This window comes from Lysinibacillus sphaericus OT4b.31, from assembly GCF_000392615.1.
Taxonomy (GTDB): Bacteria; Bacillota; Bacilli; order Bacillales_A; family Planococcaceae; genus Lysinibacillus; species Lysinibacillus sphaericus_B.
Genome location: NZ_KB933398.1, coordinates 686,062 through 743,732 on the forward strand (window position 1 = coordinate 686,062; position 57,671 = coordinate 743,732).

At 38.3% G+C, this 57,671-nt stretch carries 46 protein-coding genes, 2 tRNA genes, 2 pseudogenes and 4 riboswitches (2 of these 54 only partly in view); of the genes and pseudogenes, 36 read left to right on the forward strand and 14 right to left on the reverse strand.

The window, feature by feature from the left end:
* The 5 genes from H131_RS03230 to H131_RS03250 form a co-directional block, all read left to right on the forward strand.
* Nucleotides 1-864 carry the final stretch of an AraC family transcriptional regulator gene (locus tag H131_RS03230; protein ID WP_010857617.1) on the forward strand. 1,062 nt of this gene lie to the left of the window's left edge, so only the last 864 of its 1,926 coding nucleotides appear in the window; the start codon falls outside the window, past its left edge; its stop codon occupies nucleotides 862-864.
* A gap of 531 nt (nucleotides 865-1,395) precedes the next feature.
* Nucleotides 1,396-2,583 (forward strand): MFS transporter, encoded by a 1,188-nt coding sequence (locus H131_RS03235; RefSeq protein WP_010857618.1) that lies wholly within the window; start codon nucleotides 1,396-1,398, stop codon nucleotides 2,581-2,583.
* A gap of 124 nt (nucleotides 2,584-2,707) precedes the next feature.
* Complete coding sequence (locus H131_RS03240; RefSeq protein ID WP_010857619.1) at nucleotides 2,708-3,721, forward strand: AraC family transcriptional regulator; 1,014 nt, start codon at nucleotides 2,708-2,710, stop codon at nucleotides 3,719-3,721.
* Nucleotides 3,711-5,300, forward strand: coding sequence for an ABC transporter substrate-binding protein (locus tag H131_RS03245; RefSeq protein ID WP_010857620.1), 1,590 nt, complete (start codon nucleotides 3,711-3,713; stop codon nucleotides 5,298-5,300). The genes H131_RS03240 and H131_RS03245 overlap by 11 nt, the downstream gene beginning before the upstream one ends.
* 104 nt (nucleotides 5,301-5,404) lie before the next feature.
* Nucleotides 5,405-6,364: an ABC transporter substrate-binding protein gene (locus tag H131_RS03250; RefSeq protein WP_010857621.1), complete on the forward strand. Its 960-nt coding sequence runs from the start codon at nucleotides 5,405-5,407 to the stop codon at nucleotides 6,362-6,364.
* Between the two features lie 504 nt (nucleotides 6,365-6,868).
* On the opposite strand, the gene H131_RS03255 is transcribed toward H131_RS03250, so the two are convergent.
* Nucleotides 6,869-8,185, reverse strand: a complete 1,317-nt coding sequence (locus H131_RS03255; RefSeq protein ID WP_010857622.1) for a hypothetical protein — start codon at nucleotides 8,183-8,185, stop codon at nucleotides 6,869-6,871.
* A gap of 683 nt (nucleotides 8,186-8,868) precedes the next feature.
* On the opposite strand from H131_RS03255, the gene H131_RS03260 reads away from it, so the two are divergent.
* From H131_RS03260 to thiC, 3 genes are all read left to right on the forward strand, one after another.
* Nucleotides 8,869-10,971 (forward strand): methyl-accepting chemotaxis protein, encoded by a 2,103-nt coding sequence (locus H131_RS03260; RefSeq protein WP_010857623.1) that lies wholly within the window; start codon nucleotides 8,869-8,871, stop codon nucleotides 10,969-10,971.
* A 275-nt stretch (nucleotides 10,972-11,246) separates the two neighbouring features.
* A complete protein-coding gene (locus H131_RS03265; protein WP_010857624.1) occupies nucleotides 11,247-12,173 on the forward strand; it encodes an AEC family transporter in 927 nt (308 codons plus the stop codon).
* Nucleotides 12,174-12,291: 118 nt separating this feature from the next.
* A riboswitch (TPP riboswitch) is annotated at nucleotides 12,292-12,406 on the forward strand.
* A gap of 145 nt (nucleotides 12,407-12,551) precedes the next feature.
* Complete coding sequence (gene thiC / locus H131_RS03270; protein ID WP_010857625.1) at nucleotides 12,552-14,330, forward strand: phosphomethylpyrimidine synthase ThiC; 1,779 nt, start codon at nucleotides 12,552-12,554, stop codon at nucleotides 14,328-14,330.
* 324 nt (nucleotides 14,331-14,654) lie between these two features.
* Here thiC and H131_RS03275 read toward each other — a convergent pair whose 3' ends face one another.
* Nucleotides 14,655-16,160, reverse strand: coding sequence for a catalase (locus tag H131_RS03275; RefSeq protein WP_010857626.1), 1,506 nt, complete (start codon nucleotides 16,158-16,160; stop codon nucleotides 14,655-14,657).
* A gap of 366 nt (nucleotides 16,161-16,526) precedes the next feature.
* A complete protein-coding gene (locus tag H131_RS03280) occupies nucleotides 16,527-17,981 on the reverse strand; it encodes a helix-turn-helix domain-containing protein (RefSeq protein ID WP_010857627.1) in 1,455 nt (484 codons plus the stop codon).
* Between the two features lie 203 nt (nucleotides 17,982-18,184).
* On the opposite strand from H131_RS03280, the gene hutH reads away from it, so the two are divergent.
* From hutH to H131_RS03320, 7 genes are all read left to right on the forward strand, one after another.
* Nucleotides 18,185-19,699 carry a histidine ammonia-lyase gene (gene hutH / locus H131_RS03285; RefSeq protein WP_036129772.1) on the forward strand — a complete coding sequence of 505 codons (1,515 nt, stop codon included), beginning with the start codon at nucleotides 18,185-18,187 and terminating at the stop codon, nucleotides 19,697-19,699.
* A gap of 19 nt (nucleotides 19,700-19,718) precedes the next feature.
* A complete protein-coding gene (hutU, locus tag H131_RS03290; RefSeq protein WP_010857629.1) occupies nucleotides 19,719-21,395 on the forward strand; it encodes a urocanate hydratase in 1,677 nt (558 codons plus the stop codon).
* Complete coding sequence (gene hutI, locus H131_RS03295; protein ID WP_010857630.1) at nucleotides 21,392-22,660, forward strand: imidazolonepropionase; 1,269 nt, start codon at nucleotides 21,392-21,394, stop codon at nucleotides 22,658-22,660. Before hutU ends, hutI begins: the two co-directional genes overlap by 4 nt.
* A 290-nt stretch (nucleotides 22,661-22,950) precedes the next feature.
* Nucleotides 22,951-24,747, forward strand: a complete 1,797-nt coding sequence (locus H131_RS03300) for an SLC13 family permease (RefSeq protein WP_080647705.1) — start codon at nucleotides 22,951-22,953, stop codon at nucleotides 24,745-24,747.
* Nucleotides 24,748-25,292: 545 nt separating this feature from the next.
* Nucleotides 25,293-25,369: transfer RNA gene (locus tag H131_RS03310), tRNA-Asn, on the forward strand.
* Between the two features lies 1 nt (nucleotide 25,370).
* A tRNA-Glu gene (locus H131_RS03315) sits at nucleotides 25,371-25,442 on the forward strand.
* Nucleotides 25,443-25,613: 171 nt separating this feature from the next.
* Nucleotides 25,614-26,660, forward strand: coding sequence for a nitric oxide synthase oxygenase (locus H131_RS03320; protein WP_010857632.1), 1,047 nt, complete (start codon nucleotides 25,614-25,616; stop codon nucleotides 26,658-26,660).
* A 301-nt stretch (nucleotides 26,661-26,961) separates the two neighbouring features.
* Here the strand turns inward: H131_RS03320 and H131_RS03325 are convergent, their stop codons facing one another.
* The gene (locus tag H131_RS03325; RefSeq protein WP_010857633.1) at nucleotides 26,962-28,167 is read right to left on the reverse strand and encodes a CynX/NimT family MFS transporter; all 1,206 of its coding nucleotides are present in this window, start codon (nucleotides 28,165-28,167) and stop codon (nucleotides 26,962-26,964) included.
* Nucleotides 28,168-28,346: 179 nt separating this feature from the next.
* Nucleotides 28,347-28,523: riboswitch (Lysine riboswitch) on the forward strand.
* A 229-nt stretch (nucleotides 28,524-28,752) separates the two neighbouring features.
* Between H131_RS03325 and H131_RS03330 the strand changes: the two genes are divergently transcribed.
* From H131_RS03330 to H131_RS03350, 5 genes are all read left to right on the forward strand, one after another.
* Nucleotides 28,753-30,216, forward strand: coding sequence for an amino acid permease (locus H131_RS03330; protein ID WP_010857634.1), 1,464 nt, complete (start codon nucleotides 28,753-28,755; stop codon nucleotides 30,214-30,216).
* A 182-nt stretch (nucleotides 30,217-30,398) separates the two neighbouring features.
* Nucleotides 30,399-31,091, forward strand: a complete 693-nt coding sequence (locus H131_RS03335) for a response regulator transcription factor (protein ID WP_010857635.1) — start codon at nucleotides 30,399-30,401, stop codon at nucleotides 31,089-31,091.
* 4 nt (nucleotides 31,092-31,095) lie between these two features.
* Nucleotides 31,096-32,031, forward strand: coding sequence for a sensor histidine kinase (locus tag H131_RS03340; protein WP_010857636.1), 936 nt, complete (start codon nucleotides 31,096-31,098; stop codon nucleotides 32,029-32,031).
* Nucleotides 32,032-32,165: 134 nt separating this feature from the next.
* Entirely contained in the window at nucleotides 32,166-33,089 is a 924-nt protein-coding gene (locus tag H131_RS03345; protein ID WP_010857637.1) for an ABC transporter ATP-binding protein, read from the forward strand.
* A complete protein-coding gene (locus H131_RS03350) occupies nucleotides 33,082-33,771 on the forward strand; it encodes an ABC transporter permease (RefSeq protein WP_010857638.1) in 690 nt (229 codons plus the stop codon). The genes H131_RS03345 and H131_RS03350 overlap by 8 nt, the downstream gene beginning before the upstream one ends.
* Nucleotides 33,772-33,882: 111 nt before the next feature.
* Here H131_RS03350 and H131_RS03355 read toward each other — a convergent pair whose 3' ends face one another.
* Nucleotides 33,883-35,148, reverse strand: a complete 1,266-nt coding sequence (locus H131_RS03355) for an Nramp family divalent metal transporter (RefSeq protein WP_010857639.1) — start codon at nucleotides 35,146-35,148, stop codon at nucleotides 33,883-33,885.
* A gap of 254 nt (nucleotides 35,149-35,402) precedes the next feature.
* On the opposite strand from H131_RS03355, the gene H131_RS03360 reads away from it, so the two are divergent.
* From H131_RS03360 to H131_RS03395, 9 genes are all read left to right on the forward strand, one after another.
* Nucleotides 35,403-36,098, forward strand: coding sequence for a response regulator transcription factor (locus H131_RS03360; RefSeq protein ID WP_010857640.1), 696 nt, complete (start codon nucleotides 35,403-35,405; stop codon nucleotides 36,096-36,098).
* Nucleotides 36,088-37,383 carry a HAMP domain-containing sensor histidine kinase gene (locus H131_RS03365; protein ID WP_010857641.1) on the forward strand — a complete coding sequence of 432 codons (1,296 nt, stop codon included), beginning with the start codon at nucleotides 36,088-36,090 and terminating at the stop codon, nucleotides 37,381-37,383. The genes H131_RS03360 and H131_RS03365 overlap by 11 nt, the downstream gene beginning before the upstream one ends.
* Nucleotides 37,380-38,054 (forward strand): PepSY domain-containing protein, encoded by a 675-nt coding sequence (locus H131_RS03370; protein ID WP_010857642.1) that lies wholly within the window; start codon nucleotides 37,380-37,382, stop codon nucleotides 38,052-38,054. Before H131_RS03365 ends, H131_RS03370 begins: the two co-directional genes overlap by 4 nt.
* 113 nt (nucleotides 38,055-38,167) lie before the next feature.
* Nucleotides 38,168-38,701 (forward strand): PepSY domain-containing protein, encoded by a 534-nt coding sequence (locus tag H131_RS03375; RefSeq protein WP_010857643.1) that lies wholly within the window; start codon nucleotides 38,168-38,170, stop codon nucleotides 38,699-38,701.
* Nucleotides 38,702-38,888: 187 nt separating this feature from the next.
* Nucleotides 38,889-39,040, forward strand: a riboswitch (cyclic di-AMP (ydaO/yuaA leader).
* A gap of 158 nt (nucleotides 39,041-39,198) precedes the next feature.
* A complete protein-coding gene (locus H131_RS03380) occupies nucleotides 39,199-41,022 on the forward strand; it encodes an APC family permease (protein WP_010857644.1) in 1,824 nt (607 codons plus the stop codon).
* 171 nt (nucleotides 41,023-41,193) lie between these two features.
* Nucleotides 41,194-41,295, forward strand: a riboswitch (purine riboswitch).
* A 139-nt stretch (nucleotides 41,296-41,434) separates the two neighbouring features.
* Complete coding sequence (locus H131_RS03385) at nucleotides 41,435-42,016, forward strand: xanthine phosphoribosyltransferase (RefSeq protein WP_010857645.1); 582 nt, start codon at nucleotides 41,435-41,437, stop codon at nucleotides 42,014-42,016.
* Nucleotides 42,016-43,308 (forward strand): nucleobase:cation symporter-2 family protein, encoded by a 1,293-nt coding sequence (locus H131_RS03390; RefSeq protein WP_010857646.1) that lies wholly within the window; start codon nucleotides 42,016-42,018, stop codon nucleotides 43,306-43,308. Before H131_RS03385 ends, H131_RS03390 begins: the two co-directional genes overlap by 1 nt.
* A 180-nt stretch (nucleotides 43,309-43,488) precedes the next feature.
* Complete coding sequence (locus tag H131_RS23405) at nucleotides 43,489-43,740, forward strand: lyase family protein (protein ID WP_419185157.1); 252 nt, start codon at nucleotides 43,489-43,491, stop codon at nucleotides 43,738-43,740.
* Nucleotides 43,741-43,953: 213 nt separating this feature from the next.
* Nucleotides 43,954-44,475 carry a DUF2179 domain-containing protein gene (locus H131_RS03395; RefSeq protein ID WP_010857647.1) on the forward strand — a complete coding sequence of 174 codons (522 nt, stop codon included), beginning with the start codon at nucleotides 43,954-43,956 and terminating at the stop codon, nucleotides 44,473-44,475.
* A gap of 212 nt (nucleotides 44,476-44,687) precedes the next feature.
* On the opposite strand, the pseudogene H131_RS25185 reads toward H131_RS03395, so the two are convergent.
* Together H131_RS25185 and H131_RS03400 are read right to left on the reverse strand one after the other, a co-directional pair.
* Nucleotides 44,688-45,005: pseudogene (locus H131_RS25185) on the reverse strand (IS5/IS1182 family transposase); the annotation flags it as partial.
* A gap of 200 nt (nucleotides 45,006-45,205) precedes the next feature.
* Entirely contained in the window at nucleotides 45,206-46,516 is a 1,311-nt protein-coding gene (locus tag H131_RS03400) for a DUF2252 domain-containing protein (RefSeq protein WP_010857648.1), read from the reverse strand.
* Nucleotides 46,517-46,683: 167 nt separating this feature from the next.
* Here H131_RS03400 and H131_RS03405 point away from each other — a divergent pair, with 167 nt between their 5' ends.
* On the forward strand, nucleotides 46,684-47,259 hold the full coding sequence (locus H131_RS03405) for a YitT family protein (RefSeq protein ID WP_010857649.1): 576 nt from the start codon (nucleotides 46,684-46,686) through the stop codon (nucleotides 47,257-47,259).
* Nucleotides 47,260-47,325: 66 nt separating this feature from the next.
* Here the strand turns inward: H131_RS03405 and H131_RS03410 are convergent, their stop codons facing one another.
* The 4 genes from H131_RS03410 to H131_RS03425 form a co-directional block, all read right to left on the reverse strand.
* Nucleotides 47,326-48,207 carry a DMT family transporter gene (locus tag H131_RS03410; RefSeq protein WP_010857650.1) on the reverse strand — a complete coding sequence of 294 codons (882 nt, stop codon included), beginning with the start codon at nucleotides 48,205-48,207 and terminating at the stop codon, nucleotides 47,326-47,328.
* 107 nt (nucleotides 48,208-48,314) lie between these two features.
* The gene (locus tag H131_RS03415; protein ID WP_010857651.1) at nucleotides 48,315-49,472 is read right to left on the reverse strand and encodes a PucR family transcriptional regulator; all 1,158 of its coding nucleotides are present in this window, start codon (nucleotides 49,470-49,472) and stop codon (nucleotides 48,315-48,317) included.
* A gap of 215 nt (nucleotides 49,473-49,687) precedes the next feature.
* Nucleotides 49,688-51,106 (reverse strand): amidase, encoded by a 1,419-nt coding sequence (locus H131_RS03420; protein ID WP_010857652.1) that lies wholly within the window; start codon nucleotides 51,104-51,106, stop codon nucleotides 49,688-49,690.
* Nucleotides 51,096-51,281: a hypothetical protein gene (locus H131_RS03425; protein WP_010857653.1), complete on the reverse strand. Its 186-nt coding sequence runs from the start codon at nucleotides 51,279-51,281 to the stop codon at nucleotides 51,096-51,098. Before H131_RS03425 ends, H131_RS03420 begins: the two co-directional genes overlap by 11 nt.
* A 629-nt stretch (nucleotides 51,282-51,910) precedes the next feature.
* Here H131_RS03425 and H131_RS03430 point away from each other — a divergent pair.
* Together H131_RS03430 and H131_RS03435 are read left to right on the forward strand one after the other, a co-directional pair.
* Nucleotides 51,911-52,810: an EAL domain-containing protein gene (locus H131_RS03430; RefSeq protein WP_010857654.1), complete on the forward strand. Its 900-nt coding sequence runs from the start codon at nucleotides 51,911-51,913 to the stop codon at nucleotides 52,808-52,810.
* Nucleotides 52,770-53,720: a GGDEF domain-containing protein gene (locus tag H131_RS03435; protein ID WP_010857655.1), complete on the forward strand. Its 951-nt coding sequence runs from the start codon at nucleotides 52,770-52,772 to the stop codon at nucleotides 53,718-53,720. Before H131_RS03430 ends, H131_RS03435 begins: the two co-directional genes overlap by 41 nt.
* Before the next feature lie 229 nt (nucleotides 53,721-53,949).
* On the opposite strand, the pseudogene H131_RS26030 reads toward H131_RS03435, so the two are convergent.
* The 3 genes and pseudogenes from H131_RS26030 to H131_RS22975 all read right to left on the reverse strand — a co-directional run.
* Nucleotides 53,950-54,078 (reverse strand): annotated as a pseudogene (locus H131_RS26030) (SDR family oxidoreductase); the annotation flags it as partial.
* Nucleotides 54,079-54,099: 21 nt separating this feature from the next.
* Nucleotides 54,100-54,243 carry a hypothetical protein gene (locus tag H131_RS24195; protein ID WP_155242362.1) on the reverse strand — a complete coding sequence of 48 codons (144 nt, stop codon included), beginning with the start codon at nucleotides 54,241-54,243 and terminating at the stop codon, nucleotides 54,100-54,102.
* Between the two features lie 156 nt (nucleotides 54,244-54,399).
* Complete coding sequence (locus tag H131_RS22975; RefSeq protein WP_155242363.1) at nucleotides 54,400-54,540, reverse strand: SDR family NAD(P)-dependent oxidoreductase; 141 nt, start codon at nucleotides 54,538-54,540, stop codon at nucleotides 54,400-54,402.
* A gap of 189 nt (nucleotides 54,541-54,729) precedes the next feature.
* Here H131_RS22975 and H131_RS03445 point away from each other — a divergent pair, with 189 nt between their 5' ends.
* The 4 genes from H131_RS03445 to H131_RS03455 form a co-directional block, all read left to right on the forward strand.
* Nucleotides 54,730-56,124 carry an L-cystine transporter gene (locus tag H131_RS03445; protein WP_010857659.1) on the forward strand — a complete coding sequence of 465 codons (1,395 nt, stop codon included), beginning with the start codon at nucleotides 54,730-54,732 and terminating at the stop codon, nucleotides 56,122-56,124.
* Between the two features lie 135 nt (nucleotides 56,125-56,259).
* Entirely contained in the window at nucleotides 56,260-56,394 is a 135-nt protein-coding gene (locus H131_RS25815) for a hypothetical protein (protein WP_268890957.1), read from the forward strand.
* A gap of 235 nt (nucleotides 56,395-56,629) precedes the next feature.
* On the forward strand, nucleotides 56,630-57,649 hold the full coding sequence (locus H131_RS03450; protein WP_010857660.1) for a serine hydrolase domain-containing protein: 1,020 nt from the start codon (nucleotides 56,630-56,632) through the stop codon (nucleotides 57,647-57,649).
* Between the two features lie 16 nt (nucleotides 57,650-57,665).
* A protein-coding gene (locus H131_RS03455; RefSeq protein ID WP_010857661.1) for an ABC transporter substrate-binding protein crosses the window boundary here: on the forward strand, nucleotides 57,666-57,671 show its 5' portion. 1,290 nt of this gene lie beyond the right edge of the window; only the first 6 of its 1,296 coding nucleotides appear in the window; the start codon lies at nucleotides 57,666-57,668; its stop codon lies beyond the right edge, outside the window.

Below are 57,671 nucleotides of genomic sequence, written 5' to 3' on the forward strand. Positions count from 1 at the left end.
ACTAATACATCAATTACGCAGTCACGAGAAGTTCAACCGAAAATTAAAACTATAATTACTGGTAATGGTGAAGTTGAAATCCCAGAAAATCCACAAAGGATTGTTATAACAGCAGAAAGTTACGCTGGTTACCTACTAGCACTTGGCATAAAACCTGTTGGAATGTCTCAATTTGGCTTAAGAAATCGATATTTTGATGGATTGGTGGATGGTGTCGAGAATATTGGAGATGATGAATCACTAGAAAAAATTCTAGAATTGAAGCCAGATTTAATCATTACAAAAACGTCCTCTGAAAATATTGAAAACCTACAAAAAATTGCCCCAACCATTGCCATTAAGCCTAAAGAAAAGGATTTCAAAGAACAATTCCTTGAATTTGGAAAAATATTTGGGAAAGAAGACGTTGCAGAAGAATGGATTGCTAATTGGGATAGAAAAATTGCTGAATACAAACCACTTATTCAAGAGAAGGTAGGTAATAAAACAATAGCAATTCTCGGTGTGGGCGAAAAAGAAATATATGCATATGGTGATAAATTTGGAAGAGGCGGAGAAATCATGTATGGAGAGTTTGGATTAAAAGCGCCTAATCTAATTCAACAAGAAGCAATCGATTTAAAGAGTGGATGGGTTTCTTTTTCTTTAGAAAAACTCCCAGAGTTTGCTGGAGATTATATATTTGTTGAAGATAACGCCGATTTTGAAAAAACAACGTCCAGCATTTTATGGAGGGATCTTCCGGCTATAAAAAATAAACGTGTATACATCATGGATGAATATGATTCTTTTTTCAGTGACCCTATTTCCTTAGATAAACAGCTTGAATTTATTGTGGATAGTTTACTGGAAAGGGAAAAATAATACGTTTATTTATAGTGAATCAATTTCATAATGCACTTTCATATCAATAAAGGCGTAATTGTTCCTATCACAAAGCTATCTACCGCTACAGGCAGACGCTTTCTATGGGCAAGCACCGAGCCTTTTCGGGGCAACAGGATGTTGGTCACGAAGGCGTTGTCACAGGACGTGACGCTTTTAGCCTTCGTTCCCATAAAAGCGCAGTCCAGGATCTCGGTTCGCTTGCTTTTCCCGCTGGCGTCGCCGCCTTCCGCTCCAAAAATATTCGTGCTTCTTTATAGAAAAACTATTTATAAAATTAAATTCATATTAACTTACAAATAGAAAAAGTCTTTGCATAATCTCTCAATGTCTACTACCGGCAGGGGAGATTTTTTTGCTGCTAAGTAGATTACTTTAATTTTTAAAATCCGTAAAACCACTATAGTTATCCGTCTATTGGTAGAGAGCTACCTTGTAAAGGGTTACGATAACAATGTTTTTAGTAGTAATTATCGTTATTTGTAGAAAGAGTGGTAGGAGGGAGTTAGAATGGATAGTCATTTAAAGACAGACAAGCAAAACTTTTGGGTGTTCGTTCTGATAGGAATACTCTTAATCGTTACAACAACTGGTTTTGCCAGAATGGCCTATGGAATTATATTACCTTTTATGCAGGAAGGGCTGGCATTGTCTACAGCACAGTCAGGATTCTTAGGAACAATGTTATTTTTAGGTTATTTGCTGACAGTAGGCATGTCTGGTTTTTTGACGTTGCGTTTAGGTGCGAAAAGTGTACTGCTAATAGGAGGCGGGCTTGTGGTTGTAGGTTTATGTGGCCTTGTCTTCGTACCAAATTTTTGGTGGGCGGCTATAACTTTGTTGTTAGTCGGCGCTGGTAGTGCACTTGTTTATACACCTCTTCTATCAATAGCGGTTGGTCTGTTCCCAAAGAAGAGAGGGACAGTGATGGGGCTGTTGATGAGTGGGGCAGGTATTGGGATGTTATTATCTGGGTTACTTGTGCCGTTCATGTTACAGCAATTGCCACAGCTTGGTTGGCGAGGCCCATGGCTAGTATTTGCAGTCATAACAATGTTAGTGGTGTTACTTGCAACATTTGTTTTAAAAGCACCTCATGTAACAACCGAAAAAGATAATTTTCAGGAAAAAACAACAGTTTGGCGCACTAGGGAGCTGTACTTCATTGCAGGGTTATATTTTGCTGTTGGTCTTGTTTATCTCATTCCAAATCTGTATCAAACAAGCTTTATGAGGGACGTAGGAATATCTAATACAGTGGCGGGTTCTATCTATGCTGTTGCAGGCATTGTCTCGATTGCTGGAGCGCCATTATGGGGCATAATCGCAGATAAAATAGGCGTAAAAAAGGCGTTAAGCGCAGCGTTATTTTTGTCAATCATTGGGGACCTTCTCCCTATTATATTAGCGAATAGTATAGGTTTTATAGTTTCTGCTGTTATATGGGGTTCTTCGCTTGGCGGTGTTCTTGTGCTGATTCAAATGAAGGCAAGCCAACAAGTGTCACCCAAGTATGTGGCATCAGCAATTGGTTTTATCTCTATCTTTTATGCAGTTGGTCAAATGATTGGTCCTGGACTTGCAGGGTGGTTGATTGAATATGCTGGAGGTTATGTGACTGCTTATGGCTTTGGTGCTTTTATTTTCTTGTTATGTGTACTCCTTACGATGGTGCTTAAATCGGGAGAAGAGTACTAACGGCAATCTAATTATTATTTTTTGCCTGCCTTGTTCTTAATTCTGGAATTAATAGCAAAAGGATTCTTGATTTGCTATACTTCTTATAGATAATGAAAATCATTCTCAATAAGGAGCGTGAAGGATGGTGCCGGATACTTTGACAACTAGCTTTCATCAGAACTTCAGCCATTTTTTTAATGCACTGGAAGTATCAAAGAAACTAGAAGCACCAACAGAATACATGACATTCCAATCAAGTATTAGAGAAGGCGCAATACATCGTTTAATCCCACGTTCAGATTTAGAAGTGGTCATTTCCGATTATTCTTTTTATCGAGATCATCAAATGCATGTGACTACGATGCAGCCTATGGTTGAACTTAGCTTTTGCATGCAGGGGGCTAGAGGAATTAATATTTCAGGGTCTGACCATGAAATTGCTTCAGGAACATGTTCTCTTCAGTTTATAGAGCAGGCGGGAGCAAACTTTTTATTTCATAAAAATGAAGCTTATCAGATGATAGGCATTGGAATCCCAGTTCCAACTTTCAACTATTTTATGCAAGAAGTGAGTGGGAGAAGAGATAATTCAATAGAATTTGCTCATGTCCTTGGTGAGAAATCGTATCGAATATTTCAAGAAAAAACGGACCCATCGGCATCTATTATTGTAAAGAGGATATTGGATGCAGTGAAAGATAGGCATATGACGAAATTGGCGTTAGAATCTAGTGCATTACAGCTATTAGCGTTGTCCTTTCAAACTTTTCTATTTAATAATAACCCCAAGCCATCGGAATTCTCAAAAAGTGATGTAGAAAAAATCCGACAAGCAAGAGCAATTATTATTGAATGTATGACGGAGCCACCAACGTTAATCGAATTATCACGTTTAATTGCTTTAAACGATTATAAATTAAAAAAGGGCTTCAAGGAGATGTATGGTGCAACGGTGTTTGGCTATTTACGAGAAAAACGATTGGAGAAAGCATTTCTCTTATTACAAGGAGGCAAGATGAATGTGAATGAAGTCTCTAATGAAGTAGGTTACTCTAATCCTAGCTATTTTGCACAAACTTTCAAAGATAAATATGGCATCAATCCTAGCAAACTTGTTAGGGATCAAAGGATTTTAGAGGGCTTAGATGGAAAATAAGATTTCAATAGCTGGAGCCCTTTTATCGCAAACAATGTATCTCCCGATTCAAATAATTAGGTTAGAAGAAGTCCTTAATAGACCCGAAGAAATCGCCTCGTTGCCATGTGTTTTTGTTATTTATGATGGAGAAGGATTACTTACTCTAAATGGAGAGCGATATAAGCTGTCACGAGGAAGTACAGTGCTTTGGCATAATGCAAAAGAACTCAATATAACTGCTCAGTCACCTGCTGGACTTCAAGGCATGTTAATCCAATACCGCTGTGTAGCGAATGACCAAGCTGAAGTGAGCATATTGAAACATTCAAAACCACTTTTAAACTGTTCATACAAGATAATACATATGACTTCAGAGTTAGAAATAATATCGAAGCAACCTATGAACAGTAACCCTTATCATTTTCAAAAATTATTTTTAGAGCTACTTGAAGTGCTTTATAACGAACTGGAAGATAGAATTCAACATAGCGAATCATGGATAGAACAAATTCTCAGTTATATGGATACGCATTTTTATGAAGATATAACACGTGAACAAATGGCTGAGCTAGCACAAGTAAGCCCAGAGCATTTTTCACGTGCCTTTCGTAAACATACAGGTCATACATTTAGTGCACATCTAACTTTGTTGCGGATTCGTGAATCTCAGCAGAAGTTGCTATATAACATGCCAAAACTAGATAATCTTGCACAGGAGGTTGGCTACAAAGAAGGTACATATTTAAGCCGCAAATTTAAGCAGTTGGTAGGGATTTCTCCAACTGCTTATTATAACAAGCAGAAGCGTGTGGTTTCGCTCAACACGAACCATACAGCGTGTCTGCTAGCTCTTGGCATTACCCCTGAATTGGGCGTGTATTCTGAGTGGTTAGAAGATATGAAGCAAGTGAGTTCGGTATATAAGCTGAATAATCATGAACAAAATAGGATGTCCACTTATAAAAACATAGCTGCTACTCAACCTGATTTAATAATTAACTATAATACAGCGAAGGACAATAAGTCTTTACTTTCAGTGGCTCCTGTACTTGAAATTCCTTTTATGCATATAAGTTGGCGAGAGCAGTTTCGCCTTATTGCGGATATTGTAGATAAACAGGAACAAGTGGATGCTTGGTTTAGCCAATATGATAAATTGGTTTCAATTTGTAACGAGCAACTCGATTATGGACTAGGTATAAGGGGGACAGCCATTGTGTGGGAAATCGGTGCAGACGCTGCTTACTGTATTAATAGTAGCTATGGGAGAGGAAGCCAAATCTTGTATGAAGATATGGGGTTTCACCGACCTCTCTCTATGTTCAATCAAAATATAGAAAAAAATGGGTATTTCGAGAAAGATATTGAAGCTATTGCTGATTACCCCGCAGATCATATTTTTATCACTGCACTTCCATCGAATAAAGCGGGCCAGAAGCGTGTGAGTCATCTGTTTCAATCAGAGTCTTGGCTTAAGATGGAGGCTGTCAAGCAGAAGCGAGTATATGTGATTGACCAACCAAATATATTTTATGGATATGATCCGTTATCCACGAAAGCGCAGCTACGTGAATTAATGAAGGTGTTAACATCATAATAATGAAAGGTTATAGATCATTTCAGTGCATAGACAATATTTACTCACCCATTTACAATAACAAATGAGAATCGTTATCAATAGTTAGATATGGAGGGTTTAAATTGCGCTTACAACAATCTCAATATAGGAAGTTCATCGTTCCGTTATTTCTTTGCTTGTTATTAATGTTAACGGCATGCGGAGAAACAAATAATACGGCGAAACCTAAAGCAAGTGAAGAAACAGAAGAAACTGCCGTGACAAAAACGATTACAACAGTAAATGGAGAGGTTACAATCCCTATTCACCCAAAGCGCATTGTAGCCGTGGAATACATAGGTAGTCTAATCGCATTAGACATAGTTCCAGTAGGAGCGCCTGGATTAACGCTTAAAAATTATTATTTCAAAGATGCGCTAACTGGGATTTCTGACATAGGTGATTACGGAGCGCCATCTACTGAAAGTATTCTGGCGCTTGGCCCAGATTTAATCATAACTGGGAATGGAGATAACTATGAGGCGTTAAGTAAAATAGCGCCTACAGTTGTTGTTCCATATGGTGAACTAAAAAATGCTCATGAAGAACTGACTTATTTCGGTCAATTACTTGGAAAAGAAAAAGAAGCTGAAGCATGGTTAGATCATTACGATCAAAAGATTGCAGATGCTAAAGCAAAGGTTGATGCAGTTCTTGATGAAGGGTTAAGCTTCTCTATCATGGAATACACTGATAAGGAGACTTATGTATATGGTGATAATTTCGGTCGTGGTGGACAGCCTATTTATCAAGCACTTGGACGCAAGCCCCCTGCAAATATAGCAAATGAAATTATGGAGAAACAATGGGCCGAACTTTCAGAAGAAGTGTTGGCAAACTATGCTGGTGATTATATTATTATGACTTCAGACAGTCGAACGGTTGAAGATTTCAAAGCGGATCCACTATGGGGAACCTTGCCTGCTGTAAAGAACGATCGTCTTTATGTTTGGCCGGAAGAGCGTTCTTGGTACTACGATCCGACTGCTGTATTAGCTCAGGTTGAGGAATTAACAACGTGGCTTACAAATCAAAAAAATTAAAAAGCGGATTCTCTGTTTACAAAAGAATTAAGAAGGTTATTTGAAAAAGAAGCACTATCGTTAGCTTTATAGCAGATGGTGCTTCTTTTTCATTTGGAATTATAGTTTGAACTGACGGATAAAAAGGGCGAAATGACGGATAAAATCTTCAAAGTGACGGATAGAAAGGGTAAAGTGACGGATAAAATCAAACAGCCATTAGAAAAATATTAAAATTTATATTCGAGTGTTTGACATACGTTAGGTGACTATATTTTTGTTGCAGTAGATAAAGCTGTCTTGATGCTGTACAAAAAGATCAGATTTTTGAAATAGATGGATGGAGCTTCTGGTTTTCTGACCCAATTTCAATTTTAGGACAGATAGAAGAAGTGGCAGCACTATTGGTGGAACACAAAAAGGAAAAATAAGTTGATGTAAAAAGAGAGGAGAGCATGCATATGCTCTCCTCAATGTAATTGCTCTATAAATATTTGTTTGTAGTATTGGCTCTTTACGGGTTTGTTAATTTCTAATTATTTGGAATGTACCAGATGTTTTCGTTTGAATAATGTGTTGATTGTCATTGACTGTGTAAGAAGTCGGTTCTTGATTGCCGAATTCATTGATACGAACGATTGAAGCATCCTTTGGTAAATTTTCGATGATCACTTCTATATCAGCCACGAATTCTACAGGTTTTTTATTCAAAGTTGCTTGGAAGGTAATACGATTTAAATTTCTTATGAGCTGGATATCCATTACACCAGAATCTTCATTGACAAGAGTACCTAGTGGTGGAATGATGACAGTCATGTTTGCTTTTGTTGTTAAAATAAAGCGCTCTGAGCTGATTTCAGAGTCAGCAACATTGATCTTTGCTTTATAGGTATTTCTGCTTTTGGACATCACCGTGTTTTTCCCCGGTACTGCTGCTGTGTCTGATAAAATAGGCGTTTTTATCGAATTACCCTTAGACGGGAGCTTATATTTTCCATTAACATAATCTACTAATATCCCTACATTCGGAACAAGTTGTTGTTGAACAGGTGTTAACGCCTCAAAGGCTGTTTTGACAGCTTGTACATCCTGAGTTGTGGATGTTTTTGGCGATAATGCAGCAATTGCATTTTCCACTTCCTTGGCAGCAGCTTTATCTTTCAAGACAAGTTGTTCAGCATCTAGTAATAGTTTTTCAGTACCGCTAGGGAAAGAAACATTTGAAAATCTACGTAATGCATTGTATTCAGCTCTTGCTTCAGCGACATCTTTATGGAAGCTAATGCGAGATGAATTCAACAATTGGATCTTATTAACAACTTTATCAACGGATGTATTGGGCGCGATAGAAGATGTCAGTATTTTTTGTGTATCTGCGCTAACAAAGGACTTTTGTGCGGCATTCAATGTGTTATACCAATCTCTCGTTTCAATAACGTTTTGATAGTAATTAATGGATGTCGATTCGACAGAAGCTAACTTTTCTTCGATTTGTGTCGCCAGTCGACGATAGGCTACCCTTGTTTGCTGGTGATTTGACAGTGTGCCATAATTCGTTACGTATTGCTTCTCTGTTTCTGTTAATGCATTGTAGGCTTTATTAGCCGCCTCTAATGTTGGTTGAAATGATGAAACGGTATCATTAATGTTATTAATGAGCTGTATAACGTTCGAAACATTAGAGTTGTAGTAATAATAGTAATTGTAACTATAATTGTATATGTATGCTGTCTTTGAATTTGCCGAGATATCAGCAGCAGATGCTGACGTAGTAGGTGTAGTAAGAATGAGCGAAGGAACTGCTACTAAAGCAAATAAGGCAAGGCTTCTTTTGTGTTTCATATACGTGAAAACCTCCTATTTCTATAATTACTAATTTTATCATAGCTTAGGATATTTTTATGCATTTTTTGGATGAATAGGTAGATAGGTCGTGATTTTTTTATATGAATGTGTATCTTCGGTCCTTATGGGAATGGGAGAGACGGATAGAATGGAAGTGTATAACAAACAGCAGGCTATGGACTTTTTGATTTTTTCCTTAGCCTGCTGTTTTCTATTGCTGGAGAAACGGATAGAATGGTCGAACTGACGGATAGAATAGCAAAACTGCTGGATAGCATCCTCAAATCCAAGGATAGAACCTTCAAACTGCTGGATACATTCAGCCAGATGGAGAGGAAAGTTACTTTACACTTATAAGGCTGTATGATGCATTAAATAATACAGTTGCTGTCGAGGAACAATATTTATTACTAAAGAAAATGTTGGAGGAGCAATTAGCTCTAGAACCGAACGCCAGGATTAAGAACTGGTTTACTAGTTGGGAAAAGAAAAGAGCGTTGTCTGAAGCTGATATTTTGGGCTGAGACACGCCTTTTTTGTCTTGTTTAGATTGTAATGATTTAAAATGTAGCAGAATTTCTGAGATAAACTTAATTTTTCTATGTTAAGTTGTTAAATCTTTTGTTGTGATATGAATATCCATACATTATGATTATTTATAAAAAATGGAGGTGTTTGTAATGAAAAAATCCCAAAGTATTGCTTTAAAATTATCTTCTTTAATCATAGGATTATTTTTAGTGCTGTTTATTACTTATACAGTAGTAACAAGTTTCATCTTATATAATCAAGGTGTGGATGATGCAGAAGATGCAACACTTCAAAATGCTCAATTTTCTGCTGCGAAGATGAGCGAACGCTTTAAGAAAGCTAATGATACATTACAAACAACTAAACGCATAGTGGAAACAATGCACAATAATGGCGGACTTTCAGCTGAAGGCTTAATGGATATTTTGGAAACCAATCTAGTAAAGAACGATGATTTGATTGGAGTAGGAGCTATTTTAGAAAAGGAATCTGCGCAAGTAGAGCCGACTATTGATGTTACTTTAATTGATACAAAGGAACGTTTCATACCCTATATGTCAAAAAACGGCAATAAAATAGCAACTACTGCTATAGAAGGACTTGAAGAAAAAAGTAGTGCACAATGGTATTGGGTCCCTAAAGAAGAGGAGCGAGCTATACTTACAGAGCCTTATGATTATAAGGTGAATGGCGAAACAATCTCGATGACAACGATATCTGTCCCGTTAGTTAATTCCTCGGGTACATTCTTTGGGGTGTTAACAGCTGATTTATCCATTGATTTTTTAAAGGGACTGGCTGATTCTATTAAGCCGGATGGTGGGTATGCAGGTATTATTACTGCTAGCGGCATATTAACGGTAAATAGTATTAATGAAAAATTAGATGGTACACATATGCAAGATGTAATCGACTGGGCAAGTGTTAATAGTTCCATGGAAAATGGTAAACCAGACAGTATGTATGTGGATTCGAAGCAATTAGGAGAAAAGTCGTATAATGCTTTTGCACCTATGGTATTGGACGAAATTGACGAAACCTGGACGGTTCAATTAGTTGTACCAAAATCTAAGATTCTTGAAACCTATAATCAGGTTCTTGTATTCACTATCGTAGCGGCAATTATCATTGTTATTTTAATGGCAGCTGTAAGTGCATGGTTTATCTATAAACAATTGAAGCCATTAAAGCTTTTACGTGCATCGATAGAAACTGCAGCGGATGGAGATTTAACGAAAAAAGTGGATGAAAAATATATTAAAGCAGATGAAATAGGCGCAGTTGCAGTAGCTTATAATCATATGTTAGACAAAACGAATGATGCTATACATACGGTGTTGCATTCTACAACGTTGCTCAACCAATCATCAAATCATGTTCATGAAGCATTTAATGAGATTGTAGCTTCTAGTCAGGAAGTTACAGTTGCGATAAATGAAATTGCTCAAGGTGCTTCAAAGCAATCGGAAGACACGGAAGAAACCAATTATCGAATGATGGATCTTTCTGATCAGATTGATACGATTACACAGTTATCCACTCAAATGGAAGAGCTTTCTAGCAAAACGCAAACGACAACTGAAAAAGGTATGAGAGAAGTTGATAGTTTGCGTGAACGTAATGCGGAAACAAATGACATGAATGGACGAGTACAACAGCAAATTGAAACATTAACTTCTAACATTGCAAATATCAATCAAGTCATTGCATCCATTCAGGGGATAGCGGAGCAAACCAATCTGCTTGCACTTAATGCGAGTATTGAAGCCGCTCGAGCAGGAGAACATGGGAAAGGTTTTGCAGTGGTAGCCGAAGAGGTTAGAAAACTAGCAGAACAGTCGAAAAATGAAACGGATGTAATTAAGACAACCGTAGATAGTATATTAGAAAACTCTAAACAAACAGTACTCGTAATAGCATCTAATGCTAGTTTAATGCAAGCACAAAATGAATCAGTACAAAGTACGGAGGTAGTCTTTAAGGACAATAGTGAGTTGTCTAGTTCTATTGCAAATGCAATTAACGAGTTACTTGCTAAACTTTCCAGTATGCTAGAGCACAAAAACCAAGCAATAATGGCTATTCAAAGCATTTCAGCTATTTCAGAGGAGACAGCTGCTTCTGCAGAAGAAGTAAGTGCTTCAACAATTGATCAGCAGGCAGAGTTAGAAAAGGTTGCAGATTCAATAAGTAATATGAATAAAATTTCGCAAGAATTACAAGAGGTTGTTCAACGTTTTAAACTTGCCTAATAAAGGATTTTGCTCAAGGTGGTTTAAATTCTTTCTTCAATCAGAATATAGCATGAAAAACAAAAATCTGTTGCTTTCTGCGGGTAAGTAGCAAGCCTCTTTGACAGGGGCTTGCCTAAACTTACTTTCCGTGTTGAAGTCTAGCAGATTTTTTTAGAATGAAAAATTATTGTGAGCAATCCATTAAAAATGCTCTTTTCAGGTTAGTTGAGGCACATTGACCAGGCAGGCGGATAGTTCTACTATAGAAAGAGATGGAAGGGGGACTACTACATATGTATCTTGGCATGATTTTTTTTCAGATTGTTGCCCCTATCTTGGTGCTGCTTGTACTTGGGGCCATGTTGCAGAAGAAATTTAGATTTAATTTAAAGGCATTATCCCATCTTATTACCTATTGCTTTATGCCTGCTGCGGTTTTTGTAAATTTATATGAAACGAGTGTGGAGCCAGCGGTACTAGGGCAGGTGGCGCTATTTATCGTACTTTTTATTGGGAGTCAAATGGCGCTCAGTCATTTTTTAGCAAAGGGGCTAGGTTTAGCGAAAACAGAGACTGCGGTATTTAAAAATAGTGTTGTGCTCATTAACTCAGGTAACTACGGGATACCGGTGGCCCAAATGATATTCGCGGCCCAACCTATTGGCGTGGCTATTCAAGTCATCCTCGTTATTTTTCAAAATATGACGACTTATACATATGGTTTGTATAATCTTATTTCCTCGACAAAATCCGGGATGGCTATCCTGAAAGATTTTCTGAAAATGCCTATTATTCATGCGCTTATTATAGGTGTAACAATGAATTACTTCGACATCAGTATTCCGCAGTTTATTCGAATTCCAATCGACCATGTAGCAGATGGTTTTATCGCTGTTGCACTCATTACGCTTGGCGCGCAACTATCCCAGCTTGAAATCAAGTCGATGTTTAATAAAACTGTTTTTGTCAGTTGCTTTACACGATTGATTATTGGCCCAGCTGTGGCGCTTGTCATTATTTTTGCGCTTGGCCTAGACGATGTTGTGGCTCAGTCACTCTTTATAGCTAGTGCTTTTCCAACATCACGCAATAGCTCAAGCCTTGCTTTAGAATACGATGTTGAATCGGCAACTGCTGCACAAACAGTGTTATTTTCAACCATAGTTAGTTGTATCACAGTGACCATAGTTATTTACGTTGCAGAATTACTTTTTACGTAATTTTACTTGCTGTAGAAATATCGGCCATTACAAATTGAACTTCAAATATTGTCATCATGGTTTTAACATATGGCTTCCATCTATTAGCAATATCTGCTACACTAACATCAAATTGAATAGCTTTAACTAGGGGAGTCTGATGAGTCAGGCTGAGAGGGAAACGCATTGAGGTTTCTTGACCCTTTGGACCTGATCTGGCTCATACCAGCGTGGGAAAGTTAATGATTATCACAGTACTTGCACTTTGTGATAAATGAAACCCTTACATTCACAGCCGGATCCAATATTTTTTGGATTCGGCTTTTCTTATGTAGCAAGTTGTTGGGGTGAGCTAGATGGTCCTTTCATAACAATATGTAAAAGGGAGCGAAGTAGTTTATGACAACAGTTAGCGAAAAAAACATTACGATTATGTCCAGTTTTGATGGAAGCAAAAAGGTGTATGTAGAAGGCTCACGGCCAGATATTTTAGTGCCAATGCGTGAAATTCAGTTAAGTCCAACGACTGGAAACTTTGGAGAAGAAGAAAATGCACCAGTGCGTGTTTATGATACAAGTGGCCTGTATACAGACCCTACTTACAAAGTAGACATTACAAAAGGTTTGCCTGCTTTAAGAAGCGGTTGGATAAGGGAACGTGGGGATGTAGAAGAATACGAGGGTCGTAAGATAAAGCCAGAGGATAATGGCTTCCGCAATGTAGCTGATCCTCGTATGAAAGAAAATGTCTTTCTTGGACTTGATCGAAAACCTCTGCGAGCAAAAAAAGGACGTAATGTGACGCAGCTTCATTACGCAAGAAAGGGCATGATTACACCCGAAATGGAGTTTGTAGCAATTCGCGAAAATTTAGATCCTGAATTTGTTCGTGCTGAAATTGCTGCTGGTCGTGCAATTATGCCGTCCAACATTAATCATCCAGAGGCAGAGCCAATGATTATTGGCCGTAACTTTCATGTGAAGATTAATGCAAATATCGGTAATTCGGCTGTATCTTCATCCATCGCTGAGGAAGTAGAAAAAATGACATGGGCAACACGTTGGGGTGCAGATAATATTATGGATTTATCTACAGGGAAGCATATTCATACGACACGTGAATGGATTATTCGTAATGCTGCGGTACCTGTGGGAACTGTGCCAATTTATCAAGCACTAGAGAAGGTAAATGGTGTTGCTGAGGATTTAACGTGGGAAGTGTACCGCGATACATTAATCGAGCAGGCAGAGCAGGGGGTTGATTATTTCACAATACATGCAGGGGTCTTACTGCGTTATGTGCCTTTAACAGCCAATCGTGTCACGGGTATTGTTTCGCGTGGTGGTTCCATTATGGCGCAGTGGTGTTTATTTCATCATGAAGAAAGTTTCTTATATAGTCATTTTGAAGAAATTTGCGAAATTATGAAGACGTACGATGTGGCTTTTTCTTTAGGGGATGGCTTACGTCCAGGTTCTATTGCAGATGCCAATGATGAGGCGCAGTTTGCAGAGCTTGAAACACTTGGGGAGCTGACGCAGATTGCTTGGAAACATGATGTACAAGTCATGGTTGAGGGGCCAGGTCACGTGCCGATGCATCTGATTAAGGAAAATATGGACAAACAATTAGAAGTATGTAAGGAAGCACCTTTTTATACATTAGGTCCACTTACGACAGATATTGCACCAGGCTATGATCATATTACATCTGCTATTGGCGCAGCGATGATTGGTTGGTTCGGAACGGCGATGCTTTGCTATGTCACACCAAAAGAACATCTAGGTTTGCCAAATCGTGAGGATGTTCGTGTAGGGGTCATTACGTACAAAATTGCAGCACATGCAGCTGATTTAGCAAAAGGTCATCCAGGGGCGCAAGTACGGGATGATGCCCTATCAAAAGCACGTTTCGAGTTCCGTTGGCGAGATCAATTCAATTTATCTTTAGATCCTGAACGAGCAGTGGAATACCACGATGAAACATTGCCAGCAGAGGGGGCAAAAACAGCACATTTCTGCTCGATGTGTGGTCCTAAGTTTTGTAGTATGAGAATTTCTCAGGATATTCGTAACTATGCAAAAGAAAAAGATTTAAATACGACAGAAGCCATTCATCAGGGCATGCAGGAAAAGGCAGAGGAGTTTAAAAAGGCCGGCAGTCAAATTTATCAATAACAAGGATTAGATAAAAGAAACGCTATTTATGCTACCTATACACTAAGACAGCAAGAGGACAAGGGCTTTCTAAAAGTCCTTCGAAAAATATACTGCCAATTTTCATGTATGGTGAAAAATAGCACGATAGGATAACTCTAAGCATACTGTTGTTACATTTGGGACAACCCCTGTATTTTGATTATATTCACATAATGATAGTGGTTTACAAAATGGCATTTCATCTGGTTTCAATACCTTTCTACGTTTATATGAAATAAAAAAAGCCCCATGCGAAGTCGCATGGGGTAAAAGTTGGATTTGGATATCAATAAAACTGGATAATTAAACGTTAGTTGCTTGTTTTACATATGGATTTGACAGGTCCATACCCTCTAATGAAAGACCCATTGCAGTTGCAACACCTTCACCGTATGCTGGATCAGCTAAATAGCAGTGTAAGATGTGGCGGCGTTTAATGAATTCTTCAACAGACGCCATATCATTAGCTGTATTTTCAAATAAACGTTGTTGTTCTTCCGCAGTCATTAGGCGGAATAATTTACCTGGCTGCTCGAAATAGTTGCTGTCATCTTCACGGAAGTCATGAATGCCAGCATTGCCATCGATACGTAATTCAGGCTCTTTATGGTCTAAGTTGTGTTCCCACTCACCATAGCTATTTGGCTCGTAGCTCATTGTTGAACCAAGGTTGCCATCAAAACGCATAGCGCCATCACGATGGAAAGTACGGAATGGACATTTTGGTGCGTTTACAGGTAGCATATAGTGATTTACGCCTAAACGGTAACGTTGTGCATCAGCGTATGCAAAGATACGACCTTGTAGCATTTTATCTGGAGAGAAGCTAACGCCAGGAATAATGTTAGAAGGTGCAAATGCCGCTTGCTCTACTTCTGCAAAGTAGTTGTCTGGATTTTTGTTTAACTCGAATTCACCAACTGGAATTAGTGGGAAGTCGCCTTTGTACCAAACTTTTGTTAAGTCAAATGGATTGTATGGTAATGCACGAGCTTGTTCTTCTGTCATTACTTGAATGTACATTTTCCATTTCGGGAAATCGCCTTTTTCAATTGCTCCATAAAGGTCACGTTGTGAAGATTCACGGTCGTTACCGATTACCTCATTAGCCTCAGTTCCCGTTAAATTCTTAATACCTTGTTCTGTACGGAAGTGGAATTTCACCCATACACGCTCATTTTGAGCATTGATAAAGCTGTAAGTGTGAGAACCGAAACCATGCATATGGCGGAAGCCGTTCGGAATACCACGATCGGACATAACAATTGTAACTTGGTGAAGGGCTTCTGGTAATGAAGTCCAGAAATCCCAGTTTGAATTTGCGTTTTTCATATTTGTACGTGGATCACGTTTTACTACATGGTTTAAATCTGTAAAGTGTAGTGGATCACGGAAGAAGAATACAGGTGTATTATTACCGACTAAATCCCAGTTACCTTCTTCAGTATAGAATTTAAGTGCAAATCCACGGATATCACGTTCTGCATCAGCTGCACCACGTTCGCCGGCTACTGTAGAGAAACGAGCGAACATTTCTGTTTTCTTGCCAATGTCAGAGAAGATTTTTGCTTTTGTATATTGCGTAATATCATGCGTTACAGTGAAAGTACCAAATGCACCAGAACCTTTTGCATGCATCCGACGTTCAGGGATAACTTCACGGTTGAAGTTTGCTAATTTTTCGACTAACCATACATCTTGAAGTAAAAGAGGTCCTCGTGGTCCTGCAGACATAGAGTCATGGTTACTTACTACTGGGGCACCACCTGCTGTTGTAAAGCGACGGCTACGATCATTTACGTTTGTCATAATAGTTTACCTCCTGGAAAAATTGTAAGTCAAACTCTTCATTTATAACTATAACAAATCTAAAATAGAATTGCTAGTAGATTATAATAATTATTGTTAAAGAATTTTTATATTAAGATATAAACTATTAATATATGCATAATCTAATAAGATTATGCATCACTTTTGATGAATGACATAAATTTAAAAAGATTTACTTAAATGACGGTAATCCTGTTAGCTGGCACTTTCTGTAGTAAGGCATGTAAATAATAGAATGACTTTAAAGTAGATAGAAGTGAAGGTTTCTATCTAGTTTCTACTATACGCGTGTTGAAAATAGAGTGTGCTAATTGAAAATATACTAAATTTAAGTGGCTGTATTTTTCAAGTTTTACGATAACGATTAGGTGTAGTACCTATTTGTTGTTTGAATATTTTGATGAAGTAATTTGGGTCATCGAAGCCATTTAGAAGTGCGATTTCACTAATCGCAAAATCTGTTTCGACAAGCATTTTTGTAGCATTTTGAATGCGCATTTGCTGTAAAGAGCGTTTAAATGGTAAGCCTTGCTTCTTTGAGAAAATCGTGCTCAAATAATTGGGGCTAATCCCTAATTTATAGGCAACGAAGGGCAAGGACAATGAACTATCCTGAAACTGTTGCTCGATAATTTCTAGTGCCAGTTCTACATAGTCTGCTTTTTTCTCCATGCGAGCCTGACGAGCTAAGGCAATCAATGTTTGTGTAAAAGAAATAATGCCATTAAGTATTGTATAAAGTATGGGATGTTCAATAATTAAATGAAAAAGCTGACGATAGTTTTGTTCGATAACAGCCTTCTCGTGCAATTTATATTTCAGCATAAAGCGTCGAATTTGAGCCAAAACACTTGTCAAATGAATTCGTAAATCATCCTGTTCGTAATAAATCCCTTCATTAGATAATCGATATAAAAAGGCTTTGATTTCTTCAAGATTTCCGTCTTCTAAACTTTTAATAAGTAATTGTTGCTCTTCTGGTGTTAATAACGGATCAAATGGTTGCGTTTCTAACTGTCTGGTCGCATAAAAAATATGGCCGAATCCTTCGTAAAAACTTTGATGAAGTGCACGCTTGGTTAAAGTGTACATATTTTTTAATGTTGCAGGTGTGTAGTCGTAAATCCCGATATTAAGAGAACTATTATTGGTGAGTCTCCACTCCTTCATCAATGTGCGCACATCTTTTTCAACGGTTTTAATATCTTGTATTTGAAATAGACAGACAATACTTTCTGCTAATGGATATATTTTCATATGATGGTAAATTGGCGTTTGCTGAATCCAATTGTACAGTTTATTTAATGTTTCAGGATGCTCAGGCTCAATCATCGTGAAGTGCATATCTGTATCTAAAGAGCTGGTCTCGCTATCTAAAAATAATCTATAGTAAAATGTTTCGTCTGTATCTTGGGTATAGGCTTTCTTTACCTTCGCCGTATGAATCGAAATTGTAGCAAGTTTTTGCTTTAAAATTTCTAAATCAATGGGTTTTACAAAAAGGTGTGCAACCTGCAAATCAATTGCTTTCATGGCATTTTTAAATAATGGTTCTGTCGTTATTGCAAAAATAGTGCCAGAGTGTTTTTGTAATAGCTGATAAAGCTTCGTTAAACGGTTATTAGGAATTAAATCGATATTCAGTAAAATTACCTCAGGTTCAAACTGTTGAATGCTCTCAGTTGCTTCAGAAATAGCCGTACACATTTCAACTATAATATCTCCAGGGAAGTAAGTTTGTAAAAACCACCGAATACCTGATAATTCTGTAGGGTCTCTATCAATCAATAAAATTCGCATAACAATTAACCCACCTTAAAATAATCTAGTTTCGTAAAAAAGTAATATTATATTATTAAAAATAACATAAAAATCATTAATAATTCCTGTTTTCTCTTTTAAAATTCTCTATTTTCTGAAAAAAGGAGTTTGTACAATATAAGTAGAGGAATTTCTATCGATATAGATAATTTACCCAAGATATAGAACAAGGGGGATATTAAATGATGTCTATCATTGAGCTTGATGGCAATACATTAACAAGACAGCAAGTAGAGGAAATCGTGAAGGGGCATGTCACTGTTGTGTTATCCACTGAAAGTGAACAGCGCATTCAATTAAGTAGGGAGCGCATTGAAAAGCGTTTAGCGGAAGGGCAAGCCATTTATGGTGTGAACACAGGATTTGGAAAACTAAGTCATATTCGTATTGATGAGGCGGATAATGAGCTATTACAGTTGAATTTACTACGATCAGATGCCACTGGTGTTGGCGTACCGTTTCCGACAGAAGTTGTCCGCGCCATGATGATATTACGTGCTAATGCATTAGCACGTGGATTTTCTGGAATTCGACTAGAGACAGTACAGCTATTACTGGATTGCATCAATAAAGGCGTGCATCCGATAGTACCGTCACAAGGGTCTGTTGGGGCAAGTGGTGATTTAGCACCGCTTTCACATTTGGCTTTAGTGCTTGTAGGAGAAGGGAAGGCGGAGTTTGAAGGTGAGATTGTAAGTGGTGGTATGGCATTACAGCATGCAGGATTGACGCCTGTACGACTACAAGCAAAAGAGGGGCTAGCGCTAGTTAACGGTACACAGGCAATGACAGGTATTGGTGTCTTAACATTGAATGAGGCAGAGCGCATTGGGCTTGCCGCAGATATGGCCGCAAGTCTGTCGCTTGAAGCATTAAAAGGTATTACTTCAGCCTTTGATCCAGCTCTATTAGCTGTAAGACCACACTCGGAATTAGAGCTTGTTGGTGGGCGAATCCGCTCGTGGCTTGATGGGAGTAAACGAGTGACAAAACAGGGTGAAATCCGGATGCAAGATGCCTATTCACTTCGTTGTATTCCGCAAGTGCATGGCGCATCATGGCAGTCATTTTTCTATGCAGAGGAACGTGTGCAAACTGAGATGAATGCAACGACAGATAATCCTATTGTTTTAGAAAACGGAGAAGTATTATCTGGTGGACATTTCCACGGACAGCCAATTGCCTTAGCGATGGACTTTTTAAAAATTGGTGTATGTGAATGGGCCAATATTTCCGAACGACGCACGGAACGTATGGTCAATCCACAACTTAACGAAGGTTTACCGCCATTTTTAGCAACAAATCCCGGGATTGAATGTGGGCTAATGATTGCGCAATATACAGCAGCTTCAATCGTGTCGGAAAACAAAGTATTGGCACACCCTTCAAGTGTAGATTCGATTCCTACATCGGGTAATCAGGAAGATCATGTCAGTATGGGGACAACATCTGCTCGTCAAGTACGTCAAATCGTACACAATGCTGCTCGTGTCATTGCGATAGAAATGATTTGCGCATCACAAGCTATTCATTTAGATAGGGCGGAGCAACAGTTAGCCCCAGCTACAAGTCAATTTTTGCAAAAGGTGCGTGCAATTTGTCCGCCGCTTACAACCGATCAACCGATTGGAGATGAAATTGAAGCGTTAGCGAACTATTTATTGACGAGCGATGAGTTAGTGGCAATGTCGAAATAAAAGCAAAGGGGATGGCAATATGGAGACAAAAACAAATATTCGTGCACCAAGAGGAACAACGCTTACATGTAAAGGATGGACACAGGAAGCAGCTATGCGTATGCTGATGAATAATTTGGATCCTGAAGTAGCGGAAAATCCAGATGAGCTAATTGTCTATGGTGGTATCGGGAAAGCAGCTCGCAATTGGGAAAGTTATGAGCAAATTATTGCTTCGTTGACAAAATTAGAGAATGATGAAACTTTACTCATTCAATCCGGAAAGCCGGTTGCTGTATTTCGTACGCATGCAAATGCACCGCGGATTCTCATTGCAAACTCAAATCTAGTGCCAGCTTGGTCAAACTGGGAGCATTTTTATGAACTAGAGGACCGCGATTTAATGATGTACGGTCAAATGACGGCAGGTAGCTGGATTTATATCGGTGCACAAGGTATCTTACAAGGAACGTATCTGTCCTTTGTGGAAGCAGGCAAAAAAGTATTTGGTACAGCAGATTTGCGCGGTAAATTTATTTTAACTGGGGGAATGGGAGGCATGAGTGGCGCTCAGCCTTTAGCTGGCAAAATGGCTGGTGCCGTGATTTTAGTAGTCGAAGTAGATCGAGCGCGAATCGAACGCAAAATAAAAGAAGGCTACTGTGATTATATCGTTGAAACGGTAGAGGAAGCCATTCAATTAGTGGATGCACTACGTGAAAAAAAGGAGCCTGCATCAATTGGACTCGTTGGCAACTGTGCAGATGTAAATCGTGAGCTACTTGATCGTGCTATTATTCCTGACTTTGTAACAGACCAAACATCTGCACATGATCCGATAAATGGCTATGTTCCAAACGGGATGACATTTGAGGAAGCGCTTGATTTGCGTAAAAAGGATGTAAAAACCTACGAGCAAAGAGCAAAAGAAACGATGGCAGAGCATGTTCGTACAATGCTTGAATTTCAACAGGCGGGTGCAGAAGTATTTGATTATGGTAATAATATTCGAGCATATGCAAAAGAAATGGGTGTGGCCAATGCATTTGATTTCCCTGGCTTTGTGCCAGCGTATATCCGTCCATTATTCTGTGAAGGAAAAGGGCCTTTCCGTTGGGCGGCACTTTCCGGTGATCCACAGGATATTTATAAAACAGATGCTCTAGCAAAAGAGATGTTTGCACATGATAAAGCTTTAGTGAATTGGATTGATATGGCACAAAAAATGGTGAAATGGCAAGGGTTACCGGCACGTATTTGCTGGTTAGGCTATGGTGATCGTCATCGATTCGCACTGAAGGTCAATGAAATGGTTGCTAGCGGGGAGTTATCAGCACCGATTGTCTTTGGGCGAGATCATTTAGATTCTGGCTCTGTTGCCTCTCCAAATCGTGAAACAGAGGGCATGAAAGACGGCTCGGACGCAGTATCTGACTGGCCTATTTTAAATGCACTTGTTAATACGGCAAGTGGCGCAAGCTGGGTAAGTGTCCATCATGGTGGTGGCGTAGGAATGGGATTCTCGCAGCACGCTGGTCAAGTATTAGTAGCGGATGGCTCTCAGCTTGCTTCAGATAAGATTGCTCGGGTATTAATAGCAGACCCGGGGTTAGGGGTTGTGCGTCACGCAGATGCTGGTTATGAAATCGCCATCAATACAGCGAAGGAAAAAGGTGTGCATATGCCTATGCTAAAGCAAAGGGATGATGCGAAGTGACGATTTTAATAAAAAATGCCAATGAAGTCATTACCTTAAAATGTGTAGCACAAGGTCCTCGCATAAAAGAACAAATGCGAGATGTTGCAATAGTCCCGCATGGCAGTGTTTTGATAGAAAATGATCGTATCGTTGCAATTGGTACCTTCGCGCAGTTGGAAGCAGACCACCCTGATTTACTCAAAGCGGCAGAGGTTATCGATGCATCGGGGAAGGTCGTTATGCCTGGCCTCGTCGATTGCCATACGCATTTAGTACATGGAGGTACGCGTGAGCAGGAGTTTAATATGCGCTTAAATGGCTCCACTTATATGGACATCATGAATGCAGGTGGTGGGATTCATGCAACGACAAAGCACACAAGAGAAGCTAGCTTTGATGAATTGTATGGAAAGACGCTGCGCCATTTAGATGTATTTCTAAAACACGGTATCACAACAGTTGAGGCAAAATCGGGCTATGGCTTGGATTGGGAAAATGAAAGAAAGCAGTTAGAGGTAGCCAAAAAGCTACAAGCTACACATGCTATAGATATAGTGAGTACATTTATGGGGGCTCATGCAGTACCGCGTGATTATAAAGGTCGTGAAGACGAATTTGTCGACATACTCGTAGATGAGATGCTACCGAAAGTGGCCGAACTAGGGCTTGCAGAGTTCAATGATGTATTCTGTGAAAAAGGTGTATTTACACCAGAGCAATCCCGCCGTATTTTAGAGGCAGGAAAAGCGTTAGAACTAACACCGAAAATCCACGCCGATGAAATTGAACCATATAAAGGAGCGGAGTTAGCCGCTGAAGTGGGGGCAATCTCGGCAGAGCATTTATTGGTTGCTTCAGATGAAGGGATTCGAAAAATGGCAGCAACAGGTACGATTGCTGTATTGCTCCCTGGAACCGCATTTTTCTTGCGCGCTCCTTTTGCAAGAGGGCGTCTGATGATCGATGAAGGGGTACCTGTTGCCATTTCAACCGATTTTAATCCTGGCTCGTCCCCGACGATGAGTCTGCCGTTTATTATGAATCTAGCTTGTATGTACATGGGCATGACGCTAGAGGAAGTATTAACAGCGACGACTATTAACGCTGCGTATGCTCTTAATCGAGGCAATCAGATTGGTTCACTTGAAGTAGGAAAGCAAGCAGATGTTATCATGCTCGATGTCGCTAATTATAAGCAGCTACAATATTTTTACGGCATGAATCACACTCATACAGTCATCAAAAATGGGCGAATTGTCGTCAAGGATGGCATTCTTATATAAATAATCTGTAAAATTTTACCTAGCTACTGTTTGCCTGGTATCTAGAGAACGTTTGTCTTGATGGCCATAATGATAATGGGGTTTAACCTACAGATAAAACGGCAACGTTTTCTGGTAATTGTGTCTAGATTTATACATTTATATTTATAAAAAAGCGCAAATAGGGTGAAATAGACTTATTTGTGCTCTTTTTCGTATAGAATAGAACTGTCATCATTATGGAAAGGAAATTATAAGATTTGCAACTTACATTAACATTTATCATTTTAGGAGCAACGATATTTGCATTTATGACGAATCGTGTACGAGCTGATCTGGTTGCGATAGTGTCGCTCCTTGCATTTATTATTACGGATATTTTAACACCAGCGGAGGCGTTAGCTGGTTTTTCGAACTCTGTTGTACTAATGATTGCAGGGCTTTTTGTCGTGGGTGCTGGGATATTGCGTACGGGACTTGCAGGGATGGCAGGGCAGCTATTGCTGAAATGGTCAGGCGATAGTGAGCTGAAGTTATTTGTGTTACTACTTGTGATTGTTGGCTCTGTCGGCGCTTTTATGAGTAATACGGGTACAGTAGCTTTAATGATGCCGATTGTTGTTAGTATCGCAATTAGTATGAAGGAAAGTCCTTCTAAATTTTTGTTACCTCTTTCTTATGTAGCAAGCCTATCTGGGCTAATGACATTAATTGCTTCGCCGCCGAATTTAATTGTTAGTCAGCTTTTGGTGGATCGTGGCTATAATAAACTGGGCTTTTTCGAAGTGACACCGATTGGCATTGTTGGGATGATTGTCGGTATTATCTATTTGGTGCTTGTACGAAATGTATTATTGCCCAATGAACAAAATCGTACCCAAACAAATGCTGGCTACAAACTCTCGCCAAAGAAAATTATTAAGCAATATGATTTGAACAATCGTTTGTTTAAAATATATGTGCCTGAGGATTCTGCAATTATTGGTATGTCACTAGCAGAATTGAAGCTACCTGCGAAATATGCGCTCTGTATGATGAAAATTCATCGTAAATCGCAAGAAGGTATAAATCTATTGCCAATGACTTATCAGGAAATGGCTGGTCCAACAAGCGTTATACATGCGACGGATGAGCTCTATGTGCAAGGTGAGGAACAAGATATTCGTCGTTTGGCTATGGATTATGGCTTAGAAATGCAAGAGTTAGTTGAGGGAGAAGCTGATGAATTGGTATCGAAGCACCTCGGCATTGCAGAGGTACTACTAACGCCAAATTCTAGCTTCACGAATGAGACAGTCAGCTCATTGGGCTTCCGTGAAAAATACAATCTCAATATTATTGGCATTAATCGTAGAGGTGGCTATAAGCTACAGGATATGGTTTCACATAAGTTGAAATTCGGTGATGCCATTCTCGTGCAGGGTGCATGGGATGAAATCGTGCTACTCGCAAGGGAAACGCAGGACGTCGTAGTAGTTGGTCAGCCAAAAGAGCATGCAAGTGTTGCCGCAGCCACAGGTAAGGCGGGAATTGCGGGTGCTATTATGCTTTTAATGATTGTACTAATGGCTTTTGAAGTTTTCCCTGCTGTTATTTCCGTGATGATTGGTGCAGTACTAATGATTTTAACAGGCTGTTTGCGCAATATGGAGGATGCATATAACAATATGAATTTTGAAAGCATTGTCCTTGTTGCAGCGATGCTTCCGATGGCAACAGCGCTAGAAAAAACTGGCGGTATGGTAATTTTATCGAATGGAATTATCGATGTACTCGGTAGCTACGGCCCTTATGGGGTACTTATTGGAATTTATATTTTGACGGTAATTTTCGGGCAATTTATTAGTAATACGGCAACTGCTGTCCTGTTTGCGCCAATTGCCATGAACGCAGCGATTGCCATGGATGCAAATCCAACAACGTTTATGATTGGCGTAGCGGTGGCAGCAAGTATGGCATTTGCCACGCCAATTGCCTCGCCGACAAATGCACTTGTTATGACTGCGGGGGGTTATAAGTTTATGGACTTTGTGAAGGTTGGATTACCACTACAGGTCGTAATGTTTGTCGTCATGATGCTAGCAGTGCCATTTTTCTTTCCATTTTAAAAAACTCGGTGCCTATACCGGGTTTTTTTCTCGATAAAAAAGAAGGTTATGAAAATATTCTGCATGGACATGGTTGCTAATATAAAAAATACCAGTATATTTTGAGTTATTTTTATATTAAAGTGTATGTTAAACTCCTATTCTTAAAAGTGGAAAAAAGAATGAAATGATCATCAAAAAGACTCTAGAGTACAAAGAAATATAGAATCATTTATATAGGAAGTTTTCCAACATGTAAAAAAAATATTGAAAAAGTGTTGACCTTTATCTATTTAGCGTGTAGTATTATATGAGTCGCCAAGGTGACACGCTAAAACAAGCAAAACATGAACCTTGAAAACTGAACAAGCAAAACGTAATCATAAAGTTTTTAGTAGCGAACTTCGGTACGTGAACAAAACAAAATTTTGGACATCAAAATTGATGCCAGCAAAACAATTTGAGCTTATCAAATTTCTTTTATGGAGAGTTTGATCCTGGCTCAGGACGAACGCTGGCGGCGTGCCTAATACATGCAAGTCGAGTCCATTTAGGCCCACCATTATTCCGAAGTAGCTCAGTTGGTAGTAGCACCTGACTGTTAATCAGGTTGTCGCAGGTTCGAGTCCTGCCTTCGGAGCCATGGCCCGTTGGTCAAGTGGTTAAGACACCGCCCTTTCACGGCGGTAACACGGGTTCGAATCCCGTACGGGTCATCTTGCATGTAGCACATTGTTGCTACATGTTTTTTTTATGAAGACTTCCAGTCAAAAACTTAAATTTGAACAAAGTATTTCATATATGCAAAATGTATGTTTACGAGTGGATTTTTTCATGGTGAATCTAGTGCCATTGCTCTAATATGAGGGTAGATGGAGGAAATCGACATGAATTTACAAGAGGTACAACGGTTTTTAGCACTTTATCAGTCAGAACAAAATGAGCCTGAAACATGGTTAGCAAATAGATTACAACAGGTTGAATCTGCGGGAGAATATAATCCCACGACAGAAGAATTAATCTTCGGAGCACGAGTAGCTTGGCGCAATAGCAATAAATGTATTGGTCGTTTGTTTTGGCAATCACTACATGTTGTAGATGCACGTGACATTTTAGATGAGCAATCTATTTTCAAAACATTACTTGCACATATTCAATATGCAACAAATGACGGAAAAATTCGCCCGACGATTACAGTGTTTGCATCAGAACGTGTGCGTATTTGGAATCACCAGTTAATTCGTTATGCAGGTTATGAAACGGAGGAAGGAATTATCGGTGATCCCCATTCTATCCACTTTACGAATATATGCAAATCACTAGGCTGGCAAAGTGAGGGAACCGCGTATGATGTACTACCTATTATTGTGCAGGTAGATAAGCGTGCACCACAAGTATTTACCATCCCAGAGGAACATATATTAGAGGTGCCAATTCGTCATCCACAATATCCAAAGGTCCAAGAGCTTGATATAAAATGGTATGCAGTACCGATTATTTCGAGCATGCGCTTTCAAATGGCGGGAATTGATTTTCAAGCAGCTCCATTTAATGGATGGTATATGGGAACAGAAATAGGTGCGCGCAACTTAGCTGATCATGACCGCTACAACATGTTACCAGCGATAGCAGAAATTATTGAGCTGGATACGACAAAGCAGGCATCACTTTGGCGAGATCGTGCGTTAGTTGAGCTAAATATTGCCGTGCTTCATTCCTTTAAAGAAGACGGCGTAAGCATTGTCGATCATCATACGGCTGCGCAACAGTTTAAGCTGTTTGAGGAGGCGGAAGAGAAGGCAGGACGAGAGCTAACAGGTAACTGGACATGGCTGATTCCGCCACTATCGCCCGCAGCAACGCATATTTTTCACCAGCCTTATGTCAATGTTTACAATACGCCAAACTATTTTTATCAAAAGCCCCCATACTAAAAAGAAGAGGCAGCTCATCATATGAGCTGCCTTAGATTGAAGACAAAAGGTATTCAGAATGATCACATATCAATAAAGACAAGGTCAGCGCTCAATAATCCTTGATTCGCAATTGCTTCTAAGAGGCGATAGAAAATCTGTTCAAATATAGCTGAGTCTTGCAAGCGACGAGGAGACTGAAGCCATGCCCGCGAAAAGCGCCCGCCGTAACGGAAATCAACAGTTTCATATAGAACTTTCTATTTTCAAAGAAAAAGACTGTAAACAAACTCAATTTTTTGAGTCAGATCAGTTAGATCAATTAATTTACATATTCATCTTTAGAAGCTCTCATAGAGCAGAAGAACAGTAGCGTTACCACCACGACGAAGAGCCAGCCAGCGATGTTCCAGCCCCCTAATAAATCATGCAAATAACCAAATAGGATGGGTCCAACTGCTGCAAGTAAATAGCCAATAGATTGTGCAAAACCTGATAAATCAGCCGCCTCATATGCAGTGCGTGTACGCAGTGTGAAGAACATCATCGCTAACGCAAATGAAGCGCCCCCAGCTAATCCAATAAGTACCATCCAGAGAACTGCAAAACTTGTCCACTCCATTACCAAACCAGTAAAGCCGATTAAATAAAATACTGTAAAAATGACGACAAGTGGACGTTGGGATTTCATCTTGCTTGCAATAATAGGCACAACTAGAGCCATAGGTATTTGTGAAAACTGCATGGTTGAAAACATCCAGCCAGCACGGTCGGCAGCGAGACCTTGGGCAATATAAATTTCAGGAATCCATGCCGCTGTCGTATAAAATATGAGTGATTGTAACCCCATTGCGCCCGTAACAGCCCAAGCTACAGGTGATTTCCATAAAGGTATACGCGTTTTCATAGATGCGACAGTAGGTTCAGGTTTATTTGCTTGCAATTGTGGAATCCAAACCAAAATTGTTAAGACAACTAGAATAAGAGCTACCCCGAGAGCGCCTTGCCAACCAAGGGACGAATGGGCTACTGGATAGCTAATACCCGCACCTACACCTGCTGAAAGATTCATCGACACTGTGAAGAAAGCCATTAGTAAACCAACATGATAAGGAAATTTCAATTTCAGTAAGCCTGGAATAAGCACATTACCAAAAGAAATGGCAACGCCAATTAGTACCGTTCCGAGAACGAGTAATGTAGTTGTACCAAGGGAGCGTGTGACAATGCCACATGCTAATAAGATCGTGGATAAAAACAATGTCAATTCAATGCCTAATTTGCGTGCAACAACTGGTGCAAACGGTGATACTATCGCAAAAGCTAGTAATGGAATTGTTGTCAAAAAGCCAGCGAGTACGTTGGAAATGCCAAGACTTTCACGAATGAAAGAAATAATGGGACCAACGACAGTTAGTGGCATCCGTAATGTAGAAGCTATAAAAATAACACCGATGACAAGTAACAGAGTTTTTCCCTTCCAGCTAATTTTTTTGCTAGGATAAGTAGAATGTTCATTAGTTGTCAAAATAAATCCCCCTTGAATTAAAACATTAATAATTCGAACAACTATACCACTTTACCATACTATTAAAAATGGTAGAAAATTCACAAAATATTGAACATTACTATTGTTATTGAAATGTCAAAGGTCGTATGATAGACTGAATAACATCATAAATTTAATAATTACATGCCTCATGTTTGTATTGAGGTAGAGGTCGCGGTATTTATAAGTACGCTAATGGAAATGACAAGCATTAAAGATGTTAGCTGAAAGGAAATACCGCCGAAGTGTGAGGGGACTTGAAAACCTCATGCTGGGGCTGTTTCCGAAAGGAACAGAACTGTCACGTTGGAATGACGTGTTGCGCTATCATTTGAAAGAACTGGGGATTAACTTAGCCATCACAACGTTCATGTGATGGCGTTTTTTATTTCTATTCGGTAGGTATTTTATTACCTACTTACTTAAAAATAGTATCTCCGCTAACTGATATGTACGCATTAATTTACTGTACCTAAACGCAATGGTTATGAAGCGTAAAAACAATGGGTACAATTACGTCGAGGTGAATATGAGGACCTCTTATAAAAGGAAGGAAGCTTTAACGTGAGTGAAATAAAAGTTAATCAGCTTGGGCATAAACCGCCGAAGTTGAAAAAAGAACTAAAAAGTCGTCATATAACAATGATTTCGTTAGGCGGCACAATTGGTACTGGGCTATTTTTAGCTAGTGGTGGTGCCATTGCACAGGCGGGTCCTGGTGGCGCATTGCTTGCTTATGCCTTAATTGGCATTATGGTGTATTTTTTAATGACGAGCTTAGGGGAAATGGCTGCCTATATGCCTTCATCGGGTTCGTTTAGTACGTATGCAAGTAAATTTGTAGATCCAGCACTTGGTTTTGCACTTGGTTGGAATTACTGGTATAACTGGGCTATTACGATTGCAGCGGAAATTGCAGCTGTCTCACTAATTATGAAATACTGGTTCCCAGATAGCTCGTCAGCACTTTGGACAGTATTGTTTATTGCCATCGTACTATCATTTAATCTTTTATCGGTAAAAAGCTACGGTGAAAGTGAATATTGGTTTGCCATGATCAAGGTGGCAACCGTTATTATCTTCATTATTATCAGTATTCTGATGATATTTGGTATTTTGGGAGGGCAAGCACCCGTAGGCTTCACGAATTTCTTCATTAGTGATGGGCCATTCCATGGTGGATTCCTTGCTACATTTGGTATCTTCTTAGCAGCAGGATTCTCGTTCCAAGGGACAGAGCTTCTAGGCATTACAGCTGGGGAAACAGATGACCCAGGAAAAAATATTCCAAAAGCAGTGAAATCTGTTTTCTGGCGTATTATTTTATTCTATATTTTAGCGATTGCAGCAATTGGTATGCTCATTCCGTTTACAGATGCACGTTTACTATCTGAAGATATTGCGGTATCTCCATTTACGCTAGTATTTGATCGATTAGGAATTGCCTTTGCGGCTTCCCTGATGAATGCGATTATTTTAACAGCTATGCTTTCGGCGGGGAACTCAGGGCTATATGCGTCATCGCGTATGCTATGGCAATTAGCCGTGGATGGCCATGCACCAAAATTCTTTATGAAGTTAAGTCGCCGTGGGATTCCAATTTATGCTTTAATGGCGACATTAGCAGTAGGCAGTCTTGCATTTCTAGCATCATTTTTTGGTGACGGGGTTGTCTATATATGGCTTCTAAATGCCTCAGGTATGTCAGGCTTCATTGCATGGCTCGGTATTGCCTTTAGCCACTACCGTTTCCGTAGAGCTTTCGAGGCTCAAGGCTTAGATTCGAAATTACTACCTTATAAAGCAAAGCTATATCCATTTGGACCAATCTTTGCATTTACGGTTTGTATGATTGTTGTAGTTGGTCAAAACTACACGGCCTTTACAGGTGAAACCATTGACTGGAATGGTGTATTTGTTTCATACATTGGAATCCCACTGTTTTTAGCATTATGGATTGGCTTTAAAGTGAAAAATAAAACGAAAATGATTCCGCTTAAGGACTGTGATTTGAAAGTGGAAAAATAGAACGTAGCTAAAGGGCTATCCTGTAAGTCATTGTAATATGACGAACGGGATAGCTTTTTTGATTTTATATAAAAATATTGCGAATTTCTTTTTTATGGTAAGGTATTATAGATATGGAAAGTTATTATAATCAAAAGGTATTTTTAATGATGAAAAGTTTCTCTTAAGAAGAGGTGCATATTATGCAAAAACATATATTACTAGTAGAAGACGATGAAGCCATTCGAGAAATGGTGGAAAATTTTTTATTGATGGAGGGATATCTCGTTACTTCTGTCTTAAATGGTGAAGAGGCTGTACAACAATGCGTAAGTACTTCGTTTGATTTAGTTATTTTGGATATTATGATACCAAAACTGGATGGATTAGAAGTTTTAAAGATTATTCGTCAAAAAGAAGCACTTCCAATTATTATCATGTCCGCAAAAGATAGTGATGTCGATAAAGCACTCGGATTAGGCTTAGGAGCCGATGATTATATTGCAAAACCTTTTTCAATGTTGGAGTTTTCAGCTAGGGTAAAAGCTGCCATAAGAAGAGCGACAAAGTATGCGCATCATATAGAAGAACAGCAAGATGTATTAATAATTGGTGATTTAACAATTGATATTATCAATTTTTCTGTAGAAAAAAATCAGCAAAAAGTCAAGCTTACCTCAAAAGAGTTTGGCATCTTAAAACTGTTTGCGACTAATTGTAATCGAGTATTTACAAAGCAGCAAATCTATCAACTGATTTGGAATGACGAATACTATGGTGATGAAAATATTATCAATGTCCATATAAGGAGACTACGAGAAAAAATTGAAGATGATCCATCCAATCCCCAATACATTAAAACATTATGGGGAATTGGCTATAAGTTAGAAGGTTGATCGTATGGTTATGTTACTATCTATTATTATTGTATTACTCATCGGAATTACTTGTTTTCAGGTGAAAGACAAGAAAAATCAAAATACAACTATTCATTACATGCGTAAAAAGCTGCAATCCATAATGACTGAACAAACAAATGAAAAAATTCTAGTTTCGACAGCTAATCATGAAACAAAGCAATTACTCAATGCTATGAATACATTACTGGATCATAATCAAAGAATATTGGCTACACATCGGAAAATGGAAGGTTCTATGAAAAAGATGCTGGCTAATATTTCACACGATCTCAAAACGCCGCTAACTGTTGTCCTTGGATATATCGAGATGCTACAACTAGACAAGCCTATAAGCGGTGAAGAGCGACAACGATTGCTCTCAGGGGTTCATGCTAAAACACTGGAAGTATTGAGCATTATCCATACATTCTTCGATCTTGCTAAAATTGAAGCAGGAGACACAGATTATCCAATAACTAAGATAAATGTGAGTGAAATCTGTAGAAAAAACATCCTGTCATTTTACGATATAGTAACGTCTATGGGACTCAAAATAGACATTGCAATACCAGAAACACCTGTTTTTGCACTCGGCAATGAAGAAGCACTGGATAGAATTTTGAACAATTTACTGTCCAATGCACTTGCATATGGCGCAGAAGGGAATGTAATTGGCCTAGTGGTTAGACATGACGACGTCGCTATATATGTTGATGTATGGGATCGTGGGAAAGGTATCGATGAATACCATGTAGATAATGTTTTTGAAAGAATGTATACGCTAGAAGATTCAAGAAATAAATCATTCCAAGGAAGTGGGCTTGGCTTAACGATAACGAAAAGACTTGTAGAAATAATGAATGGCTCCATTCACCTTTCCAGTATCCCCTATGAGAAAACGGTTTTTACTGTTTCTCTAAAAAGAATGATGTATTAAACGAATCTGCTTGTGGAGCTGATAATGCTCTACAGGCTTTTTACTTCATTTAAGAAATAAGTAAGAATCAAGTAATAAAATAGAGAGCTTTACTTTTTATAATAAAGAAAGACACATATTAGGGAGAGGTAAAGATGACTTATATTGTGAAAACAAACCAACTTACAAAAGTATATGAAGGAAAAGAAGTTGCTTCTGACGTCAATATGCATGTGAAGAAAGGGGAGATATATGGTTTTTTGGGTCCCAATGGTGCAGGGAAAACGACTGTAATGAAAATGCTAACAAACCTTACAAAGCCAACAAGTGGGGATATCGAAATCTTCGGCGAAAAATTAACGGATCAATCCTACGAAGTACTAAAAAGAATGGGGACCATTATTGAATACCCAATTTTCTATGAGAAGTTAACTGCCAGAGAAACCCTAGAACTACATTGCGAATATATGGGGTATTACGACAAAAATGAAATTAGTCATGTACTAGATTTAGTAAAGCTAACCAAAACGGATAGCAAGCGTGTAAAAGACTTTTCACTTGGCATGAAACAGCGATTGGGCATTGCACGAGCAATTATTACAAAACCAGAATTACTTATCCTAGATGAGCCAATAAACGGACTTGATCCCATTGGGATCAAAGAGCTCCGTGAGTTATTCGTTATGCTATGTAAAGAATATGGCATAACAATTATTATTTCTAGTCATATTTTAGGAGAAATCGAACTGTTGGCTGACACGATTGGTGTTATTAATAACGGGAGACTAATAACAGAGGTATCAATGGAAACTATCAATCGTAGTCAAACAGATTATATTGAAGTGATTGTGAATGATGGGAAAAAAGCTGCATTTATTTTAGAGAATAAATTAAACATAACCAACTTTAAACTAGTTGCAGAGAACTGCATTCGCATTTATGAAAATTCCATTTCACAAAAGGACATTTCAAAAACATTGATCGAACATGATATAGATATTGAAGGAATCAGCAAGAAAACAAGCTCATTAGAGGATTATTTCTTAAAATTAATTAATGGGGGTGTAGTAAGTGCTTAATTTAATGCGTTTAGAAATGAAAAAATATCAGTTAGGCTCCTATGTAAAAGGTGCTATTATTGCAAATTTCACCATATTAGGCTTTATGTTTCTGATCTTGTTTATCTCGAAAATAGAAGAAGATACTGCCATCGAAAACTACCAGACAGCACTAACGGTCATTGACTCTTTTGTAAGAGGGGTATTTATTGTCTTTGCTGGTACATTAATTGCCAAGCTAATTATTGGAGAATATAAAAATCGAACAATTACTACAGCATTTATGTATCCCATTAAAAGAAAAAATTTAATTGCCGCAAAGCTTGCAATTGTTATCATTTTTACGTTCAGTACCATTGTTATTTCGAATGTGTTTATTACGGCAATATTTTGTTTCATTAGTGCAACCTATCATTTAATTCCAGATACATTAACGAATTCTGTAGTTATGCAACAACTCCCTTCGATGCTTATGAACGCTGTTGCAGCGACAGGCATGTCACTTATTCCTTTGTACTTTGGCATGAAAAAATATTCGATTCCAGCGACAATACTTTCTTCCTTGTTAATTGTCATGGTCGTATCTTCTAATACAGGTAATTTTTCTTTAAATGATATTATAGTTATCCCAATAACATTGGCGATCATTGGGATAGGTGTTGCCTACATATCCATTCGGAATATTGAAAGAGTGGATGTTTAAGGGTGCCTGGCACGCAAACAATTTGCGAACAATTCTGAATATTGATGTTTCAGATACAAGATAATGCCAGGCACTTTAACAATGTTGAATTGTTAGAGCGCCTGGCATTTTTTAAGCAAATATAGTTTCCCATAATAGATATATATTTAACGCAACAACTATTACTACAACAATCCATCCAAGTCCTGTGGTTACGCGATGATTGACAAGGCTGCCCATAATGTCACGCTTACTTGTGAACATTACAAGGGGCACAAGAGCAAAAGCAATACCGAATGATAGAATAACTTGACTTAGCACAAGTGCGTAGGTTGCATTGACGCCAGATGCAATAATGGCAAGTGGGGGAATCATAGTAATTGCTCGGCGTAGGTACAATGGAATTTTTCTTCGAATAAATCCTTGCATAACAACATCTCCAGCTAATGTACCAACAGAAGAACTTGCAAGTCCTGCAATGAGAAGTCCAAGACCAAAGGAAACTGCTGCCATCGGACCAAGTGCATCCCGTAATCCGTTATAGGCTATATCTAGATCCTCTACCACTACACCCTGTGTATGGAACACCGCTGCTGCAATGATTAGCATACTCATATTAATGGCACCAGCAATAATCATTGCTATGACAATATCGATAAACTCAAACCGGAAAATTCGTCGTTTTTCTCCTTCATTTCGCCCAACAATGCGGCTTTGCGTTAATGAAGAATGTAAATAAATCGCGTGTGGCATAACGGTTGCTCCTAAAATCCCTGTTGCAAGTAATAGTGAATCAACACCTTCAAATTGTGGTGTGAAAATGCCTATTGCTACATCGCTCCAATTCGGTTGCGCCAAAAATGTTTGGAACGCAAATGCCAACACAACAATTAACACCATGCCAGAAATGCCTGCTTCAAATGCTCTAAAACCTCTACGTTGTAATTCTAGAATAGCGAATGAACCGACAGCTGTAATAAGTGCGGCAGGTAGCATCGGAATGTTAAACAATAAGTAAAGGCCAAGTGCTGCCCCAATAAATTCTGCAAGATCCGTTGCGATTATGACTAATTCAGCTTGTATCCATAAAAAGATTGATGTTTTTTTAGAAAAGTTTTCACGTGCGACTTCCGGTAGATTCTTTCCTGTTGCTATACCCAATTTTGCTGATAAAGATTGAATAAGTACAGCCATTAAATTTGAAAATGCGATGACCCACAGAAGTAAATAGCCGTACTGTGAGCCAGCCGTAATATTTGTTGCAAAGTTGCCAGGATCTATATAAGCAACAGCTGCGATGAATGCTGGACCAAGGAAGGGAAGAATGCGTCGCCAGCCTTTGATGTCGCCATCTAAAACTGCTTCTGCTGTCGGCTTTATACTGCGTTTATAAACCATAATGTTCCCTCATTTCAAAAAGTATCCCAAAAGAAATAAAGTTTCCTGTAGGAAAAATAATATACTACTATTCTATAGCTAGAAGTGAAAAATGTGAAGTTGTTTGCTCATTTCTTAAAAAAATATAAAATGGCAAAAAACGCATACCTGTTTTTCATTAAGCCATGATGTAACTTTTCTCATCATTTTCTAATTAGACTTTGACACCCTATGTAGTTTACGATGAAAAGAAAAACGGTGAGGAATGACACCACATGACAAATCGAATTTTAATTATAGAAGATGAAGAAAGTATTGCTCGAGTATTACAATTAGAGCTTCAATTTGAAGGCTATCAGGCAGAGATGGCTCATACGGGAACGGACGGCTTGCTAAAGTATCGTGAACAACAATGGGACTTGATTCTTCTCGATATTATGTTACCGGAGATGAGCGGGATTGATGTGTTAAAGCGTATTCGTGCAACAGAGTTACAAACACCTGTCATACTGCTTACCGCTAAAAGTGACGTTGAGGATAAAGTAAAGGGGTTGGATTTAGGGGCAAATGATTATATAACAAAACCTTTTGACATCGAAGAGTTACTCGCCCGCGTTCGAACAGCATTAAGATTTTCACAGAGATCTAAAGGTCAACAAGCATCACAAATGTACGGGCATTTATCTATTGACGAACAAACAAGAGACGTTGTTTATTACGATAAAAATGTGCAACTAACACCACGTGAGTATGACCTGCTTTTATACTTACTGAAACATCCGAAACAAGTACTAACACGCGAACAGATTTTAGAGGCGGTATGGGGCTACGATTATTATGGCGATACGAACGTTGTGGATGTCTATATTCGCTATGTACGTCAAAAACTTGAAGTTGCTGATGATACACCAATTATCCATACAATCCGCGGTGTTGGCTATGTGTTGAAGGAGCACAAGCATGAGACTTAAAACAAAAATCCATCTACTAACAACTTTATTAATGTTGGTTATATTAGTGGCGACGAATAGTGGCATTTATTTTTTATATGAAAAGTTTGCTTATAATACGGAAGAAAAACAACTCCAGCAGCGTGCAGATGAGCTGAGTATGACACTCAGTCAACTAGATCAAAACACAAATTTGCAACAGGTTTTACGAGCATATATGCCAACTGACGGAGCGGTTTATATATACGACGGCGAGCAATTGAAGATGAAGGTACAAACGGAACTTAATATGCCAGACGTACCTTACATTACGTTTGATATGCCTGTAATTTGGGCTGACGGTACGGTGGTGCAGGTGGAGCTAATGCAGTCAATGGAAGAAGTAGCAAAAATGATGGGACTGCTAAAAATTATTTTAGTCGTAGTGACCATTGTGGCTGTGATTCCTTTACTTTTGGCAAGCTTAGCGTTAGGTCAATTAATCTTACAGCCGCTTGAACGTTTAAGTCAAACAATGAAAAAGAGCGCTGCTACAGGGCAATATGAAAAAATTGAAATTGCCAATAAAAATAGCGATGAGCTTACTGAAATTAGCCATACATTTAATGGCATGATGGAAAAGCTTGAACAGCATTATCAAAAACAGCAGCAATTTGTGTCAAATGCTTCCCATGAGCTGAAAACACCCATTACGGTTATTGAAAGCTATGCGAAATTACTTTTACGCAGAGGCTTTGATAACAAAGAAGTAACACAAGAATCGCTTCAAGCCATTGTAAATGAATCTACACGTATGCATGAAATGGTACTGCAATTATTAGATCTAGCGAAAAACAAAGAGCATCTCGATGTGCAATGGGTACAACTGGAGCTTGATGAGTTACTGAAAAAAGTTGCCTCACAAATGCAACAAGCTTACCATCGCTCATTTCATGTAGATACAGTGCTGCCAAAATATGTGTATAGTGATGAAAAGATGCTTAAGCAACTCCTTTTCATTTTGCTTGATAATGCTCGCAAATACAGCGAAAGTGAAGTGCAGTTACGTGCAACAGAAATCTCTAGCCATGTCCTTATTACCATTCAGGATTTTGGTGTTGGTATTCCACAAGCACATATTCCACATTTGTTTGAAAGGTTTTATCGAGTAGGTGAGGATCGCAATCGGAAAACTGGTGGAACAGGATTAGGGCTAGCTATTGCACAGGAGCTTGCACAGCAGCTAAACATTACAATTGAGGTCGATAGTGTAGAAGGTGAAGGTTCGTGCTTTACACTGCGTGTACCAAAGGAGGAACAACGATGAAAAAATGGGTGATTCCAATTTTCGTAATAACCTTATTGAGCAGCTTCTTACTCTGGTTTTTACAGAATCGTTTCTTTCATGTAGAACCGCTAAGTGAAGCAGGGGCAGTCATGCGTATCGAGGAACTCTATAGTGGACATGTTGAACAAGTGAAGAAAAAGGGAGACAACTATAAGATCGTATTCTTACGAAATGGCGCTACCTATGCTGTGGAGTTGAATCAGCATACCCAGCAAGTAGCAAATTTAACAGTTAAGGATACTGCGAGTAATTTACTAAATGAAGAACAAATTCGACAACGAGCTTTAGCTCATAGCCCTGGCAAGGTAGAAAGTGTTACATTAACCGATTCAATCTATACGGTACAAGTTAAAAAAGAGGAAATAGAGAAGAAGCTTACGCTTGATGCTTATACTGGAGAAGTGCTGTCAGAGACAGATGTGCAACCGGTGACAGAGCGTGAAAACGGAACAAGTGTGATTTCTGAGCAGCAGGCCATTCAAATTGCCTTACAGCAATTAAATGGTGAGGTCGATTCAGTTGATTTTGAGGAAACAAAAGATGGCGGCTATTATTTAGTGGAGATTGAGACTGACAAGGATGAGGCTGTTTTTCAAATACATGGCGTTTCTGGTAAAGTCATGTCCGTTACTTGGGACAAAGATAATTAACTAGGTCGGAAAAGTTTGCAGAGATTTTTCTCATGAAATTCTAATCTTGCTCTTATTATCCTATCATCTTGCTTTGTTAAGCTGATTATAGATAAAACAAAGGAGAGATGGACATGAAAAAAATCATCGTTATTCCAGCATTAGTCGCTACACTAGGTGTAGGTGCTGTCATTGGTTCAACAACATTATTAACAGGTAATGCACAAGAAAAAAAGGTATTGTCAATGCAAGAAATTGAGAAAAAAGCTCTGGCTGTCGTTAATGGTACGGTGTTTGACATCGAATTCGAAGATAATCACTACCGTTCTATATATGACGTAGAGGTTCGCACAGAAACAGAAGAATATGACTTGAAATTCGATGCCATCACAGGGAAGCTGTTGAAACAAAAAAAAGAACGATTAGATTATGATGATTTTGACGATGACATAGTAGATGACATGGATGTTACATCTTCAGCCATAAAAATTACAAAAGAGCAGGCTATTGAAAAAGCGTTAACAAAAGCAAAAGGTACAGTGACAAAAATTAAACTTGATGATGGTGTTTATGAAATCGACATCAAAGATGGACAACTCGAATCCGAAATTGATATCAATGCATTAACAGGTGAAATTGTCAGTTTTGAACAAGATATAGAAGACTAGTGTGGAAAGCTATCTTAAAAGTGAGCGTATACTTTTAAGATAGCTTTTTACTTATTGAGTCGTCTAGGATTCTTGATAGACTAATGCCACTGAAAAATCATATAAAGAAAAATTTATACTTCCTACACTTTTCTCCTTTACTTTTTAAATTTACAAGCGTAATATGACATCATTATAAAAGTTTCAAATTTCTAAATCGCTGAAGCACTGAACGCGGGGGAACCAATTTTGACGGATTGTATAGGCAATCCTTGGGGTGAATCTCTTTATTATTAAAGACGTAGGGCTACTCATGGTCCGAATCCGACAGCTAACCTCGTAAGCGTTAAGAGCAGAAAAATTGAAGCTTGCAGACAAAAAAACGTCTACAAGTCGTATTTAGTGATGACTTGTAGGCGTTTTTTATCTTCATTCAGCTATCATGTACCAAAAAAAGTCTAAGCGAATATTGATTTAGAAATGAGAAACACACTCTATGAAACTAGAAGGTGTTTAGTATGGGATCTTCATTCAAACGTTATGTGATCGGTAAACCTTTGAAATCCGATGCACTCGGGGAGCAAAAGCTTAGTAAAACAAAGGCGCTTGCCATTTTATCTTCTGATGCATTGTCATCAGTAGCGTATGGACCAGAGCAAATTTTACTAGTGCTTATGACAGTAAGTACTGTGGCTTTTTGGTATTCTTTACCGATTGCGGCCGGGGTGGTAGTACTGCTTGTGGCACTCATTTTATCATATCGTCAGGTTATTTTTGCCTATCCACACGGTGGTGGAGCATATGTAGTTTCTCGGGAAAATTTAGGTGTCAATGCAGGACTTGTAGCGGGGGGTTCACTACTCGTCGATTATATATTAACCGTTGCAGTAAGCGTATCTGCAGGAACAGATGCCATTACTTCGGCCTTCCCAAGTTTGCATGCATATAACGTAGTCATTGCCGTGTTCTTTGTTATTTGCTTAACGCTGTTAAATTTACGTGGTGTTACAGAATCTGCAACAATTTTAGCTTACCCTGTATATCTATTTGTTGCAGTAATGCTTATGTTAATTGGGATAGGGGTTTATAATGTGGCAAGCGGGCAAGTACCAGCAGATTTGCATCCAAAAGTAGGTACACCAGTTGCGGGGATTAGCTTGTTTCTATTATTAAAGGCATTTGCCTCAGGCAGTTCGGCTTTGACAGGTGTAGAAGCAATCTCTAATGCCATACCGAACTTTAAAAATCCTGCTCCGAAAAATGCAGCGAAAACGTTACTAGCAATGGGAGGTATTTTAGCGGTGCTGTTCATTGGCATCGTGAGTCTTGCCTACTTCTATGGAGTGGCACCAAATGCACAGGCAACAGTCGTGTCACAAATTGCAGAGGCGAGTGTTGAGCGCAATGTATTTTACTATATTGTGCAAGGAACAACAGCAATGATATTAGTGCTTGCTGCCAACACGGGTTATTCAGCTTTTCCGTTACTTGCTGTAAATTTATCGAAGGACGGTTTTATCCCAAGAATATTCCAAATTCGTGGGGATCGACTTGGCTATTCGAATGGGATTTTGATGCTTGGTGTCGCAGCAATTGTGTTAATTATTTTGTTTGATGGGGCGACAGAGCATTTAATTCCACTTTATGCAGTGGGTGTTTTTATCCCATTTACATTAGCACAGACGGGTATGATGCGAAAATGGTGGCGCGAAAAGTCAAGTGGCTGGATTGCGAGATTTACCGTAAATACAATTGGTGCAGCCATTTCTTTTATTGTTGCAATGATGTTTTTCGTGACAAAATTAACCCAAGTATGGCCAGTATTTATCTTTTTACCGATCATTATTTGGCTGTTTCATCGTATTAAGCTACATTATGATGCAGTGGGGGAACAGCTTCGATTAGATCATGTAGCATTACCAAATGTAGAGGGCAATGTCTTCATTGTACCTGTTGCGGGTATTACAAAAGTGGTGGAAAATTCATTACACTACGCGCAGTCTTTGAAGGTCGAAAAAATTATTGCTTTCTATGTGGCGTTCAATCAAGCAGACGCAAAAGCTTTTGAAGAGAAATGGAAAGCTTGGCAACCAGATGTGCGGATTGTAACGTACTATTCACAGTATCGTAGCATTACGCAACCATTGAAAAAGTTTATCGACAAGGTGGAACATCAATATGCGAAGACTGGTTACCAAGTTACGGTTGTCATTCCGCAATTTTTACCGAAAAAAGGCTGGCATCATATGCTGCATAACCAATCGAGTCTATTAATTCGCACCTCACTGTTATTTCACAGAAATGTCGTCATTATGACAGTACCTTTCCATTTATCAAAATAATGACTAGCAAGGTCGAAAATAGTCTGATATAATCAGGACATTGATGTGAAACACGAACGTTCACTATCAAAAACAGCTGGAATACCAGTTAATTCCGAAAATTTACAATAATCCTATTATAAATATTTATACTGAATGCACGAAATGGCTATTTATAATAAGGACATTCTTACAGCTTAATACTATTTCACTCATATAATAGCGAGAATAGGGCTCGCGAGTTTCTACCGATTTACCGTAAATGAATCGACTATGGGTAGCAATATTTTAGGAAACCTCATACAAATGGTGAGCCGTTTTTCTAATTGTTTCGACGTTTTCGCGCTGAACGCTTTGCTCCACTCATAGATGAATGGAACCAAAGTATTCAGCGTTTTTTTCTATTATTATAAGAAAGAAGGATTTAAAGGAAATGAAGTTATTACATGACAAAATTATGCAAGAAGGTAAAGTTCTTTCTTCATCTGTATTAAAAGTAGATTCGTTTTTAAATCATCAAATCGACCCACAGCTTATGAAAGAAATTGGACATGAGTTTGCCAATCGCTTCTCTGACCAAATTATTACGAAAGTGCTAACGATTGAATCTTCGGGTATTGCACCATCTGTAATGCTGGGACTTGAAATTGGCGCTCCAGTTGTATTTGCTCGCAAACGTAAATCTTTAACATTATCAGATAATCTTTATTCTTCCAAAGTACACTCTTTCACAAAAAATGAAACAAACGATATTTCCGTCTCACGTAGTTTCTTAAACACAGACGATAATGTCTTAATCGTTGATGACTTCCTTGCAAACGGTGAAGCGGTGAAAGGATTACTAGATATCGCAGCTCAAGCAGGTGCAAATGTTGTTGGCGTTGGTATTGTGATTGAAAAGGGCTTCCAAGACGGCGGAAAATTATTACGTGAACAAGGAATTCGCGTGGAATCTTTAGCAATTGTGAATTCTCTAGAGGATGGCAAAGTAACATTTGCGGAGGCTCGCGCGTAATGAATAACTTTAAAGCAACGACGCTTGCAGTCCAACACTTACTTGCGATGTATGCGGGTGCCATTTTAGTACCACTTATTATCGGTGGGGCACTTGGCTTTGATGCTAAACAAATGACGTATTTAGTGGCGATTGACATTATGATGTGTGGTATCGCAACACTTTTACAAGTTTATTCTGGTAAGTTTATCGGTATTGGTTTACCTGTAGTACTGGGTTGTACGTTTACAGCAGTTAGCCCAATTATTGCCATCGGTACAAATCCGGAGCAAGGAATTACAGATATTTATGGTTCGATTATTGCTTCTGGTTTAATTGTGGTAGTGATTGCTGGCTTCTTTGGTAAGCTAGTGAAATTCTTCCCTCCAGTGGTAACAGGTTCTGTTGTATCGATTATTGGTATCTCATTATTGCCAGTTGCATTGAACAATATGGCGGGTGGACCAGATGCACCAGATTTCGCATCAGGTTCTAATGTTGCTTTAGCGTTTATTACTTTAGTAATTATTTTAGTTGTTTATCGTTTCTCAACAGGCTTCGTCCGTGCCATTTCCATTCTAATCGGATTAGTTGCAGGAACAGTCTTAGGTATATTCATGGGTAAAGTTGACTTTAGTCCTGTTTCAGATGCAGGTGTCTTGCACATGGTACAGCCATTCTACTTTGGCATGCCAACATTCGATGCAACCGCAATCCTTACAATGACGCTCGTAGCGATGGTTTCTTTAGTAGAGTCATCAGGGGTTTATTTTGCACTTAGCGATATTTGCAATAAAAAACTAGATTCTAAAGATCTAGCACGCGGTTATCGTTCTGAAGGTCTTGCTTCTGTTATTGGAGGTATTTTCAATGCCTTCCCATATACAACATTCTCACAAAACGTAGGACTTACGCGTATGTCAGGCGTAAAAGATCGCAAAGTCATTTACCTAACAGGTGCTTTTCTTGTAGCACTTGGCTTCCTACCAAAAATCGCAGCGTTAACAACAATCATTCCAATACCCGTACTTGGTGCGGCGATGCTTGCAATGTTCGGTATGGTTATTACACAAGGTATGGGTATGTTGGTACCTGTTATGAATGAGTCAGCGGAAAATGCCATGATTGCCGCGATTGCAGTTGGTCTTGGTGTTGGTGTATCTGTTGTTCCAGATATCTTTGCATCACTGCCACCAGGCGTAGCGATTTTAACTTCAAACGGTATCGTATGTGGTTCTGTTACAGCGATTATCCTGAACATTTTATTTAACATGATTGGTCCAAAACATAAAAATGACCCGATGCAGGGGTAATTATAGCGGTAAAGAAAAAATGCCACCTCCTTTTATCTTTTTAGATATAGGGAGGTGGCATTTTTATAATCTACAATGTTTATTCTGAAACATTGCTGGCATCACTTAATGAGAGTTTTAGTTTCTGGAGCCCATTCACAAATGATGTGTTATCAAGTGCTATGAAAATGGCTTGCTATCATAAATGAGTTAGAAGACACACTAGAATGGAAAGTGAATGAATTTCAAACAATAATTAAAATATCACGGACATGTTTACAGGATGCTCTTTCAATGACTTTTGGGCAACAATTCAAAGCAAACCTGATGTTTAATAAAAAGCAAAAGAGGGAATTGTTAAATCTACAACAAGATTGCTTAACTATTGTAATTGGTGCTAGCTACTGCTGTTGGCGGAGGCATCTAAAACTAATTCTACAATTCAAGAAATAGTTATCAAAAAAGGTTTATTAAGCAAAGAATCCGCATATAATCTTTTAAACCCTATTAATTTAGTCAATATAAATATATAAGAGTAGAACTGATAGTAATTTTAAAAGTAAATATATGTTTTTAAGGCGTATTTACTATTAAATGCGACCTTTTCATTACTAGTTAATTATTGATAGGAAATATGTAATTTTAAAAAAATGAAAGGTTTTGAAAATGCAGAATATATTGCTGATTTTATTACTACAACTAATCTATGTGCCTTTTTTAACATTACGCACAATATTCTTAGTTAAAAATGTGACGTTACTTGCAGCGATGTTTGGAATGCTAGAAATGTTAATCTATGTGTTTGGTCTTTCGCTTGTATTTAATGGGGATCAAAGTATTTTAGCAATGATTGTTTATGCAGTTGGTTTTGGTTTGGGCATTTTTGTTGGGGCAAAAATCGAACGCAAACTTGCAATTGGCTATGTCTATACGACAATCAATACACAAAATAAAAACGAAGACCTAGTTAAATTGTTACGTAATGAAGGTTTTGCAGTAACGATTTACGTTGGAGAGGGCAGAGACAGTAATCGTTATAAATATGAAATTTTGACGAAGCGAAATCGCGAGGTAGAGCTGTTTCAATTAGTAGAACAACTTGAACCGAATGCATTTATTATTTCATACGAGCCGAAATCATTTAAAGGCGGTTTTCTGCTCGACAGAGTTAGAGCCAAAATTAAATAAGTTTCCCTATTTGGGCGGGCTAAGTACAATAATTTATAACAGTCTCATACTAGATAATGACCTCTGTCGTGTAGACAGAGGTTAAAAAATTTCACAGGACATTTATGTACATGATAACGAATTACCGTTCCATTTAAATCTTAGCAAAATCATATCGTGAAAGAGTCTTGATGTTATTTTGGTTGAATTTGCTAAAGGTTGTGCAACGTATATACATAGTAGCCATTCTCAGGTCTGTCGTACTCACCTTAATTTCTTTCATTACTTCTTTTCAAACTGCTCTGGTGAAAAAGGTTTCTTTCCATGATCCACTCGGTCTTGATTCCGCTCTTCTTGACGTTTCGCCTCAGCGCGCGTTTTCTTGCGCACGATTTTCTTTTCTATTTTCTGCTTGTTCGCACTAGCTTTCACATGTATCGAATCAATAAAGACATGGTCAGCGCTCCATAATCCTTGATGGTAATTTCATTTAAGATGCGATAGAAAATGTGTTCAAATATAGCTGAGTCTTGAAATCGACGTTCTTTGTTACCGATAGACGTACACTAGTTGATTGGAGTGCAGGCGGCGACTTCTGCGGGAACAGTTTGTTTTCAGTCTTTTTTCTTTTCAAATAGAAGACTCTATATGAATCCGTTATTTTCCGCTATGGTGGACGCTTTTCGCCGGCATGGCTTCAGTCTCCTCATCGCTACGCCAGTTCATGCTAAAATGAGCTGTTTTGTTTCATTCACTCCGAAACTGTTACTAGATCTTCAAATTTCTCTTCTACCCAAGTTTTGAACAGTTCATAGTCTGCATAAACGATTTCCTTGTAGCGCATTGCTTGTAAAATAGTACTTTCAATAAAGACGTTGCGCTCTTTACCGATAGCGTTTAAAATTTCATGCTCACTATGGTAGGTAAAAACATCGGAATAATCGATATCAGCCCGTGCGTGAATTTTTGCTGCGATACGCCCCATAGTCGATGTTGTGACAAAATAATCCTCTAGGTCTTTGTAATTTTTAGGCTTGACCTTTTTCTTATAAGGTGAGCGCTCACGAATATAATATTCTTGCCCATCGATCGTAACATAAGCTAAATGGGGGTCCTCTAGGTGATGCATGGCCTTTTGGGTACCGACAACACGTGCACCTTGATGCTCATACTTTGCCCAGAATGCCTCATTGTACGGCATGAAGTAAGCAGGAATCGCCGTACGTACTTCCTTCATTTCAAGCACTAAATCTTCTACTCCTAGAGCGTCTGTCTCACCATCTACCAAAATATAATAGCGTTTTAAACCAATGGATGCAGTCCCTGAGCCATGTTTAATGGCGATATCTTTAATCACATAGTTTGATAGCACATTAGAAATCGCAGAATGTTCATCTTCAGATACAGGCTGCACCTCTTCATTCCAGAGGAAAACACGCTGTCCGTCATCGTTAATGCTCGTTATATCCTGTAAAAAATGAGACCGTTGACGGTTCTCAAGCTTTTTTAAGACCTTTTTGATTGGTCCCTTAGTGTTGTCCTTTGTAAATGTCAGTGTTAGAGGATCGTCTTGTTTACGCTGGAATCGTTTTAATTGATCCATATAGCCTTGTAGAAAATGATGCATGGACATTTTTTGAGCCGCAATATGTAAGCCTTGCTCCTCGAGATATAGGGCAATACTAACGCTCATACGAACAACATCGTATAAATAAGAGCCAACATAGCCCTCATCAAAATCGTTGACATCAAAAACGATAGCCCCTGTTTCATTTTGGAACGCACCAAAGTTGTCCAGATGCATATCACCTTGAATCCACGTGGGCCTCACATCGGCTGTATGGAAGATGGACGGCATTTTCGTGACATCAAAATAAAATAAATAGGCACTTCCTCGGAAAAAACGAAATGGACTTTCTCGCATTTTACGATATTTCTCTAAACGTTGTTCCTCATTTAGTCCCATACGTTGAACATCAAACTCTTCAAATATTGTTTCTAGTTGTTCTTTTCGTAAAAATATCCGTGTGTGCTTTACTTGCTCAAGTAGGGCATGCTCCATCAAGATTCCTCTTTTCATAATATTGGTATTTTACAGTATTATACGTGCCATTATAGACGAAAGTTTCGTTGGATTAAAAGTTATTTTTGTATGTAGTAAAGTCTAAAACATGTTCAATTCCATTCTTTCATAATATAGTACATGCTCAGTGCTCGGAGGGAGGTTGTATGCTTTTTTTAAAGAAGGGCTTGGTCATCATTATCGGTAGTATTTCTTTATCGTTAGGAATCAATTTATTCTTAACCCCTTATGAAATCTTAGATGGAGGAGTTGTGGGATTAGCTTTAATTTTACACTATTTATATAAACTAAAAATTGGCTTGATGATTATCATTTTAAGTATTCCAATTTTTATCATTGCTTGGTTTAAATATAGGTCTTACTTCTATAATAGTGTGCACGGATTAATCTGCTCTTCTTTTATCATTGATTTGTTAAAGCCTGTTCGAAACCTGATTGAAATCGATGCAGTCTATAGTGCGATTTTAGGAGGGATTCTTGTTGGTTTTGGTATTGGCTTGATGCTCCGATTTCAGACAAGCACTGGTGGAACTGATCTTATAGCTCAGTTTCTATGCGATAAAACAGGCATCAATGTTGGCGTACTCATCTTCTTTATCGATTCAATTGTTATTGTATTTGGGGGGCTCCTTTTGTCCTCTAGTACATTATTACTTTCTATTATTACTGTTCTAGTAGTTGGGATTACCACGAGTATTGTTACGAGCAATAATCATCACTAGGGACTAAAAAATAGCTTCAGCAAGCTGAAACTATTTTACATCGACGTAGAAAAGTGCATTTGATTATTACCGAGAACTGTTTATCATACGCTTTTTTGGATAGGCGGGTTTAATCTCTGCGATTAGAATCGCTAGTAAAATGAGTGCTGCGCCAACAATCATACGACCGGTTAACACTTCATGTAAAAATAATACCGATAATACCATACCGAAAAATGATTCGGTCGAAAGAATAATGGCTGCCTTTGTAGCGGTGGTATATTGATTTGCCACATTTTGAAAAAGGTAAGCAATCGTAGTTGAAAAAATGGCTAAATAGACAATTGAATAGATGGCTTCTTTTTCAAGTGTTGCTGGTATTTCACCTGTACTGATTACCACCAAAATTCCTATGAACGATGCTGTTATGAATTGAATAATTGTGAGTGCAATGGCATCTTCCTTTTGAACGAAAAGATTTGTACAAAAAATATCAAAAGCAAAGGCAACTGCGCATGCTAGTGATAAAATGTCGCCGATATTCATGGTCATAGATCCTTGTAATGACAAACAACCTATCCCTACGACAGCCATAATTGAGCCAATTATTTCATAGCCATCAATACGTCGTTTATAAACTGCATAGGCAATGATAGGTACAATGATGACGTTAACAGCGGTTAAAAAGGCATTTTTAGAGGGTGTTGTATATTGTAAACCAACTGTTTGAAGAGAAAAGGCAATATACAATATGGTGCCTAATAGAACGCCTTTCCATATAACTGATTTTGTAGCCTTTTTTAATCTGTATCCAAATAAAACCGTGAGTATAATCGAAGCTAATAAGAATCTTCCTGCCATCACTTGATACGCTGTTAAATATTCTAACGCAATGGCAGTAATGACAAATCCACTTCCCCAAACAATTGCAGTAATAAGTAGCATACCATCAGCTATGTAGTGTTTCATCTTTCTTCCTCCTGACTTAAATAAGAATAGCATGTGAAGAAAGAAAATAATTTGACTGTAATTCTAAACATTCAGGCGTTTTTTTGTACTTATTCCAAAGCTACCGTTCATTCTTCAACCTTGCTATGTAGTAAGTACAATTTAACGGCTGTCGATAAGCGTTCATAAAAAACATAATCATTTTCTAATGGTGCTATTAACTGACGTATTTTCGTCATGCGATAGCGAATGGTGTTTGGATGACAGTAGTGTGCAACGGCTACTTCTTTAATGTTGCCTTTTTTAATAACAAAGGTTATAGCTGTGTTCAATAAATCAGGGTCTACCTTACTTTCTAGTAGGGGGCCTAAGTAATTGCTTACATAATTTATAACAAAGGGTGTGTCCTTACGATACAATTCAATAAGCAGACAATCAGAAGCGAGATTTTTGTAATGACAAGTAGGAGTCATTTCAATTTCTGCCATCATACGAGAAAAGAAGGCTTCTCGAACGGCAAGATGAAGTTCTGTTTGTGTTACGTGAACGTCACTATAACCTATGGTGATACCCTCTGTTGAAATATCATACATTGTAAGCCATTCGTTCAGTAGTTTTTCAAATTGAAGCTGCTGAGAGTGATTGGTCATTAGGATAAAAATACTTTTTTTACAAGTACATACAATGCCAGATTTCAATAGGGGCTCTAAGTTAAAAAAAGGTTGCATCCATTGATTATTTGCCGTTTGCTTCATTTGAATATTTGCTACGAACACATACTTTTCAAAAGCTTTATTCATTTGTTGTAGAAAGGATTTTATTTGTTCGTCGGAGACATCTTCGTCAATTAGACGCCTCATAATTGTTGCTATAAAGAATGTATAATCTTGTGTTTTTGCATAGGCCATTGTTTCTAAAATGATTTTTTCAAAAAATTCATCTCCACCAAACCGTAATATCGGGAAATGATGTTCTTCTGCCAAAGCTAGTACTTCACCGGGCAAATCTTTATAAATAACGGGTTTATAGGCTAAAGCACTAGCTTCTAGTTGGATCAGACTTTTAACCGCATTCAATAAATATTCTGGCTCTTGTTTTGCAAATAATAAACTGCTTAGAACAACGCTATTAGGTGTGAAAATCGTTTCTCTAACAGTTTGAATATCAGGTGAAAATTCAAAATCTAGAATTTCAACGTTTTGGACAGGTTTATGTAATCCATTGCTACCAGCAATAACTGTAAAATCCTTTGTAATAGGTAGTTGCAAAAAGTTTTTTACGTTCATTAGAGGATCTAGCAACCTTTCTGGTAATTGATTTGAGTTAAATAGTTTATATACTTATTATAAAATCTATTATCACTTAAATACTATGTTATATTTTTAATTCTCTAATTAATGAATTTTTTCATCTCGATGACCATTGGTAGGGATTACTAGAACTTTCCTTACAGTGAAATAAATAACCGCCCACGAATGGACGGCTACGTAGTATCTACTATTTAAATGTTAGCGAATATATTAGGCTTTCTGTTTTTCTTGGGGTTCGTTTGTTCAATTGCATAACCAACGTTCAGGATACGGCCTTCTTTAAAGGCTGGTCCAATGATTTGTAGACCAACAGGCAAGTTCCCTTTGAAACCACAAGGAACAGAGAGAGCCGGTAAACCTGTTAAGTTACTTGGGCCAGTAAAACGAATTATATTGTCAATTAAATCTACTTTTTCGCCATTTAGTTCGGCAAAATCATCACCGATACTACTAGCTACAACAGGCAATGTTGGGGTAATCATGACATCAACCTGATTGAAAATTTGAGTGAATTCTTGCTTGATTTGTCTACGTACCTGTTGAGCCTGTAAATAATCAACAGCAGACGGTAATTCACCAAGTTCAAATAAAAGACGGATATCATCCCCGAAATCTTGTGGTCTCTTCAGTAAGTCTGAGTGATGGATAGCAGCTGCCTCCGAAAGGGAAGTAATGAGCTCAGCCCATTCGGCATATTGTAAGGATGGGATTTTTACAACCTCAACCCTTGCTCCTTGGTCAACTAAACTTTGAATGCTTGTACGAACAGCACGATCTACATCTGAATCTACACGATTAAAGAAATAATCCTCATTAACACCGATGACTAAATCTTTAACATTGCCTGTAAGCTGTTGTACATAATTATCAGTCGGTACATCAACGCATGTTGGGTCGCGATGATCAAAGCCTGAAATAATCTCGAGCATACCCGCAGCGTCTTTAACAGTCTTTGTCATTGGACCAATGTGATCTAAACTCCAAGCAAGCGGGTAACAGCCGTATTTACTAACACGACCGTGAGTAGGCTTTAAGCCAACAATTCCACATGCGGATGAAGGGATTCGAATCGAACCTGCTGTATCTGTACCTAATGAAGCTACGCTAGCTCCTGCCGCAACAGCCGCGCCAGAGCCTCCACTAGATCCACCAGGAATTTTATCTAAATCCCACGGGTTCCGTACAGGTCCGTAATGAGGATTATTATTTGTAATACCCCAAGCATACTCATGCATACTCAATTTTCCTGTGAAAATGACACCCGCATCACGGAGCTTTTCCACAACAGTCGCATCATAATGTGACACAAAATCCTTATGAATTTTCGAGGACATCGTTGTTATTTTATCTTTAAAGTATAGATTGTCTTTTAATGCCATTGGAATGCCATGGTACATGCCTCGATATTGGCCATTTAAAATTTCTTTTTCTGCCTCTTTAGCATTAGCTAAAGCTTCATCGTGATAAAAAGCCATGTAAGCATTAATCTTTGGCTGGCTTTCCTCAGCAAAATGTAAAATTGCCTTCGTCAGTTCGACGGGAGAGAGGGTTTTATTTTCAATTAAGGGTGCCAATTCTTCTACAGATTTCAAATGTAAATCAGTTGTCAATATGGTCACCTCCAGGTATGTTGCGAATAGCGATATCCGCGTCATCAATAGCAATGCCCTCTAAATTGCTGCGAAGTGATTGCATGCCTTCCCATCGTGTTTTAAGTAGCTCAAGGTGTTCAGATTTTGCTTCAATTCCTTTGTTCTCCAATAGTTGTTGAATAGACAAACTCATTAACATGATCCTCCCTTGATAATAATTTTTCCCGCTTTAACGGTCAGTAAGACGTCCACCATGAGAACGAGTAAACGAGGTGGTCGATCAACTGACCGTAAAAGCCCGATTGGTTCAACTACCAATCAGTGGGGATGAAGAAACCCCCACTGATTGAAGTTTCACTTTATCCCGCTTTAACGGTCAGTAAGGCGCCCACCTAAAATGACGGTGGTTGATCAACTGACCGTAAAAGCCCGATTGGTTCAACTACCAATCAGTGGTTTGAAGAAACCCCCACTGATTGAAATTTCACTTTATCTAAATAGGTTTACCCTATAAAGAACAAAATTGATGAACTATTCATGTTTTACTAGATGAAACACATATTCTTATAAAAGGTAATAAAATACTATTATTACAAGCATACACTATCCGCAAATTATATCAAATAAATAGAATGTCATAGAATGTATTTTATGTAAATTTTACTATGTATGAGGGGAGCGGATGGATTATTTTTATTGTAGCGACTGCAATGCCTTGCTTTGTTAGCAGTATGGTCACTAGCTCTTTTTACATACTATTCACAGTACGTTTACAATGAAAGCGTACAATAGCTATTAATAACCAATGTAAGAGGTGCCAGAATGGAGTCTGTTGTGAGACAAAGCATAAGAACAAGCAATTTATATTCTTATATAAAGTATTTATATGGCCAGCATCAAAATAATGCTTTATATATGAAACGATTAAAAGCATTGAAAAAGATTATCCAGAACAAGGATTTACATACGTATTTTCAACCTATTGTCGATTTACAAACAAAGCAAACGATGGGATTCGAGGCGTTAAATCGACCAGAGACTTCGGATTTGTTTAGCAGTGTCGACCAGTTTTATGAGTTTGTTGGACAAACAGACTGTGTTTTTTTATTTGAATGCTTTTGTCGTAATTTCTCATTACAGCGTTTCAAGGAACGATTGCATGGCGATATGATGGACAAAGATTTTATGATTTTCCTTAATATTCATCCAAATGTATTACTCGATAAAAAGTATCATAGTGGTGAAACATTTCAATTATTAAAGGAGCTTGGCATAAAACCGCAACAGGTTGTTTTTGAGTTGACGGAGCGTAGCGCAGTAATAGATTTCGTAGAATTTGAACGTGTATTATCAAATTACCGTTCACAGGGCTATCGAATTGCGGTGGATGATATGGGCTCTGGCTACAATAGCTTAAAAACGCTTATTTATTTAAAGCCAGAATTCATCAAGCTGGATCGTTCGCTAATTCATTTTATCGATAAGAACAGCGAACAGCAGCAGCTTGTCACATTGTTAATGAAGTATGCTGTACAAGCTGAAACAAAAATTATTGCAGAGGGCATTGAACGTCAAGAGGAGCTCGAATATTTACATCAAATGGGCATCCATTATGCACAAGGATACGCGATAGGGAAGCCCGCAAAGGACATACATTTGGGGAAAATAAGGGTGGGTGACCATGAAAATAGGGGAAGTCATAGAGAACGTTCCTTGTATTGATGAATATGTGAAAAATAAAGAGGTAGATTTGCTTTTTACAAGTAATCCGTCGTTGCGTAGTGTTGTGGTAGTGCAGGAAGGTAGACCAATTGGACATATTACACGCACACATTTCTATCAAAAAATTGGGACACGTTATGGCTATAATTTATTTATGGGTCGGCAAAATCAGCTAATTATTAAAGATGATCCACTAATTGTCGACCGTTTTACACCTATTACGGAAGTAAGTACAGAAGCGATGCGCCGACGAGCAGAAGATTTATATGACGATGTGATTGTGACAAAAGACGATTATTTCTTTGGTGTTGTCAGTATTCGAGAACTATTATTAAAGTTGGTAGAAACACAGGTAGCCATAGCAAGTTTTTTAAATCCCCTTAGTAGTTTACCTGGCAATAAATTAATTGATGACAAGTTAGAAGAGACTTTGCATTTTCAGCAATACAGCCTCATTTATTTTGATTTAGATCATTTTAAATCCTATAATGACACCTATGGTTTTAATAAGGGCGATAAAGTTCTGTGTTATTTGACGGATATCTTGAAAAAGAATATTGCAGGAGTAAACGATTTTCTAGGGCATATTGGCGGCGATGATTTTGTGGCCATTCTACCACATTATGAGGTGAAGGCGATTTGTCAAAGGATAATCGACGAATTTGATTCGCAAATTTTAGGATTTTACGACCTTGAAGATATTGTACAGTTACAAATTCCAAATAGATTAGGTAAACTAGAGCCTTTCACTTGTACTTCACTTTCTATTGCAATCATTACAAATGAACATCGGCAATTTGATTCCGTTGAACAATTATCAGATGCAGTCACACGCATAAAAAAAGAATGTAAGAAAATCTCAGGAAGCTGTTATCTTATCAATGAACAAGAAGCCTACCTCATCCATTAAAAGAGGTAGGTTTCTTGTTTTGTACTAAGCATAAAAAAGTTGAGTTGATTTTATAAAAAATCTCGTGGAATTAGTAAGCACTCCAGTCAGCATCAGCAGCTATTGCTACACCGTAGATGAGTCCAGAATCCTCAGAAGCCAGGAATAGTGCAATATTGGCGATATCTGAATCTTGTCCTGCTTTTGGCATTAAGGTTACGCCACACAGGTTGCTCCATTCCGAACGGATCTACCTTGTCATCGTTGCTGTGAGGCCTGTTGCTACGTGACCTGGCGCAACGGCATAGCAACGAATATTTTGTGGGCTGTAGTGAGAGGCGATATTTTTTGCCATGCCAACAACAGCATGTTTAGCAGTATTATAGGCTAGGCAGCACGTTCACCTGTTAAACCAGCGATTGATGGCCGTATTGACAATCATTTCGCCACCATTTTCCATAAACACTGGTAAGGCTTGGCGAATAGCACGCATCAACCCTGTAACGTTTGTCCATAATGCATTGCCAGACCATATCGTCCGCATTTGTAGCTACGTGTATATTGTCACCAACTCCTGCATTTTTGACTAAAATATCTATACGACCAAAATGAGCAACTGCATCCACCATCATTTTTGCACATCTTTTTCTGTAGCTACGTTACTTTCACACCAAAAGCTTCATAACCAGCTTCGATAATTTCAGCAACCTTTGTAAGTACTTTCATTGAAATCTGCAATGACAACTTTTGCACCTTCTTGTGCATATTTACGTGCGATTTCTTTGCCGATACCTTCACCACTATCTGAAATAATAGCTACTTTATGTTGTAATTTCCCCATGAAATTCTTCACTGGAAAAAAGTTTAGCATTAGTAAATTCATTGTATGGCGTTTTAAGGGCATAATCAAAGAAAAGAACGCCTACCAATGCGGGAATTTATTAAACTGAATAAAACATACTTGATTAATAGGTATTGTCGGTATATAATTCGATTTACAATATAATAAAACATCTTAGGGGGCTTTCAATTGTCAACTTTACAAGTCATTCTCAACGTAGCCATATTGCTTGTGTTCGTTGGAATTTTATATGTCATGAATAAAAAACACGTAAAATTTTCAAATCGTGTTTTTGCAGGTCTAGGCTTGGGTATCGCACTCGGTCTTGGACTTCAATTATTTTACGGTATTGATTCGCAAGTTTTAGCCGAAACAACACCGTGGTACAGCATCATTGGTACCGGTTATGTAAAATTGCTTCAAATGGTCGCGATGCCATTAATATTCATCTCCATTTTAATTGCCTTTACGAAAATGACTATTGGCAAAAACTTTGGGAAAATGGCAGCACTTATTTTAGCCATTTTAATTGGTACAACAGCTGTTTCAGCGGGCGTTGGTATTCTATCAGCAACCATTTTTGATCTTGATGCAACACAAATTATGCACGGTGATGCTGAAACTGAACGTGGTGCATATCTGGAAGAAAAAACAAGTGGCATGACAGCACCCGATTTACCAACACAAATTATTGAATTGTTCCCAGCGAACCCATTCCTTGATTTAACTGGTGCTCGTTCAACATCGACGATTGCTGTTGTTATATTCGCAGCATTCTTAGGTTTCGCCTATTTACGTGTAGCACGTAAAGATGAAGCAACAGGCGCTACGATTAAAAAAGGACTAGATGCAATCTATGCACTTATTATGGGTGTCGTAACAATTGTTTTACGCTTAACACCATATGGTATTTTAGCTATCATGGCTCGTACAGTTGCAACATCAGATTTCGGTGCAATTTACAATATGGGTAAATTTGTAATTGCATCTTATGTAGCATTAATCATTATGTTACTTGTACATTTACTAATCATTTCGTTAAGTGGCTTAAATCCATTTACGTATTTAAAAAAATCAGCGGAAACATTATTATTCGCCTTCACTTCTCGTTCAAGTGCGGGTGCGTTACCGATGAATATTAAAACGCAAACAGGGCGACTTGGTGTACCAGAAGGTATTGCAAACTTCTCAGGTTCGTTTGGATTATCGATTGGTCAAAATGGCTGTGCTGGTGTTTATCCAGCTATGCTTGCGATTATGATCGCTCCAACAGTCGGCATTAATCCGCTAGATCCTGTGTTTATCATTACTGTAATTGCAGTAGTAGCAGTCAGTTCGTTTGGTGTAGCTGGTGTCGGTGGTGGGGCAACATTCGCAGCCATCCTAGTATTATCAGCACTTGATTTACCAATAGCACTTGCGGGAATCCTAATCTCAGTGGAGCCTTTAATTGATATGGGGCGAACTGCACTTAATGTAAGTGGTTCGATGACAGCAGGTGTTGCAACCGCACGTGTTACAAAAGAGTTAGATACAGAAGTTTATAATAATAAAGCTGTTAGCGCACAGGTAGCAGATCTTTAAGACATAAAGAGTTACTTCTCCATTTTTTCTGGAGAGTAGCTCTTTTTATTTGTATATAATTACAATAAAAAGTAAATTGAACCTTTTTTGTGTTCAATGCATAGTTTCTATGAATACAAAAAGGGGGGATTTTTAGTGGAGAATATTTATCGTGAAAAAGCAACGATGTTAGTGAAAAACAAAAGCGAGCAGATTATTACTTTTGAAATTAGAGGAAATGTCCAAAGGGAAGAAATTATTCGCCTTGCAGTGTCATATGTTGAAAATTAGATTAGAGATATAAATTTAATAATTTGTTAAACAAATGAGGGTTATCTTTAAGTTCGTTGCAAAACAACTTTTGAAGGTAACCCTTTTAACTTGTCATCATAACGACATTGTGAGCGAGCGTTGATTTATGCGTGAAATTCTGAAAAAATATTTTAAAATTTATGTTGTTATTTATCATTTTATTTTATAGTATTAATTTACAGAAAATTTCGAATTAAATCCATGAGGTGCTAATATGATTCATGCATACATGAATAGTTTAGTTGCGGAGAGAAGAATTCCAGGTGGCGTCCTTATCGTACAACAACAAGACAAGCGACTGATGACGCAAAGCTTTGGAAACTATAATGCTGCAGATTTAACGATACAAAATGTAACGACCAATACATTGTTTGATTTGGCATCGTTGACGAAAGTCGTGGCGACATTGCCTGCAACTTTGTTATTACTTAGTAGGAATGAAATAAAGCTCACAGATACAGTACAAAATTTTTTGCCAGAGTTTAAATTTCCAACAGTAAAAATTCAGCATCTTTTACAGCATAGCTCAGGATTAGCAGCTGATTTAATTCCGCCAGTAAGAAGACACCATCAAAGGGATGTCATGAAGGAAGTATTATCATCCGGTATAAAGGGCCATCCGGGCAAGCAAGTGTTATATAGTGATTTAGGGATGATTTTATTAGGGAAAATCATCGAACGGGTTACCTGCCAATCTCTTGATTATTTCGTAGAAAGAGAAATTAGTAAGCCGTGGGGGATGCATTATACACAATATAAACTAGTAAAAGAGCAACAAAAGCGAGCAGCTTCGACAGAAATGAATGCAGGTAAATTTGTACAGGGGATTGTACATGATGAAAAGGCACTGCAACTTCAAGAAGTATCCGGCAGTGCAGGTTTATTTTCATGTGCAGAAGATTTAGCGACATATGCACAATATTGGTTAGGTATTACGCAGCAGTCGGTCATACCAAACGATTGGATGACTTTAGCATATACAAAAATAATTGATAACAGAGGGCTTGGCTTTGAAGTTTGGAATGGAAACGATTCTTCATATTGTTTTGGTAGGAGGTGGACTAGGGGGTCTTTTGGTCATACAGGCTTTACGGGCACTAGTGTCTGGATGGATCCGGTGAAAAAAGCCTTCGTCATTTTATTAACAAACGCTGTTCATTATGGGAGAGACACTGGTTTTATGGAGATTAGAGAAAAAATTCATACGAAGATTTTTGAAGAACTAATTACATGAAAGGTGGATGACGGTTATGAAA

Excerpts from the sequence above, each read along its gene's own strand:
- H131_RS03235 (WP_010857618.1), top strand. The coding sequence starts at position 1,396 with ATGGATAGTCATTTAAAGACAGACAAGCAAAACTTTTGGGTGTTCGTT.
- H131_RS03240 (WP_010857619.1), top strand. The coding sequence starts at position 2,708 with ATGGTGCCGGATACTTTGACAACTAGCTTTCATCAGAACTTCAGCCAT.
- H131_RS03245 (WP_010857620.1), top strand. The coding sequence starts at position 3,711 with ATGGAAAATAAGATTTCAATAGCTGGAGCCCTTTTATCGCAAACAATG.
- H131_RS03255 (WP_010857622.1), bottom strand. The coding sequence starts at position 8,185 with ATGAAACACAAAAGAAGCCTTGCCTTATTTGCTTTAGTAGCAGTTCCT.
- H131_RS03260 (WP_010857623.1), top strand. The coding sequence starts at position 8,869 with ATGAAAAAATCCCAAAGTATTGCTTTAAAATTATCTTCTTTAATCATA.
- H131_RS03265 (WP_010857624.1), top strand. The coding sequence starts at position 11,247 with ATGTATCTTGGCATGATTTTTTTTCAGATTGTTGCCCCTATCTTGGTG.
- thiC (WP_010857625.1), top strand. The coding sequence starts at position 12,552 with ATGACAACAGTTAGCGAAAAAAACATTACGATTATGTCCAGTTTTGAT.
- H131_RS03275 (WP_010857626.1), bottom strand. The coding sequence starts at position 16,160 with ATGACAAACGTAAATGATCGTAGCCGTCGCTTTACAACAGCAGGTGGT.
- H131_RS03280 (WP_010857627.1), bottom strand. The coding sequence starts at position 17,981 with ATGCGAATTTTATTGATTGATAGAGACCCTACAGAATTATCAGGTATT.
- hutH (WP_036129772.1), top strand. The coding sequence starts at position 18,185 with ATGATGTCTATCATTGAGCTTGATGGCAATACATTAACAAGACAGCAA.
- hutU (WP_010857629.1), top strand. The coding sequence starts at position 19,719 with ATGGAGACAAAAACAAATATTCGTGCACCAAGAGGAACAACGCTTACA.
- H131_RS03300 (WP_080647705.1), top strand. The coding sequence starts at position 22,951 with ATGACGAATCGTGTACGAGCTGATCTGGTTGCGATAGTGTCGCTCCTT.
- H131_RS03320 (WP_010857632.1), top strand. The coding sequence starts at position 25,614 with ATGAATTTACAAGAGGTACAACGGTTTTTAGCACTTTATCAGTCAGAA.
- H131_RS03335 (WP_010857635.1), top strand. The coding sequence starts at position 30,399 with ATGCAAAAACATATATTACTAGTAGAAGACGATGAAGCCATTCGAGAA.
- H131_RS03340 (WP_010857636.1), top strand. The coding sequence starts at position 31,096 with ATGGTTATGTTACTATCTATTATTATTGTATTACTCATCGGAATTACT.
- H131_RS03345 (WP_010857637.1), top strand. The coding sequence starts at position 32,166 with ATGACTTATATTGTGAAAACAAACCAACTTACAAAAGTATATGAAGGA.
- H131_RS03355 (WP_010857639.1), bottom strand. The coding sequence starts at position 35,148 with ATGGTTTATAAACGCAGTATAAAGCCGACAGCAGAAGCAGTTTTAGAT.
- H131_RS03360 (WP_010857640.1), top strand. The coding sequence starts at position 35,403 with ATGACAAATCGAATTTTAATTATAGAAGATGAAGAAAGTATTGCTCGA.
- H131_RS03365 (WP_010857641.1), top strand. The coding sequence starts at position 36,088 with ATGAGACTTAAAACAAAAATCCATCTACTAACAACTTTATTAATGTTG.
- H131_RS03370 (WP_010857642.1), top strand. The coding sequence starts at position 37,380 with ATGAAAAAATGGGTGATTCCAATTTTCGTAATAACCTTATTGAGCAGC.
- H131_RS03375 (WP_010857643.1), top strand. The coding sequence starts at position 38,168 with ATGAAAAAAATCATCGTTATTCCAGCATTAGTCGCTACACTAGGTGTA.
- H131_RS03380 (WP_010857644.1), top strand. The coding sequence starts at position 39,199 with ATGGGATCTTCATTCAAACGTTATGTGATCGGTAAACCTTTGAAATCC.
- H131_RS03385 (WP_010857645.1), top strand. The coding sequence starts at position 41,435 with ATGAAGTTATTACATGACAAAATTATGCAAGAAGGTAAAGTTCTTTCT.
- H131_RS03390 (WP_010857646.1), top strand. The coding sequence starts at position 42,016 with ATGAATAACTTTAAAGCAACGACGCTTGCAGTCCAACACTTACTTGCG.
- H131_RS03395 (WP_010857647.1), top strand. The coding sequence starts at position 43,954 with ATGCAGAATATATTGCTGATTTTATTACTACAACTAATCTATGTGCCT.
- H131_RS03400 (WP_010857648.1), bottom strand. The coding sequence starts at position 46,516 with ATGGAGCATGCCCTACTTGAGCAAGTAAAGCACACACGGATATTTTTA.
- H131_RS03405 (WP_010857649.1), top strand. The coding sequence starts at position 46,684 with ATGCTTTTTTTAAAGAAGGGCTTGGTCATCATTATCGGTAGTATTTCT.
- H131_RS03410 (WP_010857650.1), bottom strand. The coding sequence starts at position 48,207 with ATGAAACACTACATAGCTGATGGTATGCTACTTATTACTGCAATTGTT.
- H131_RS03415 (WP_010857651.1), bottom strand. The coding sequence starts at position 49,472 with ATGAACGTAAAAAACTTTTTGCAACTACCTATTACAAAGGATTTTACA.
- H131_RS03425 (WP_010857653.1), bottom strand. The coding sequence starts at position 51,281 with ATGAGTTTGTCTATTCAACAACTATTGGAGAACAAAGGAATTGAAGCA.
- H131_RS03430 (WP_010857654.1), top strand. The coding sequence starts at position 51,911 with ATGGAGTCTGTTGTGAGACAAAGCATAAGAACAAGCAATTTATATTCT.
- H131_RS03435 (WP_010857655.1), top strand. The coding sequence starts at position 52,770 with ATGAAAATAGGGGAAGTCATAGAGAACGTTCCTTGTATTGATGAATAT.
- H131_RS24195 (WP_155242362.1), bottom strand. The coding sequence starts at position 54,243 with ATGCGGACGATATGGTCTGGCAATGCATTATGGACAAACGTTACAGGG.
- H131_RS22975 (WP_155242363.1), bottom strand. The coding sequence starts at position 54,540 with ATGGGGAAATTACAACATAAAGTAGCTATTATTTCAGATAGTGGTGAA.
- H131_RS03450 (WP_010857660.1), top strand. The coding sequence starts at position 56,630 with ATGATTCATGCATACATGAATAGTTTAGTTGCGGAGAGAAGAATTCCA.